The sequence below is a fragment of the Sphingobacterium multivorum genome (assembly GCF_900457465.1).
Lineage (GTDB): Bacteria > Bacteroidota > Bacteroidia > Sphingobacteriales > Sphingobacteriaceae > Sphingobacterium > Sphingobacterium multivorum.
Window position 1 is genome coordinate 576715 of record NZ_UAUU01000002.1, and the last position, 57671, is coordinate 634385.

Annotated in this window: 55 protein-coding genes and 2 pseudogenes (2 of these 57 only partly in view); 31 read left to right on the forward strand and 26 right to left on the reverse strand. The window is 39.3% G+C overall.

All coding sequences use genetic code 11. The annotated features are described in order from the left end of the window. Nucleotides 1-601, forward strand: the 3' portion of a protein-coding gene (locus DTA23_RS02585) for an ABC transporter ATP-binding protein (protein WP_046672265.1). Its footprint begins 59 nt before the window's first position; 601 of the gene's 660 nt are visible here — the last part of the coding sequence; the start codon falls outside the window, past its left edge; the stop codon is at nucleotides 599-601. 97 nt (nucleotides 602-698) lie between these two features. Next, complete coding sequence (locus tag DTA23_RS02590) at nucleotides 699-1550, forward strand: transglutaminase-like domain-containing protein (protein WP_317195282.1); 852 nt, start codon at nucleotides 699-701, stop codon at nucleotides 1548-1550. Nucleotides 1551-1558: 8 nt separating this feature from the next. Here the strand turns inward: DTA23_RS02590 and DTA23_RS02595 are convergent, their stop codons facing one another. After that, on the reverse strand, nucleotides 1559-2719 hold the full coding sequence (locus tag DTA23_RS02595; RefSeq protein ID WP_112373754.1) for a hypothetical protein: 1161 nt from the start codon (nucleotides 2717-2719) through the stop codon (nucleotides 1559-1561). A gap of 178 nt (nucleotides 2720-2897) precedes the next feature. Between DTA23_RS02595 and DTA23_RS02600 the strand changes: the two genes are divergently transcribed. From DTA23_RS02600 to DTA23_RS02655, 12 genes and pseudogenes are all read left to right on the forward strand, one after another. Further along, complete coding sequence (locus DTA23_RS02600; protein ID WP_070566227.1) at nucleotides 2898-3548, forward strand: epoxyqueuosine reductase QueH; 651 nt, start codon at nucleotides 2898-2900, stop codon at nucleotides 3546-3548. 102 nt (nucleotides 3549-3650) lie between these two features. Next, nucleotides 3651-4187 carry a YceD family protein gene (locus DTA23_RS02605; protein ID WP_046672268.1) on the forward strand — a complete coding sequence of 179 codons (537 nt, stop codon included), beginning with the start codon at nucleotides 3651-3653 and terminating at the stop codon, nucleotides 4185-4187. A 14-nt stretch (nucleotides 4188-4201) separates the two neighbouring features. Next, the gene (rpmF, locus tag DTA23_RS02610; protein WP_046672269.1) at nucleotides 4202-4393 is read left to right on the forward strand and encodes a 50S ribosomal protein L32; all 192 of its coding nucleotides are present in this window, start codon (nucleotides 4202-4204) and stop codon (nucleotides 4391-4393) included. Nucleotides 4394-4499: 106 nt separating this feature from the next. After that, nucleotides 4500-5438: a phosphate acyltransferase PlsX gene (plsX, locus tag DTA23_RS02615; protein ID WP_046672270.1), complete on the forward strand. Its 939-nt coding sequence runs from the start codon at nucleotides 4500-4502 to the stop codon at nucleotides 5436-5438. A gap of 7 nt (nucleotides 5439-5445) precedes the next feature. Beyond that, a pseudogene (locus DTA23_RS02620) lies at nucleotides 5446-6435 on the forward strand (beta-ketoacyl-ACP synthase III). Between the two features lie 74 nt (nucleotides 6436-6509). Further along, a complete protein-coding gene (gene accB, locus DTA23_RS02625; RefSeq protein ID WP_112373755.1) occupies nucleotides 6510-6989 on the forward strand; it encodes an acetyl-CoA carboxylase biotin carboxyl carrier protein in 480 nt (159 codons plus the stop codon). Nucleotides 6990-7062: 73 nt separating this feature from the next. Continuing rightward, a complete protein-coding gene (gene accC, locus DTA23_RS02630) occupies nucleotides 7063-8418 on the forward strand; it encodes an acetyl-CoA carboxylase biotin carboxylase subunit (protein WP_046672273.1) in 1356 nt (451 codons plus the stop codon). Between the two features lie 76 nt (nucleotides 8419-8494). Beyond that, nucleotides 8495-9355 carry a twin-arginine translocase subunit TatC gene (gene tatC / locus DTA23_RS02635; protein ID WP_112373756.1) on the forward strand — a complete coding sequence of 287 codons (861 nt, stop codon included), beginning with the start codon at nucleotides 8495-8497 and terminating at the stop codon, nucleotides 9353-9355. Nucleotides 9356-9367: 12 nt separating this feature from the next. Next, entirely contained in the window at nucleotides 9368-9814 is a 447-nt protein-coding gene (gene rpiB / locus DTA23_RS02640; RefSeq protein ID WP_046672275.1) for a ribose 5-phosphate isomerase B, read from the forward strand. Between the two features lie 179 nt (nucleotides 9815-9993). Further along, nucleotides 9994-11568, forward strand: a complete 1575-nt coding sequence (locus DTA23_RS02645; protein ID WP_112373757.1) for a M28 family peptidase — start codon at nucleotides 9994-9996, stop codon at nucleotides 11566-11568. A gap of 154 nt (nucleotides 11569-11722) precedes the next feature. After that, nucleotides 11723-12655, forward strand: coding sequence for a DnaJ C-terminal domain-containing protein (locus DTA23_RS02650; protein WP_070566219.1), 933 nt, complete (start codon nucleotides 11723-11725; stop codon nucleotides 12653-12655). Nucleotides 12656-12659: 4 nt separating this feature from the next. Further along, nucleotides 12660-12950, forward strand: coding sequence for a chaperone modulator CbpM (locus DTA23_RS02655; protein WP_046672278.1), 291 nt, complete (start codon nucleotides 12660-12662; stop codon nucleotides 12948-12950). A 23-nt stretch (nucleotides 12951-12973) separates the two neighbouring features. Here DTA23_RS02655 and DTA23_RS02660 read toward each other — a convergent pair whose 3' ends face one another. The 6 genes from DTA23_RS02660 to DTA23_RS02680 form a co-directional block, all read right to left on the reverse strand. Continuing rightward, entirely contained in the window at nucleotides 12974-13864 is an 891-nt protein-coding gene (locus DTA23_RS02660; RefSeq protein ID WP_112373758.1) for a hypothetical protein, read from the reverse strand. A 16-nt stretch (nucleotides 13865-13880) separates the two neighbouring features. After that, entirely contained in the window at nucleotides 13881-15218 is a 1338-nt protein-coding gene (locus DTA23_RS02665) for an energy transducer TonB (protein ID WP_172462304.1), read from the reverse strand. A 31-nt stretch (nucleotides 15219-15249) separates the two neighbouring features. Continuing rightward, the gene (locus tag DTA23_RS27015; RefSeq protein ID WP_172462305.1) at nucleotides 15250-15615 is read right to left on the reverse strand and encodes a hypothetical protein; all 366 of its coding nucleotides are present in this window, start codon (nucleotides 15613-15615) and stop codon (nucleotides 15250-15252) included. A 31-nt stretch (nucleotides 15616-15646) separates the two neighbouring features. Further along, nucleotides 15647-16015: a BlaI/MecI/CopY family transcriptional regulator gene (locus tag DTA23_RS02670; RefSeq protein WP_046672281.1), complete on the reverse strand. Its 369-nt coding sequence runs from the start codon at nucleotides 16013-16015 to the stop codon at nucleotides 15647-15649. Nucleotides 16016-16165: 150 nt separating this feature from the next. Further along, nucleotides 16166-16570 carry an alternative ribosome rescue aminoacyl-tRNA hydrolase ArfB gene (gene arfB / locus DTA23_RS02675; RefSeq protein WP_070566211.1) on the reverse strand — a complete coding sequence of 135 codons (405 nt, stop codon included), beginning with the start codon at nucleotides 16568-16570 and terminating at the stop codon, nucleotides 16166-16168. Further along, a complete protein-coding gene (locus DTA23_RS02680; protein ID WP_112373760.1) occupies nucleotides 16567-17286 on the reverse strand; it encodes a DUF1003 domain-containing protein in 720 nt (239 codons plus the stop codon). The genes arfB and DTA23_RS02680 overlap by 4 nt, the downstream gene beginning before the upstream one ends. A 361-nt stretch (nucleotides 17287-17647) precedes the next feature. Here DTA23_RS02680 and bshA point away from each other — a divergent pair, with 361 nt between their 5' ends. The 5 genes from bshA (at nucleotide 17648) to DTA23_RS02705 (ending at nucleotide 23021) form a co-directional block, all read left to right on the forward strand. After that, complete coding sequence (bshA, locus tag DTA23_RS02685; RefSeq protein ID WP_046672291.1) at nucleotides 17648-18790, forward strand: N-acetyl-alpha-D-glucosaminyl L-malate synthase BshA; 1143 nt, start codon at nucleotides 17648-17650, stop codon at nucleotides 18788-18790. 74 nt (nucleotides 18791-18864) lie between these two features. Further along, entirely contained in the window at nucleotides 18865-19569 is a 705-nt protein-coding gene (pyrH, locus tag DTA23_RS02690; RefSeq protein WP_046672284.1) for a UMP kinase, read from the forward strand. Between the two features lie 28 nt (nucleotides 19570-19597). After that, entirely contained in the window at nucleotides 19598-20161 is a 564-nt protein-coding gene (frr, locus tag DTA23_RS02695) for a ribosome recycling factor (RefSeq protein WP_070566206.1), read from the forward strand. 230 nt (nucleotides 20162-20391) lie between these two features. Further along, complete coding sequence (locus DTA23_RS02700; protein ID WP_239468802.1) at nucleotides 20392-21375, forward strand: sugar phosphate isomerase/epimerase family protein; 984 nt, start codon at nucleotides 20392-20394, stop codon at nucleotides 21373-21375. A 110-nt stretch (nucleotides 21376-21485) separates the two neighbouring features. Beyond that, nucleotides 21486-23021: an IS1182 family transposase gene (locus tag DTA23_RS02705; RefSeq protein ID WP_112373761.1), complete on the forward strand. Its 1536-nt coding sequence runs from the start codon at nucleotides 21486-21488 to the stop codon at nucleotides 23019-23021. Nucleotides 23022-23174: 153 nt separating this feature from the next. Here the strand turns inward: DTA23_RS02705 and purE are convergent, their stop codons facing one another. The 9 genes from purE to glyA all read right to left on the reverse strand — a co-directional run bounded on the left by purE (nucleotide 23175) and on the right by glyA (nucleotide 33066). Further along, nucleotides 23175-23684: a 5-(carboxyamino)imidazole ribonucleotide mutase gene (gene purE, locus DTA23_RS02710; protein WP_112373762.1), complete on the reverse strand. Its 510-nt coding sequence runs from the start codon at nucleotides 23682-23684 to the stop codon at nucleotides 23175-23177. A gap of 8 nt (nucleotides 23685-23692) precedes the next feature. After that, entirely contained in the window at nucleotides 23693-24835 is a 1143-nt protein-coding gene (locus tag DTA23_RS02715; protein WP_112373763.1) for a 5-(carboxyamino)imidazole ribonucleotide synthase, read from the reverse strand. A 31-nt stretch (nucleotides 24836-24866) separates the two neighbouring features. Further along, complete coding sequence (locus DTA23_RS02720; RefSeq protein ID WP_046674041.1) at nucleotides 24867-25370, reverse strand: NADH-quinone oxidoreductase subunit B; 504 nt, start codon at nucleotides 25368-25370, stop codon at nucleotides 24867-24869. A gap of 2 nt (nucleotides 25371-25372) precedes the next feature. Further along, a complete protein-coding gene (locus DTA23_RS02725) occupies nucleotides 25373-25963 on the reverse strand; it encodes an NADH-quinone oxidoreductase subunit A (protein ID WP_070562335.1) in 591 nt (196 codons plus the stop codon). A gap of 411 nt (nucleotides 25964-26374) precedes the next feature. Further along, nucleotides 26375-27910, reverse strand: coding sequence for an IS1182 family transposase (locus tag DTA23_RS02730; protein ID WP_112373764.1), 1536 nt, complete (start codon nucleotides 27908-27910; stop codon nucleotides 26375-26377). Between the two features lie 133 nt (nucleotides 27911-28043). Continuing rightward, nucleotides 28044-29384, reverse strand: a complete 1341-nt coding sequence (ffh, locus tag DTA23_RS02735; RefSeq protein ID WP_046674043.1) for a signal recognition particle protein — start codon at nucleotides 29382-29384, stop codon at nucleotides 28044-28046. Between the two features lie 133 nt (nucleotides 29385-29517). Beyond that, on the reverse strand, nucleotides 29518-30213 hold the full coding sequence (locus tag DTA23_RS02740; RefSeq protein WP_112373765.1) for a zinc metallopeptidase: 696 nt from the start codon (nucleotides 30211-30213) through the stop codon (nucleotides 29518-29520). 442 nt (nucleotides 30214-30655) lie between these two features. After that, nucleotides 30656-31252: an RNA polymerase sigma factor gene (locus tag DTA23_RS02745; protein ID WP_046674045.1), complete on the reverse strand. Its 597-nt coding sequence runs from the start codon at nucleotides 31250-31252 to the stop codon at nucleotides 30656-30658. Nucleotides 31253-31794: 542 nt separating this feature from the next. After that, a complete protein-coding gene (glyA, locus tag DTA23_RS02750) occupies nucleotides 31795-33066 on the reverse strand; it encodes a serine hydroxymethyltransferase (RefSeq protein WP_046674046.1) in 1272 nt (423 codons plus the stop codon). Between the two features lie 285 nt (nucleotides 33067-33351). On the opposite strand from glyA, the gene DTA23_RS02755 reads away from it, so the two are divergent. The 7 genes and pseudogenes from DTA23_RS02755 (at nucleotide 33352) to DTA23_RS02785 (ending at nucleotide 41099) form a co-directional block, all read left to right on the forward strand. Beyond that, the gene (locus DTA23_RS02755) at nucleotides 33352-33702 is read left to right on the forward strand and encodes a HesB/IscA family protein (protein WP_046674047.1); all 351 of its coding nucleotides are present in this window, start codon (nucleotides 33352-33354) and stop codon (nucleotides 33700-33702) included. Between the two features lie 214 nt (nucleotides 33703-33916). Further along, nucleotides 33917-37331: pseudogene (ileS, locus tag DTA23_RS02760) on the forward strand (isoleucine--tRNA ligase). Nucleotides 37332-37334: 3 nt separating this feature from the next. Then, nucleotides 37335-37721 carry a TraR/DksA family transcriptional regulator gene (locus DTA23_RS02765; protein ID WP_046674049.1) on the forward strand — a complete coding sequence of 129 codons (387 nt, stop codon included), beginning with the start codon at nucleotides 37335-37337 and terminating at the stop codon, nucleotides 37719-37721. Between the two features lie 55 nt (nucleotides 37722-37776). Then, on the forward strand, nucleotides 37777-38427 hold the full coding sequence (locus DTA23_RS02770) for a lipoprotein signal peptidase (protein WP_070562322.1): 651 nt from the start codon (nucleotides 37777-37779) through the stop codon (nucleotides 38425-38427). Nucleotides 38428-38515: 88 nt separating this feature from the next. After that, nucleotides 38516-39460 carry a M20/M25/M40 family metallo-hydrolase gene (locus tag DTA23_RS02775; RefSeq protein ID WP_112373766.1) on the forward strand — a complete coding sequence of 315 codons (945 nt, stop codon included), beginning with the start codon at nucleotides 38516-38518 and terminating at the stop codon, nucleotides 39458-39460. 182 nt (nucleotides 39461-39642) lie between these two features. Then, the gene (locus DTA23_RS02780; RefSeq protein ID WP_112373767.1) at nucleotides 39643-40557 is read left to right on the forward strand and encodes an SDR family oxidoreductase; all 915 of its coding nucleotides are present in this window, start codon (nucleotides 39643-39645) and stop codon (nucleotides 40555-40557) included. A gap of 14 nt (nucleotides 40558-40571) precedes the next feature. After that, nucleotides 40572-41099 carry an acyl-CoA thioesterase gene (locus DTA23_RS02785; RefSeq protein ID WP_046674180.1) on the forward strand — a complete coding sequence of 176 codons (528 nt, stop codon included), beginning with the start codon at nucleotides 40572-40574 and terminating at the stop codon, nucleotides 41097-41099. A gap of 110 nt (nucleotides 41100-41209) precedes the next feature. Here the strand turns inward: DTA23_RS02785 and DTA23_RS02790 are convergent, their stop codons facing one another. From DTA23_RS02790 to DTA23_RS02805, 3 genes are all read right to left on the reverse strand, one after another. Continuing rightward, nucleotides 41210-41617 (reverse strand): EVE domain-containing protein, encoded by a 408-nt coding sequence (locus DTA23_RS02790; RefSeq protein ID WP_112373768.1) that lies wholly within the window; start codon nucleotides 41615-41617, stop codon nucleotides 41210-41212. Between the two features lie 27 nt (nucleotides 41618-41644). After that, complete coding sequence (gene gldC, locus DTA23_RS02795) at nucleotides 41645-41995, reverse strand: gliding motility protein GldC (RefSeq protein ID WP_046674054.1); 351 nt, start codon at nucleotides 41993-41995, stop codon at nucleotides 41645-41647. 357 nt (nucleotides 41996-42352) lie between these two features. Next, nucleotides 42353-43723: a DEAD/DEAH box helicase gene (locus tag DTA23_RS02805; protein WP_070562365.1), complete on the reverse strand. Its 1371-nt coding sequence runs from the start codon at nucleotides 43721-43723 to the stop codon at nucleotides 42353-42355. A gap of 176 nt (nucleotides 43724-43899) precedes the next feature. On the opposite strand from DTA23_RS02805, the gene DTA23_RS02810 reads away from it, so the two are divergent. Together DTA23_RS02810 and DTA23_RS02815 are read left to right on the forward strand one after the other, a co-directional pair. Continuing rightward, nucleotides 43900-46038, forward strand: a complete 2139-nt coding sequence (locus DTA23_RS02810; protein ID WP_046674056.1) for a S46 family peptidase — start codon at nucleotides 43900-43902, stop codon at nucleotides 46036-46038. A gap of 118 nt (nucleotides 46039-46156) precedes the next feature. Further along, a complete protein-coding gene (locus DTA23_RS02815; protein WP_070562307.1) occupies nucleotides 46157-46336 on the forward strand; it encodes a BF3379 family histone-like protein in 180 nt (59 codons plus the stop codon). Nucleotides 46337-46397: 61 nt separating this feature from the next. On the opposite strand, the gene DTA23_RS02820 is transcribed toward DTA23_RS02815, so the two are convergent. The 7 genes from DTA23_RS02820 to DTA23_RS02850 form a co-directional block, all read right to left on the reverse strand. Beyond that, the gene (locus tag DTA23_RS02820) at nucleotides 46398-47189 is read right to left on the reverse strand and encodes a GLPGLI family protein (protein WP_112373770.1); all 792 of its coding nucleotides are present in this window, start codon (nucleotides 47187-47189) and stop codon (nucleotides 46398-46400) included. Between the two features lies 1 nt (nucleotide 47190). Further along, nucleotides 47191-49908: an outer membrane beta-barrel protein gene (locus DTA23_RS02825; RefSeq protein ID WP_112373771.1), complete on the reverse strand. Its 2718-nt coding sequence runs from the start codon at nucleotides 49906-49908 to the stop codon at nucleotides 47191-47193. A gap of 252 nt (nucleotides 49909-50160) precedes the next feature. Next, on the reverse strand, nucleotides 50161-50949 hold the full coding sequence (locus tag DTA23_RS02830) for a GLPGLI family protein (protein ID WP_112373772.1): 789 nt from the start codon (nucleotides 50947-50949) through the stop codon (nucleotides 50161-50163). An 18-nt stretch (nucleotides 50950-50967) separates the two neighbouring features. Next, complete coding sequence (locus tag DTA23_RS02835) at nucleotides 50968-53691, reverse strand: outer membrane beta-barrel protein (RefSeq protein ID WP_112373773.1); 2724 nt, start codon at nucleotides 53689-53691, stop codon at nucleotides 50968-50970. Nucleotides 53692-53879: 188 nt separating this feature from the next. Further along, nucleotides 53880-54233, reverse strand: a complete 354-nt coding sequence (locus DTA23_RS02840) for a hypothetical protein (protein ID WP_112373774.1) — start codon at nucleotides 54231-54233, stop codon at nucleotides 53880-53882. Further along, nucleotides 54226-54777, reverse strand: a complete 552-nt coding sequence (locus DTA23_RS02845; RefSeq protein WP_070562291.1) for an RNA polymerase sigma factor — start codon at nucleotides 54775-54777, stop codon at nucleotides 54226-54228. Before DTA23_RS02845 ends, DTA23_RS02840 begins: the two co-directional genes overlap by 8 nt. Nucleotides 54778-54784: 7 nt before the next feature. After that, complete coding sequence (locus tag DTA23_RS02850) at nucleotides 54785-55099, reverse strand: hypothetical protein (protein WP_139144912.1); 315 nt, start codon at nucleotides 55097-55099, stop codon at nucleotides 54785-54787. A 107-nt stretch (nucleotides 55100-55206) separates the two neighbouring features. On the opposite strand from DTA23_RS02850, the gene DTA23_RS02855 reads away from it, so the two are divergent. From DTA23_RS02855 to DTA23_RS02865, 3 genes are all read left to right on the forward strand, one after another. Next, complete coding sequence (locus tag DTA23_RS02855; RefSeq protein WP_112373775.1) at nucleotides 55207-56577, forward strand: dipeptidase; 1371 nt, start codon at nucleotides 55207-55209, stop codon at nucleotides 56575-56577. Nucleotides 56578-56638: 61 nt separating this feature from the next. After that, on the forward strand, nucleotides 56639-57541 hold the full coding sequence (locus tag DTA23_RS02860; protein ID WP_112373776.1) for a LysR substrate-binding domain-containing protein: 903 nt from the start codon (nucleotides 56639-56641) through the stop codon (nucleotides 57539-57541). Nucleotides 57542-57621: 80 nt separating this feature from the next. Then, nucleotides 57622-57671, forward strand: partial view of a c-type cytochrome gene (locus DTA23_RS02865; RefSeq protein WP_112373777.1) — the beginning only. 931 nt of this gene lie beyond the right edge of the window; only the first 50 of its 981 coding nucleotides appear in the window; its start codon is at nucleotides 57622-57624; its stop codon lies beyond the right edge, outside the window.

Here is a 57671-nt window from a genome sequence, read left to right on the forward strand (position 1 = left end):
CCTTAAAGATGTAAGTCTCGATATTGCTGAAGGTGATTTTATCTCCATCATGGGACCATCAGGATCTGGAAAATCAACTTTATTAAATATTATCGGTATGCTTGATGAACCTGATGAGGGTGAATATATCTTTATGGGCGAGAATGTATTGGAAATGAAAGCAAAGAAAAGAACGCAACTATACCAATCCCACATAGGCTATGTATTTCAAGCTTATCATCTCCTGGATGAATTGACCGTGTATGAAAATATCGAAACACCCTTGATCTATAAAGACATTTCAAGCAAAGAAAGAAAAGCTATTGTTGCCGATATGCTTGATCGCTTTGGCATTGTCGGGAAGAAGGATCTCTTCCCGGCCCAGCTATCCGGTGGTCAGCAACAGATTGTCGGTATAGCGCGTGCATTGGCGGGATCACCGAAGTTATTGCTGGCCGATGAGCCTACGGGTAACTTAAATTCCAAACAAGGCGAAGAAATCATGGATTTATTCAAACAGCTCAACGATGATGGCGTTACAATTATACAAGTAACCCATTCTGAAAAGAATGCCGAATATGGTAAAAGAGTTGTCAATATGCTGGATGGTCAGCTCAAATAATTGTATGCCAATTTAACCTGGATAATCCCTACGCAGTACATCAATGACGGTAGGGATTTTTTTAGCTCATATCTCGAATCAATTAGTTAACTTCGTTATGATGAATGAGAGAGAGTTGAAATCGCTAATATCCCTGTTGGACGACACCGACCAACAGATTATTCAGGAAGTGGAGCACCAGTTAAAAAGCCAAGGTCCTGAGATTGTACCCTATTTGGAAAAATTTTGGGAGTCCAGCTTCGATCCTCACATACAGGGTCGATTAGAGAATATTATCCATGAAATTCAATTTGATCAGACCAAAAACGAATTACAGATTTGGAACCTGAGTAACTCATTCAATCTACTGGAAGGATTAATTATCCTGAATAATTATCAATATCCTTCTTATGAGGATCATAAGATTGTTTTAGCGATAGAAGACCTCAAAACTGAGGTATGGCGCGGTTTGCATTACGACATGAGCCCGCTGGAAAAAGTGAACCTGATGAATCATGTTCTTTTTGGCTCCTTCGGCCTAACAGGAAATACAAAGGATTATCATCATCCACAGAATTCCTATATTGGTCAAGTACTCGATACCAAACAGGGGAATCCCTTAACCCTATCCTGCATTTACAGTATCATTGCACAAAAATTGGACATTCCGATCTACGGTATTAATTTACCAAAGCATTTTGTATTGGCGTATATGGATTCGGATGAAGAAGGGAATGAAAATGTGCTGTTTTACATCAATGCCTTTAATCGTGGGCAGGTTATGCAAAAAAGCGATGTAAATTCATTTTTTAAGCAACTGAACCTCAATCCGGATAGAGAATTCACCTATCCCTGCGATAATGTGACCATCCTTAAACGAGCTTTGCGAAACTTGATGTCTGCCTACGAGGAACATGAAAGTTCAAACAAGCAACAGGAAATCAAAGCGCTTTTCCAGTTGCTTGCTTAAACTGCACGTTAGAAAATATTAGCTTCACGAGCATCTAAAAAGATATAATTCGGCGTCAAAGAGCCATAGGTTTTCGCTGCAATATCGGGTTTTATATTGCCTTCACCTAGCAATGGAAAACGCGAAACTGTACGATTCGTTAGATCAGAAACATAAAAGAATTTCCCTTGTTCCGTACGATCATCAATGGCTATCCCCCAAGGTTTTACTAAACCTGTATTAGCCCCACCGATGACGTAATCAGGCGCCACAGTTTTGTCCGTGCCTCCACTAAATAAGGTTTTTGGATCTTTGAAAAATAGCACTTCACTACCGGAAGTTACCGCCAACAAACCCTTTTTGGGTGCATAGGACACCGAGCCTAATCCCGTTTTACCATTGATATATACTTTCATCACTGGCGTAAATCTAGTGGAAGCTACAATGGTATCGCGAGGACGGTCGATGAGTTCTTGTTTGAGTTGAGAATATACAGCAAAACCACTTCTATTTTCTGTTCCTTCATTATTAAAACCAATCAGCACCAATTTCTCATTACTATCACTTGTATTGCTATTCAATAAAGTCAGTGAACTCGGAACCAGGTTCCCAAGGTTAATCTGTTTGTCAATGATTGGTGCTCCACCTTTTGATCCCACTTTTCCACTTGGTGTACTTATCGCATATAACATGGAATTACCTACTCCGCGATTTGTAACCGCCAAAAGAAATGGTGTTGTTACAGATCCAGATGTACCATTTTGTTGGGCATACGTATAATAGGCCAATCCCCTAACATTCGTAAAACCGCGGTATCCAATAGCACCTGCATTACCGGGAATTCCATAGATCTCATTGGCAAATGGAATCACCTGAAGAAAGGTATCCTGTGCCGTAACACTCGCCTGAAAGATAGCCCGGGCAGCAGCATCAAAAAGAATTGGTCCGCCCCCTTTTGCCGGAGAAAGATATTGATAGATATTATCTAAATTGGTCGTATCAGCCGGATCGATAATCATCATGTTTTTAAGCGCAGAATTGTTCTGGTCGTAATCCGAGAAAGAAACATATAATCTAGAGATCAAAGTAGCCCCCGTTCGTACAGGCTCATCATCCAGTTTCTTGCAAGAAGTAAAACCTATTACACTGGCAACGAATAGGATAATACAGGATTGAAACGAAAATTTCATATATTTTTTATTAAAAATAGCGTATTGCGTTAAACATACAAATCTACTAATATATGCAGAATATCAATGAATTTATATGATTCTTTTAGGGGCAAACCCGTTTAAGTAAAACGGAAATATTTGTCAATCCGCTACTTTTTGATTAAAATTGCCTTTGTTTTTGTTAGCACATACGATTATGGAAAATAAGGAATTTGTAAGGGAGACGTTGACATTACCGGGAGAGGGCAAAAAATTACTTTTACACTCCTGCTGTGCTCCGTGTTCTGGAGAAGTGATGGAAGCACTCATTGCTTCGGATATCGATTTTACAATCTATTTTTACAATCCCAATATTCATCCCCGCAAAGAATATGATTTACGCAAAGACGAGAACATCCGATTTGCTGAAAAACATAATATCCCTTTTATTGATGCGGACTACGATGTTGATCATTGGTTTGATTTGGCCAAAGGGATGGAGCAAGAGCCTGAAAGAGGCATCCGTTGCACGATGTGTTTTGATATGCGTTTTGAAAAAACGGCTGAGTATGCGGCTGCCAATGGCTTTGATGTGATTTCAAGTTCGCTGGGTATCTCCCGTTGGAAAAACATGGAGCAGATCAATGATTGTGGTTTACGTGCTGCCTCCCGCCATGAAGGGATGGAGTATTGGACTTTCAACTGGCGTAAGAAAGGTGGTTCTGCCCGTATGCTTGAAGTCTCCAAAAAGGAGAAATTCTATATGCAGGAATATTGCGGCTGTGCTTATTCGCTACGCGATACCAACAAATGGCGTATGGCAAATGGGCGCGAAAAGATAGAGTTAGGCAAAAATTATTATGAATAAGTCCTGTTACTGGTGTATATGAAGCTTTGCTTCGGAATATTTGAAAAAATATTTCTATCCTAATGATTTTATACATACCTTTGCAGGCTCAAATGCAAGATTGTGAAACATCTAAAACAATACAGAATTCCCTTTTCGGGGCTCAACGCTGGAAAGCACAATTTTGAGTTTGACATTAATAAAAAGTTCTTTGACTGCTACGAACATTCGATTGTAAAAGATGGCAATCTGAAAGCAGAAGTTGAATTGCAAAAACAAGAAAATCTTTTGATTTTGCATTTTGATATCCAAGGCGAAATTCAATTGACTTGTGATACCTGCTTAAAAGAGTTTATGTCACCGATTTCAATTCAAGAACGAATATTAGTCAAATTCACGGATGAAGATTGGACAGATAATACCGAAGAGGTGTTGATCTTATCCAAAAGCGACCATGAGTTGGATATAGCTGAGTTATTATACGAATACATTAATTTAGCTGTTCCCTATATCGTAAAATGTGAAGAGCAGGGACAAGGTATACAATGTGATCCTGAGATGCTCGCGTTATTTACAAGCGAGCCTGATTCAGAGGAACAAAAAGAAGAAGAAATTATCGACCCACGTTGGGAAGCATTGAGAAATATTAAAAATAACTAAAACAAGAATACGAGATGGCACATCCAAAACGTAAAACTTCTAAATCAAGAAGAGACAAAAGAAGAACACATTATAAAGCTGAAGCTCCAAGCTTGACAGTATGTAAAGAAACTGGCGCAGTTCATTTACCTCACCGTGCATATACTGTAGACGGAAACTTGTACTACAACGGTAAATTGATCATTGAAAATACAGCTGTTGTCTAAGGTAAACCTTTCATAACACCAAAACATCCCAGACAAGCACTATTTTAGAAATTTGCTTTACTTTGGGATGTTTTTTGCGTATTATTGATTTACTAAATAATAACGGATGAAGATTGGTTTAGATATTTTAGGAGGAGATTATGCTCCTAAAGCAACGATAACAGGTGCTATTGAAGCACAAAAACAGCTTACTGGAGACCAAAAAATAGTCCTTTTTGGTAAAACTGAAGAGACTAAACAATTAATCAATCAAGCCGGAGGAAATTCATCTGACTTTGAATATGTGGAGGCTCCAGAAGTCATTGCAATGGGTGAACATCCAACCAAAGCAATAACTCAAAAACCCAACTCAAGTATTGCGAAGGGATTTGAATATTTAAAAAACAAAGAAATTGACTCATTCGCTTCTGCTGGTAATACTGGCGCCATGCTTGTGGGCTCAATGTTTAGCGTTAAAGCTATCCCAGGCGTATTACGCCCTGCAATAGCATCCATTGTTCCCAAATTAAAATCAGGCTTCGGAATCTTATTGGACGTCGGCGCTAATGCAGACTGTAAACCAGAGATGTTGAACCAATTTGCAATCTTGGGAAGTGTCTTTGCCGAACATGTGTTTAATGTATCCAACCCTAAAGTGGGATTATTGAATATCGGAGAAGAAGAAGAAAAAGGAAACATCCTAACAACCTCTACCTACCCCCTACTTAAAGCCAACGACAAGATTAACTTTATCGGAAATGCAGAAGGCCGTGACCTGTTCAGTGACCATGCCGACGTTTACGTCTGTGATGGATTTACAGGCAACGTCGTCTTGAAACTCGCAGAATCATTTTATGTAGTGACGTTGAAAAAAGGTTTTAAAGATGATTTCTTCGACCGATTCAACTACGAGCAGTACGGCGGTAGCCCGATCTTGGGAGTTAATGCTCCTGTCATTATTGGCCATGGTATTTCGACACCTGAGGCCATTAAAAATATGGTTTTATTTTCAAGAGATATGATCGAGTCTAAGTTCATTGACAGCATCAGATCTATTTTCAATTAGAGTATTTATGTCAAAGATTCACGCCGCAATCACGGCTGTAAATGGTTACGTTCCGGATTATATCCTTACTAACAAAGAATTGGAAACAATGGTCGACACCAACGACGAATGGATTGTTTCCAGAACGGGAATCAAAGAGCGTCGCATCTTAAAAGGTGAAGGTCTTGCTACTTCAGATCTTGCTGTACCTGCAGTGCAAGGTTTATTGAAAAAAAGAGGTATAGCTGCTACAGATATTGACCTTATTATCTTTTGTACAAGCACACCAGATATGCTGTTCCCTGCGACTGCAAATATTCTGGCCGATAAAATCGGAGCTACAAATGCATGGGGATTTGATCTTCAGGCGGCTTGTTCAGGTTTCTTGTTCGGTCTGAATACAGGAACACAATTTATCACTGCTGGCACTCATAAAAAAGTCCTTGTTATCGGTGCCGATAAAATGTCTTCGGTCATCAATTACCAAGACCGCAATACCTGTATCCTATTTGTGATGGTTGTGGCTGTGTATTATTGGAGCCAAATGAAGAAGGCATGGGTATACAAGATGCTATTTTAAAAACCGATGGTTCCGGAGGACAGTTTTTGAATATCAAAGGTGGGGGTTCGCTGAATCCGGCGTCGCATGCAACTGTAGATGCAGGATTACATTACGCTTACCAAGAAGGTCGTACGGTGTTTAAATTTGCAGTAACCAATATGGCTGATGTAGCACATGAGGTTATGGTCAAAAAATAACTTAAAGTCAGAAGATATTGCTTGGTTGGTGCCTCATCAGGCCAACAAACGTATTATTGATGCAACGGCAGAACGTGTGGGGCTTCCAGAAGAAAAAGTGATGGTGAACATTCAAAAATATGGAAATACCACCAGTGGTACTATTCCTTTATGCTTGTGGGAATGGGAATCTCAATTGAAGAAAGGAGATAATCTTATCCTTGCTGCTTTCGGTGGTGGTTTCACTTGGGGATCCATCTATTTAAAATGGGCGTATTAGTTGTCCATTTTATGGTATAATTTATTACTTTTGACAGTTAGAATTTTTTAGAAACAAACAAAACCTAGAATACTATGGGTATGGATATCAAACAAATTCAGGACTTGATTAAATTCGTTTCAAAATCAGGTGTGAATGAAGTCTCAATTGAAGAGCAAGATTTTAAAATTACAATAAAAACAAATCAAGAGCCTACGTACGTAACAGCTACTGTTCCTGCTGTTGCTCCAATTGCTGCTCCTCAAGTTGCACAAGCAGCGGCACCAGCTCCAATAGCTAGCCCTGCAGCACCAGCCGCAAGCGCTGAAGCAAACTTGATCACAATCAAATCACCAATGATCGGTACATTTTACCGTTCGGCTGGACCTGGTAAACCATCTTTCGTCAATGTTGGTGATGATATCAATACCGGTTCTGTACTATGCATCATTGAAGCAATGAAATTATTCAACGAAATTGAATCTGAAGTTTCAGGTAAAATCGTTAAGATTTTGGTAGAAGATGCTCAACCTGTTGAGTTCGACCAACCATTATTCTTAGTTGAGCCTAAGTAATTTACAATTACGTAAATGAATACATGTAGCCTCCAAAGGGCTACATTTTTTGCAAACTTCATAATTCAAGACAATGTTCAAAAAAATATTAATTGCAAATAGAGGCGAGATTGCCCTGCGCATTATCCGTACCTGTCGTGAAATGGGTATTAAAAGTGTTGCAGTATATTCGACTGCCGATCGCGATAGTTTACACGTAAGATTTGCGGATGAAGCAGTTTGTATTGGTCCTCCACCGAGTAGAGACTCTTACTTAAACATTCCGAATATTATTTCTGCAGCTGAACTAACAAATGCAGATGCGATTCACCCAGGATATGGTTTCTTGTCGGAAAATGCTCGTTTCTCAGCTATCTGTGCAGAGTACGGTATCAAATTTATTGGTGCAACTGCAGAGCAGATCGAGAAAATGGGTGATAAATCCCGTGCAAAAGATACCATGAAAAAAGCTGGTGTTCCTACTGTTCCAGGATCCGATGGTTTGATCTCAAACGTAAAAGAAGGTATTACCTTAGCCAATGAAATCGGCTACCCAGTTATCATCAAGGCTACAGCCGGTGGTGGTGGCCGTGGTATGCGCATCATTTGGAAAGACGAAGAGTTTGAACCAGCTTGGGATTCTGCGCGTGTCGAATCTGCGGCTGCGTTCGGTAACGACGGTATCTACCTTGAAAAATATGTAGAGGAACCGCGTCATATCGAATTCCAAATTGTGGGTGACCAATTCGGTACAGTATGTCACCTGTCTGAACGTGACTGTTCGATCCAACGTCGTCATCAAAAATTGATCGAAGAATCGCCATCACCTTTTATGACTCCCGAATTGAGAGCTGAAATGGGAGAGGCTGCTGTCAAAGGTGCTAAAGCTGTAAACTATGAAGGTGCTGGTACAATCGAATTCTTGGTTGACAAACACCGCAACTTCTACTTTATGGAAATGAACACACGTATCCAAGTAGAACACCCGGTAACGGAAGAAGTCATCAACTTTGATCTGATCAAAGAACAAATTAAGGTGGCCGCAGGAATTCCGATCTCCGGAAAAAACTACGAACCAGGAATGCATGCGATCGAATGTCGTATCAATGCGGAGGATCCTTTCAACAATTTCCGTCCTTCACCAGGTAAAATCACCAACTTCCACTCACCAGGTGGACATGGTGTACGTGTAGATACACACGTTTATTCTGGTTACTCAATTCCGCCAAACTATGATTCTATGATTGCTAAATTGATCACAGTTGCGCAAACACGTGAGGAAGCAATTTGTACTATGGAACGTGCATTGAGTGAATTCGTCATTGAAGGGATCAAAACAACCATTCCTTTGCATTTGAGATTGATGCGCGACCCTAACTTTAGAGCCGGCAATTTCACGACAAAGTTTATGGAAACTTTCGACCTAACGGAATATCCTGCGGAAGATTAAATAAAATTATCTTTACATACATAAAAAATACCATTCTTTACAATAAGAATGGTATTTTTGTTTCCAAACAATTTTTATGAGTACACCTAATTCGAAAGATCTAATACAAGCTATTAAAGATAAAGGGAAGAATATAGAAGCGGAAATGTCTTTTTTTGACCACCTTGAGGTGTTAAGATGGCATTTGGTCCGTTCAGCAATTGCGATCTGTATCTTTGCAGGTATTGCCTTTACATTCTACGATTTCGTATTCAACGATATCATCATGGGGCCAAAGAATTTAAATTTTTGGACCTATCGCATGATGTGTAAGGCAGCAGATACTTTCAATTTAGCAGACTTCTGTGTCAAGAAAATTCCTTTTAATATCATCAATACCGAACTAGCAGGTCAATTTATGCTTCAGATAAACTCCTGTTTATTGATGGCTTTGATGATGGGATTCCCCTACCTCCTTTTTGAAATTTGGTTATTTGTAAAACCAGCACTGACCGATGTGGAAAGACGGTCTGCACGCGGGTTTGTTTTTTACTCTTCTTTATTGTTTATTTTAGGAGCACTCTTCGGATACTACATCGTTGTACCCTTATCCATCAACTTTCTAGCCAACGTATCCCTAAGTGATGAGATCGTCAACCAGATTACCATTGATAACTACCTTTCTACGATAGCAACGTTAACATTGGGCTGTGGAATTGTTTTCCTACTCCCGATACTGGTATTTATTCTCTCGAAAATAGGCATTATGACCCCTGAATTTATGCGGGCCAGCCGTCGTTATGCAACTGTAATTATTTTAGTGATAGCAGCTATCATTACACCGTCTGCAGATATCATCACCATGTTGACCGTTGCAGCACCAATGTTCTTATTATATGAGATAAGTATCATGGTTTCGGCCGATGTCAAAAGAAAAAAATTAGCACAAGAAAAATAAAATAACAATAAAATGAGCAGCGTAAAGAAAATTGCGATTGGAAGTGACCATGCCGGCTTTGAATACAAAACAGCTTTGGTAAGCTTTTTGAATGAACTGGGTTATGAAGTAACAGACTTTGGAACAAACTCTCCAGATTCAGTTGATTATCCAGATTTCGCACACCCAGTTGCATCAGCAGTAGAAAATAAAGAAGCTGATGCTGGAGTCTTAATTTGTGGAAGTGCAAATGGTGTTGCTATCACAGCTAATAAACACCAAAATATTCGTGCTGCTATCTGTTGGTTGGAGGAAATTTCGGCTTTAGCCCGTCAGCATAATGATGCGAACGTCGTATGTATACCTGCACGTTTTATCGACCTTGACCTCGCTAAAAAGATCGTCAACACATTTATAAACACGGAATTCGAAGGTGGGCGTCACGCTAACCGCGTAAACAAAATAGCTTGTAGCTGTTAGGTAAATTAACATATTTTAAGAAGCGGATGAAAAGCAAATTACACTTTTCATCCGCTTTTTTTTATATATTGTGCAGATAACGACACCTGTTATATCAATCAAGGAGATGATACGCAGCTGATCTGGTTAATTAAATTACAAAATAAGGTGCTGAAAGTCACACTAGTAAAAAATAAACAATGAAGAAAATATACAACCTACTTTGGATAGCATGCGCTCTGATGAGCTGTGCAAATGCACAGGACATAAACAGTAAATATGCCGATGAAATCACGGTAGAATCTACCCAGAAGCATCTGCGCACTTTAGCTTCTGTCGATTTTGAAGGCCGAGGAACCGGCCAAAAAGGCGGACGTCTGGCAGCAGAATATATTGCCAATGAATTTAGAAAATATGGACTTAGTGCACCTGTCAACGGATCCTATTTCCAACCCCTGCAACTAATTCGCAACAGCTTTAAAGTAAAGCAATTTAGTATTAACGACAGGCCCTTCCAGCATGGGAAGGACATTTTCGTCATTGGCAACAACGAGAACAAATTCTTCGAAAGCAATGAAATCGTGTTTATTGGTTATGGCATAGATGATCCCAAGTATTCGGATATCTCGGGCTTGGATCTCCACAATAAGATCGTTATGTTGATCAATGAGAATGAGCCAACAGATGAGAAAGGAAATTCATGGATTAGCAGCAAAAAGACTGCGTCGGACTGGGCAACAACCCGAAATAAAAAAGTCAAAGAGATCCTTAAACACAATCCCAAAATGGTATTAGCGATCAATAGTCAGCTGTCCCAACTTTTGGAGGATGCGGGAGACCGTGCTATTGAGGGTCGTTACAATTTGGCGGTGGACCAACCAGCGCCGGAAAAGTCGCCAATGATCCCTGTAGTCAACATTACAGACCATGCCGCAAATTATATACTAAACCTGGCGAGAACTAACCTTGCTACTGTTGTTGCAAAGATTAATCGTACGGGAAAACCTAATTCCTTTGTTATTTCAACAAATTTTAAAGCTGAGTTTGGCACCAATGCGGCTGCTTTAGCTGATCCAAACATTCTTGGCTATCTGGAAGGAACAGATAAAAAAGACGAAATCGTTGTGATCGGAGGCCACTACGACCACGATGGAATGGATTCCAAAGGCAATATCTTCTTTGGGGCCGATGACAATGCCTCGGGCACAACAGCCGTCCTTGAGTTGGCACGCGCTTTTTCGAAAGCTAAATCAACAGGAAATGGCCCACGTCGCAGCATTTTGTTCATCACCTATGCTGCAGAAGAAAAAGGTTTACTAGGTTCCAAATTCTATACAGAAAATCCGATATTTCCATTGAAAAACACCGTTGCTTGCATCAATATCGATATGATCGGCCGTGTCGACGACAAGCATCTCAAAGGCAATCATGATTATATCCACGCTATCGGTTCAGATAAATTGAGCTCCGAGTTATATGAGATCAATAAAAATGAGAATGAAAAACATACGAAACTGGAGATTGACTATATGTATGACAATCCAAAGGATCCTATGCGTTTGTACTATAGATCCGATCATTATAACTTTGCCAAGAAAGGTATTCCTTCTGTCTTTTATTTTTCGGGCCTGCATCCGGACTACCACACGCCTGCAGATACCTATGACAAGATCGACTTTCCATTAATGGTAAAACGCGAAAAGCTCGCATTTTACACGGCATGGCAAATAGCCAATAGGGAAAATCGCCTGGTCATCGACAGTAATAAAGAGTAAGGTCAAATTATCGGCTTTATCAAGGATTATTTTGTACAATATAAAAAGCAAGTAAATGATTGTTTACTTGCTTTTTTTATGTACTAAAATGACCTTTAGCATAAACCTTTTATTCACAATTATTGTTATCTTTAATACAAAACAAGTATAATTTATGGCTTTTGTAGATTACTATAAAGTGCTTGGCATTGATAAAACAGCTTCTGCTGATGACATCAAAAAAGCATATCGAAAACTAGCCCGTAAATACCACCCTGATGTCAACCCCAATGACAATGAGGCCAAACAACGATTTCAGGAGATTAATGAGGCAAATGAAGTATTATCCGATCCCGAAAAGCGCAAAAAATATGACCAATACGGTGAACATTGGCAACATGGAGAGGAGTATGAAAAAGCGCAACAACAATACCGTCAGTCACAATCTAACGGAGGAAATCCATTCGGCGCTGGAGGAAATCCATTTGGTGGTGGCGGTTCCCATGAGTACACTGGAAACTTTGATGATGGGCAATTCTCTGATTTCTTCGAACAGATGTTTGGTAGCAGACGCGGAGGAGGCCGCCAAAGTACATTCCGCGGCCAGGACCTTAATGCGGAGCTCAGCTTAACCTTACAAGAAGCTTACACGACACATCAACAGACCTTCAATATCAATGGAAAAAGTATCCGCATCACGATTCATGCTGGCGTGGAGGATGGTCAAAAGATCAAACTGAAAGGTTATGGCGGAGAGGGCATCAACGGTGGCCCAAAAGGAGATCTCTATATCACTATCAACATCACGCCTGATGCCCGTTTTAAACGTCAGGGGAATGACTTATACACAACACTTGATATAGACCTCTATACAGCTATTTTAGGCGGTGAAGCAACTTTAGATACATTCGGCGGCAAAGTTAAACTGAAGATTAAAGCCGAAAGTCAAAATGGTGCAAAAATGCGACTTAAAGGAAAAGGATTCCCCTTGTATCGCAAAGAAGGTGAATTTGGCGATCTGTATGTCACATTGAATATTCAAATGCCCAATAATCTGTCTGCCGAAGAAAAGGCCTTGTTCCAACAATTGAAGGATTTAAAACACTAATCTTATGGAAACGACACTCATTAAAGTCATCGACTTCTGCCAGTCCAGAAAGGTTGAAACAACATTCCTGCAAACCATGGAGGAATACGGACTCATACATATTGTCATTCAACAAGAAGAACAATATATTGATGAAGAGGAGCTCCAAAAATTGGAACGCTTTTCAAATCTCTACTATGATCTTGAAGTAAATCCTGCCGGAATTCAGGTTGCCAGTCACCTATTGGAGAAAGTTGAACAGCTCCAAAATGAAATTTCACATTTAAAGAATAAATTGAAAGCCCTGGATTATTGATCCAAGGCTTTCAATTTATTTCGTTAGAATTCGACATCCCGCTCTGTGTTCACCTTGGTCTGCCAAACAATCTTGTCTTGCAATGTGGTATATAGAATTTCATAATCCCCTTTACAAGTCACAAAGGACCCATAAAAATCACCAGGCTTCATCACGCGGTAAACAACCAGTTTTCGTTCTCCGCCAACTTCACCATAAGCTTTCATTAACATGTAACCTGTTTTATTCACCTTTTCTTCCGGAATTTTATAATCTAAATGCGAACGGCTACTACCATCATCAGGACATAAAATCTCTGTGCGGCTCGGGGTAAATTTATAACGATCGCGATACATAGCAACATTAGACATCACTACATCCTTCGCCCACGCGATATCGGTAAAATCCTCCGGGAAGAGAAAGATCAGCGACACCATTTTCTCTTGCCAAAGGCGCCCGTTAAACGGAATTACAAAATGAAGCAGCTTTTGTCCCTTAAAAGTTGTAGTCGTATAAAAATATCGTCCCTCCTTATTTTGCTCCCGTTGAAAAGAACTTAAATCAAGTAGGTGATTTTTTTTCCCTTTTACATTTGGCGAGTTGTTGACTACAGCAAGCATGTCATACTGATATTTTCCTTCCAGATGTCCAGAAAACAAAACCTGATACGCGGTATCTGAATAGCGTAAATGGCGTAATACACGACGAAATCGATTGTCAACCTGCTTTGCATTAATCGGATTAGTCTTACCTTGCCAATTTTTATCCTCCATAATATCATCCCCGAGGAATACGGTGAGCTCTTTGTTAATATTAACAAAATACTCATCTCCTTGTACAGCAAAACCGTTGGGAACCACTTTATAGGACTTACAGGAAGAAAGCATGGCCAAAACCACAATAAAATAGAAAATTTGAATGAATCTGCTCTGCATATTTATGATCTAATCTTTACTTCTTTAAATTTAAACGAATAGGCAATGTGTAAGCCACGCGTACCGGTTTACCGTTAACTAATCCCGGTTTCCATTTTTTCACACCTTTTAGGAGCTCCAATGCCGCCTCTTTGGTTCCATAACCAAGATCTTTTTTTACATCAACATGGGATAAACTGCCATCCTTTTCGACAATAAAAGCTACTTCAACAATGCCATTAACCTCCCGTTTAATTGCTGCTTCCGGAAAAACAAAATTATCGCCTACCCAGATCATAAAAGATCGCATTCCCCCAATAGGTGTTGGTTGCACCTCAACTTTATCAAAAGTTACTAAATCGGACTGAAAATCCAATGAAAGATTCCAGCGGTCGCTCTCATCTTCCGTCCTTATCGATTTTACTTCCTTGAGTTGTTTTTCCGTCTCTTCACCAGATTCAGCGCCCGGGAATGAATGAGATGACATCCGGACCTTTCTGCCCAATGTGTCAGTTTCCTCCCAATAGTACGTCGTTTTTCCGCCAACGGTAACGGGTAAGGAAAGCAGCGATCGAACGACTTTCCCATTGACGATTGCAGGTTTCCATTTCCCACTTGCTTTTACAGCATTTTCCACAGCGGATGCCAGGCCATAGCCCAAATCATTCTTAGCCTTTATATGGCTCAACTCACCATTTTTCTCCACGATGGCTGAGATGACAATTACCCCGATCATATTATTTTTGATTGCTTCATCACTCACGTGGATTCTACTGCTCAATCCAATGACATACTTTTTCATTCCTCCAACTGGAATAGCCATGATCTCAGGATCTTTGTAGACCTTACTGTCTTCATTTACCTGTCCATTTTTCAGCTCCTCAGACTGGCTCGGCAATGTCTGCTCATCAGTCACAGTTAAGCCATTAACGCTTTCTTCTACATCCGCTACCATAGCCTTGGCCCTACTCGTATTAAATACCAACGTAGACCCCGCTACCACCAATAACATGGGCAGCACAATCACATATAACAAGCGTTGTCTTTGTACAGATTTATCTTTAAATAACATCGTGATGCGCTGCTTTAAAAAAGAATGATTGGAAAACTTATGTGAAAAAGCCAATTGATCTGTACGTAATGCATGAGCAACCAGCATTTCTGCATAAGCCACTTTATCGGTCGAGCAAATTTCATCTACAATATACTCGTGTTGAAACCTTATTTCCTTTTGAAAGAAATACACAACAGGATTGAACCAATTGAAAATTTTAAGTAGCTCAATCAACAGTAAATCATAGGAATGTCCCTGCTCAGCATGAACCTGCTCATGCCATGCAATATTCTTCTTGTTTTTAATCGATTTCCCAATCACAACCCGATTAAAAAAAGAAAAACTCAGGTACTCAGGAGAAGAACGCAATACCCGAACAAGTTGCCTGATCCGTATCGCCAGGAAAAAAAAAGCGATTCCCACTCCTATCCAATAAATCTTGGCAAGAATATCCAACAGAAAAAGAGGTTTTTTTTTCGATCGGGCTCCCGATTTCGACATCCATATATGTTCCTAAGTCGACCTGTGGAATATGATTGGAAATCATTTCCGTCTTGGGTAATTCAATAAAAATACCCACAGGAGCTAATAAGGAAAATACAACCATTCCAATCAGATAGATCCGGTTCCATTGAAAAAAAGTAAGTTTTCTAAAAATCAGTTTGTAGAGCACAAAACTGATAATCAATGAAATATTGACAATCAATAAGTAAATCATAATCAAAAAGTTTATAAAAGGGTATTGGTTGTTATTTATTACGTTCGATGATCGATAAGATGTCATCAAGTTCTTTGATGTCCAGCCTATTCTCTTCCAAAAAATAAGAGAGCATACGCTTGGGCGAATTATCAAAATAATTCGTTAATAACTTTCCTGTGATACCTTTCTTATATTCCTCTTTTGAAATCTTTGGTAAATATTGATGACTTTTACCAAAAGATTCATGCCTTACAAAGCCCTTTGTTTCGAGAATACGAACGATGGTCGAGACCGTGTTATAGGCCGGTTTCGGCTCCGGAAGTCGATCAATAATTTCTTTGACAAAGCCACGGCCCATCTCCCAGAGCTCTTGCATAATCTGCTCCTCGGCTTTCGTTAACTCTTTAAAATCCTCCATAACTCCTCAGGAATAAAATAAATACCAGAATAATAAATCAATACACAAGTTATAACTAAAATCATAGTTTTACAACTAATAAATTAGTTTAAAACACAAAATACTGATAATTAAACAATTAATTTAAAACAACAAGTGATATTATCATCTTTATTCGTCGAAATTCTTTTTCCTTGAAGCTTTCAATTGAGACTGTTGTTTCTTTCGATCCAGTCTTTTCAGCACACTCGAATACGGAGTTTTGGTTTTTTTACGGGGTTTTGCTGGCACAAGTGCGCCTTCCACTATACGCTTAAAGCGATCGATTGCGATTTCTTTATTACGGATCTGCGACCGATCGATATCGCACTCCAATTGCAGTATTCCTTCTTTATTGATACGGTTTGCCAACGCGTTGAAAATCATTGCTTTTTCTTCAACAGAAGCAGCTGTGGATAGCGCAACATCCCACTGCAACAATACTTTCGATGACACCTTGTTTACATGTTGTCCACCTGCTCCACCCGATCTGGAAAACTTAAACGTAAGTTCTCCTATTACTCCTTCTAAATTCATTTATTTTTAAATGCTTCTTCTATTTTTTCCATCTTTTTTAATAGAAAGCTCAATTTTTCCACTTGATCCCGTTGTACTTCGACAAGTTCTTGTTCTTTGCGGATAATGAGATGATCTATTTTCTCATGCAATTCCCTGATTTCGAGTTCAGCCTTTAAGTTGACCATATAGTCATTTCTTGCACGTTCACGATCCTTATCTTCCTGTCTGTTTTGACTCATCATAATAACTGGAGCTTGCAAAGCAGCTACGCAGGACAAAATCAGGTTCAGTAAAATAAAGGGATAAGGATCAAAGCCTTTATTATTTAACCAAAAGATATTGGCCGCAATCCAGACAATCAAAAATAAGACAAAGGAAATAATAAAGGTCCAGCTTCCGCCAAACTCAGCCACTTTATCGGCAACCCGGTCTCCTACGCTGACTGGCTCCAAATTATCTCCATCCAAACTTGCGCTGATCACTTTATTTTCCTTAAAACTGTTGATGACCTGCTGATCCAATTGACTTAACTGTCCAGACTCATCTTTCAGAAATTCGGCGATATAAGTTTCTTTGAATCGTGTCAACTCGCTTGCGGCGATATACTTGTCCTTACTAAAACCTGGATATTCCTTTTTTATCAGCTTAAAAATGGGTTGTCGGATTGAAGCCCCCAAAATACGTTGTTCCGAAGGAAATTGCTGTCCTGAAATATCACTTATAAAGTTATCCATATACCGATTTAATATCTATTTAAAGATAGTGCTTTTTAACCAATCAAAAAATTCACAAAACTATGGCAATTGGTTTTTGTTATTTTACGCATAAATAGACGAAATTTGCAACACAAAATTCAGGAAAAAGCATCTTCAATTTACCTTGTTATCATAAAGTAAAATAAGAGGGCAATTGTCAAGCTAAAGAACTTCGTCGGTGCCACATGAATGAATAGCGTTTGTATGTAATGGACATTGCGAGTCTTGAACAACGACAATCAAAGTACTAACACGAGGTTCCCGGGAGCCTTTTAACAAAAAATAAACAGCGTTTATAACGGGATGCCGTTAAAATATGCGCTCAGACATAATTACGCAGATGAAAATAGGAATTGTTTGTTATCCCACCTTTGGTGGAAGTGGTGTAGTTGCAACCGAACTAGGAAAGGCCTTGGCCGCAAATGGACATGAGATTCATTTTATAACCTATCGACAACCTGCACGTCTGGATTTCTTTTCTGAAAACCTATACTATCATGAGGTAGCTGTTTCGCAGTATCCTCTTTTTGATTTTCTACCCTATGAATCTGCGTTAGCCAGCAAACTGGTTGATGTTGTTCGCTTCGAAAAGTTGGATTTGATCCACGTCCACTATGCCATTCCACATGCATCAGCGGCATTTATGGCCAAACAGATCTTACTCACTACCTACGGCATTAATATTCCTGTCGTGACGACTTTACACGGGACAGATATTACATTGGTTGGCAAAGACAAGAGTTTTAGTCCGGTCGTAACATTCTCCATCAATCAGTCCGATGGCGTAACCGCTGTATCACAGAATCTGAAAGATCAGACGCTTCAATATTTTGATATTACGCGCGATATCAAAGTGATTCCCAACTTTATTGACCTCGACAGATTTAGCAATAAAGATCGGTCACATTTCAAAAAAGCCATTGCCCCCGGCAATGAGCGTATATTAGTCCATACGTCCAACTTTAGAAAAGTCAAAAATACAGAAGATGTCATCCGTATTTTTAAGAAAGTACATGATGTTATCCCTTCCAAATTATTGATGGTAGGCGACGGTCCTGAGCGTCGAAATGCAGAAGAGCTATCCAGAGAACTTGATGTCTGCAAGGACGTCCGTTTCTTGGGGAAACAGGATGCAGTGGAAGAAATATTGTCTGTATCAGATCTTTTTCTGATGCCTTCAAGTTCGGAAAGTTTCGGTCTTGCGGCTTTAGAAGCCATGGCTTGCCAAGTGCCAGTTATCTCTTCCAATACTGGAGGGTTACCTGAGCTGAATGAAAACGGCGTCACTGGATTTCTCAGTGCTGTTGGTGATGTTGAAGATATGGCAAAGAATGCGATTTATATCTTGGAAGATGGAGAGCGCTTAGAAAAATTTAAGGAAGCGGCATTAAATCATGCGAAAAAATTCCAATTGTCCAATATTATGCCTTTATATGAACAGTATTACGGAGAAGTCATTAATCAAACAATAAAAGCACAATAAATATTATTTTAGGCTTAAGGGATAAAAAAAATATTTTATCTTTGACCTTTGGAAAATTTCCAAAAAAAACAATTATGAAATACAAACGTATCTTATTAAAACTTAGCGGTGAATCCTTAATGGGTGACCAAAGCTACGGTATCGATATTAACCGTGTATCACAATACGCTAATGATATCAAAGAACTTCACGATCAAGGTTTAGAAATTGCAATTGTTATCGGTGGCGGTAATATATATCGTGGTCTAAGCGCCGAAAAATCAGGCATGGACCGTGTTCAAGCAGACTATATGGGCATGCTTGCCACAGTCATCAACAGCATGGCACTTCAAGATGCGCTTGAGAAAGTTGGGAAAAAGACACGTTTGCTTACTGCGATCAAAATGGAGCAAATCTGCGAACCATTTATTCGCAGAAGAGCTGTACGCCATTTGGAAAAAGGCCGTATTGTTATTTTCGGAGCTGGTACAGGAAACCCTTATTTCACAACGGATACCGCTGCATCTTTGCGTGCAATCGAAATCAATGCGGATGCCGTATTGAAAGGAACCCGTGTGGATGGTATTTACACCGCAGATCCTGAAAAAGATCCTACTGCAACAAAATTTGAAGAAATATCATTCACAGAGGTTTATGAGAAAGGATTAAATGTTATGGATATGACAGCCTTTACCCTTTGTCAAGAAAACAAATTACCGATCATCGTATTTGATATGAACAAACCAGGCAACTTATTGAAACTTGCTAATGGTGAACATGTAGGAACTGTGGTTAAATAATTTAAATCTGTAAAAAACGTAATCTTATATGAACGAACTAATTTCAATTGAATTGGACGATTGTAAAGACAAGATGTCCAAAGCAGTTGCTCACACCGAATCCGAATTAACTAAAATTCGTGCGGGTAAAGCTTCTCCATCGATGTTAGATGGAATTTCAGTAGACTATTATGGTAGCGCCACTCCACTTTCACAAGTGGCCAACATCAATACAACTGATGCACGGACTATTGTTATCCAACCTTGGGAAAAATCGCTCATCAACGCAATTGAAAAAGCTATCACTGACGCTAACCTAGGAATCAACCCACAGAATGACGGTATCGTTATTCGTCTGAATATTCCTCCTTTAACAGAAGAAAGAAGACGTGATTTGGTTAAGAAAGTAAAAGAAGAAACTGAAAGAGGCCGTATTGGTGTACGTAATATCCGTAAAGATGTCAACGAATCCATCAAAAAATTAAAAAATGACGGCGCTTCTGAAGATGAAATCAAAACTGCTGAAGGTGAAGTTCAAAAATTAACAGATGCATTCATTGTAAAAGTTGATAAATTGGCTGAACTGAAAGAAAAAGATATCATGACTGTTTAAGTTTTCCTAATTGAATAGAAAAAAGGTCTGAAAAATATTCAGACCTTTTTTATTGGTGTGAAGAACTCCGCACTCCTCCCCTAAAAAGAACTCTTCCCAACCTACAAGACATTGACCTTCCAAAAATTTTATGGGTTAAGATTCAGCATACACTTCAAAAATATTCCCTGTTGTACCATTGGTTTCTGAACAAATAATTGTACATTGTACACTAACAAGTAATCAATTATATGATGAACAATTCTCGTCGTCAATTTTTAAAGCAAGCTGGAATAGGTCTTTCGGCAGCTTATCTGGTGCCCAACTTTATATCTTGTCAAAATAAAGCCGGTGCAATCAGCGACAATCCATTACAGAATATAGGCGTACAGCTGTATTCCATTCGCGATTTAATGGATAAAGATCCGAAAGGATCTTTGGAACAAATTGCCAAAATTGGGTATAAACATGTTGAGCTGTATGGGATAGACGCCACAGCCAAGCAGTTCTGGAAATTGCCTTACAAAGAGTTGAAGAAAATATTGGATGATAACGGTCTAAAAACACATTCAGGCCATTACGATATGTCCAAATACCTCAGTAAAGCGCATACCGACAAAGAAGATCTTGCGGCTTATTTTGATGCAGCAAAAGAACTTGGCCAAGAATATGTAATTGCTCCTGTAACACCGATGTTTGATCTGAATGCATTGAAAAAAGATGATTATCTCTATGCTGCCGAGCAATTGAATAAAGCTGGTGAACAGGCTAAAAAATTGGGTCTAAAAGTTGCCTACCACAACCATTTCTGGGAATTTAGGGATCTGGGCAATAATACGACCGGTGAAGAGGTGATGTTAGCATTCACTGAACCTGATTTGGTCGATTTTGAATTAGACCTTTTCTGGGCAGAGAAAGCGGGTAAAAACCCGATAGCCTTGTTTGAAAAATTCCCCAACCGTTTTAAACTCTGGCATGTCAAAGATATGGATAAAACAAAATCCAATCCCATTGAATGGCCCAAAGATGGAAAATTGCCGATTGAGCAAATCTTCAATGACATCAAGTATACCGAAGTGGGGACCGGAAGCATCAACTTCCTTGAAATCGTCAAAGAAAAGAATAAAGCCGGACTTAAATATGCATTTGTCGAGCAAGACAATATCTATATGCCAAATAAGATCGAAAGTCTCAAAAAAAGTTACGATTATGTTCAGGCAAATCTTACAAAATAAAAAAAGAGGCTGTCTCAAAAAGGCAGTCTCTTTTTTTTCATTATCTAAGGTTTATTATTTGTTTTAACGGTTTGATTTTCATATATTTATAGTGTAAACAAAAAGGATATATGCCATCTCAAAGACCTACTTTTAAGCCTTACTATCAGGACCAGATCATGGCCATTCCTCCAACTTTGGACGAACTGGTGGCCAAAGGTCATCCGGTACGTATCGTTAACGATGTAATCAACCGGATCAACATCCAGTCCCTATTGGACGCTTATAAGATAAAAGGCTGCTCCAGTTATCATCCGCAGATGTTGTTGAAAGTTTTGGTGTTTGGCTACGTAAGCAATGTCTACAGCAGTCGCAAATTGGAAACGGCGTGCCGGGAGAACATCAATTTCATGTGGCTGAGCGGCATGAGCTATCCCGACCACAATACCATCAACAGATTTCGAGGCGTTCGTTTGAAAGAAGCACTTCGTAGTGTATTTGAAGAAGTTGTCAAACTCCTGTCCGAAGAAGGTCTGCTGAGTATAGAAGATGTTTACACCGATGGCACCAAGATTGAAGCCAATGCTAACAAATACACCTTTGTCTGGAAAAAAGCTATCCAGACCAATAAGGAGAAGATGAAAGCTGCCTTAAAAGATATTTGGGAATACGCCCAAAGTATCGCCAAAGCAGAGGACAACCTTCCGGAACCTCCCGATCTGACAACAATTGACCGCGAAAAAGTTCAGGCTACGGTCGATAACCTGAACCGGGTCTTGTCCGATAAACCTTCGGTAAGCAAGAAGATGAGGGCAAAGTTGCGCTATGCGACTAAAAACTACCCGGCCAAGATTGTTCAATATGAAGAGCAGGAAGTAACGCTTGGAGATAGAAATAGTTATAGCAAGACAGATCCCGATGCTACTTTTATGCGCATGAAAGAGGATCATATGAAAAATGGCCAGCTCAAACCAGGTTATAACATTCAGATATCTACTTCCAATCAATACATCGTCAATTACACCATACATCCCAACCCCACAGATACCACAACGCTACCCGGTCATCTGGCACAACATGAGGCGAGCTTTGGGGAAATACTGAAAACCATTACCGCAGATGCTGGCTATGGCAGCCAGGAGAACTATGCGTTACTAGAAGGGAAAAACATTGGGGCCTATGTGAAATATGGTATGTTTGACAAGGAGCAGAAAAAGAGTTATTCGGGCAAGAAGCCATTCTCCGTTGATAAACTACATTATAACCCTGCAAAAGATTGCTATATCTGTCCAATGGGACAGGAAATGAACTGCATAGGTCTATTTACACAAAAGACCTCCACAGGTTTCGAGCAAAAAATAAAAAGATATCAGGCAAAAAACTGCACAAACTGCCCATTGAACGGTGCTTGCCACAAATCACAGGGCAATAGAATCATCCAGATAAATGAACAGCTTGAGGCTTATAAAGATAGAGCATACGGATTGCTTAACAGCGATGTCGGTATAGCCAAAAGAAAACAGCGATGTCACGATGTCGAACCAGTCTTTGGAAACATAAAACAGAACCACGGGTTCCGAAGATTTATGCTCCGCGGTAAGGAAAAAGTGTCCATAGAATGGGGGTTATTGGCTATAGCGCAAAATCTAAGGAAAAAAGCAGCTTAAAAAGCTACTTTTTGTTCTTTTTCTTCCCAAATGAACAGTTCTGTGAAATAATCAACAAACAACTCACAAATCTATCGCATAGCCATATTTAATAAAAAAGCTGCCTCAATAAATTTGAGACAGCTTCTTTTTTTATTTTGTAAGATTGTCAGCTTAGAATTCGGTATCTTCGACCTCTACTGCGGTCTCGATTACTTTTCTCGCCAACTCTTCTTTAAATTCGATGATATTCTTGCTGATTGTTTCATCATGTGTACCCAGAATCTGAGCTGCCAATATACCTGCATTCTTCGCCGCATTTAAAGCGACAGTTGCTACAGGAATACCATTGGGCATCTGAAGGATAGAAAGTACCGAGTCCCATCCATCAATGGAATTTGATGATTTTACAGGTACGCCTATTACAGGTAAATGTGTAATTGAAGCGACCATTCCAGGCAAATGCGCCGCACCACCCGCTCCAGCAATAATAACTTTCAAACCATGAAATGCTGCATTTTTGGCATAATCAAACATACGTTGTGGTGTACGATGTGCTGAGACGATCGTTACCTCAAATTCCACCCCAAGGGTTTTGAGCACATCTATCGCATCCTGCATAACAGGAAGATCTGATTTGCTTCCCATGATAATGCCTACCTGGGCCTTATTATTGACTGACATAGTATTGTTTAAGCTTTAACTTTTAATATTTCTTGTACTTTTCTTGCATTGGAGATCGCTTTCTCCCGGTCATCATTGATAATACAAACATGGCCCATCTTACGGAATGGCTTCGTATATTTCTTTCCATATAAATGGATATATACGCCTTCCATTGCCAACACCTCTTCTACACCCTCGTATTTGGCCAATCCTTCATAGCCAGGTTCACCTAACAGGTTAATCATAACGGCGTTCGTTCTGCATCTGGTATCACCTAACGGTAGATTGAAGATAGCTCTTAAATGCTGTGCAAATTGCGACACATAATTACCCTCTATGGTCTGGTGACCACTATTATGCGGACGCGGAGCCAATTCATTGACCAGAATATCACCATTTTTCGTTAGGAACATCTCTACAGCCAATATACCCACGATCTGCAGATCATCGGCAATCTTTTTTGCTATAGCCTCTGCGCGTTGTTGGATCTCTACACCATACAAAGACGGCGCAATCAAAAATTCCACCAAGTTAGCCTGAGGATTAAATTCCATCTCTACCATTGGAAATGTAGACACCTCACCTTTATCATTCCGGGCAACAATGACCGCAATTTCTTTTTCAAAATCTACCCATTCTTCAATTAAGCTGGGTTCTTCGAAAGCATCTTGTATATCTTGTTGGTTAACAACCTTCTTTACCCCTTTCCCATCATATCCATCCTTACGCAATTTCTGGATATAGGGTAAGTTTAACGAGGCATTCACTAAATTATCTTTATTGGATATCAATTGAAATGCCGAAGTGGGGATATCATTTTGTTTAAAAAATTGCTTTTGCAGACCTTTATCTTGAATCAGACGAATGATACGTGATTGTGGGTACACGATAACGCCCTCGCCTTCCAGTTTCTCTAAAGCATCTACATTCACCTTCTCAATCTCGATCGTGATCATGTCCAAATCCTTACCGAAATTATAGACCGTTTCAAAATCGCCCAATGAACCACATTCAAATTTATTGCACAACTTGCGACAAGGAGCATTCTTATCCGGGTCCAATACATGAACATTTACATTGTAATTAATGGCTTCCTGGATGAGCATTCTTCCCAGTTGACCACCGCCAAGAATACCCAATTGCAATTCACCATAAAAATCTTTTGCCATAATTGATTTAAAATCTTATAAAATTTATCTTTTAAGCTTTTCCGCTGAACAATTGCTCACCCAACAAGCTTTCTTTGTCTATCTTTTTTTGCAACTCAATAAAAGCACCAATTAATGCCTCGGGACGTGGCGGACAGCCCTGGACATAAACATCCACAGGGATCACTCGATCTACCCCTTTGACCACATGATAACCATGCTGCCAATATGGACCGCCACAGTTGGAGCAAGAGCCCATCGAGATAACATATTTAGGATCGGGCATCTGTTCATATAGTTTCTTGATACGATCGGCCATCTTAAAAGTAACCGTTCCAGCAATAATGATCACGTCGGATTGCCGTGGAGAAGGCCTTGGGAATACGCCCATCCGGTCTAAATCATACGTTGAAGCCATTGCCCCCATCATTTCAATGGCACAGCAAGCAATACCAAAGCTCATGGGCCACATTGAAGACAACCTTGCCCAATTCAGCAAATCATCTAATTTGGCAACAATAACACCATTATTCTGCAATTGACTATCTAAACTCATGCTTACTCAGGTTTTTTAAATCGAGGTTTAAAGGCTGGTTTCGGCGTCGACACGTGTTCATCTGTCGTCGTTTTGTGCGCGACAGCATCTTCTACAATCCGTGCATAATCACGCACCTGATACGTCCTACTATTCAGGCTTGCATAGGCACTATCCGGGATAGCCACAGGAACTTTAGGTAAGGACACATTCGGTTTAACCCATTCCAAATCGCCCTTTTTCCAGACAAAAACCAATCCTAAAATTAAAATGCCAATGAACATAGCCATTTCAATCATGGTAAACCACCCCCATCTTCCATCTGCCGCAATATATTCGGACTGTCCAAATACAGTGGCCCATGGAAAAATAAAAATAAGCTCTACATCAAAAAGTAAAAATACAAGGGCAATAACATAGAACCGTGGATTAAACTGAACCCAAGAAGAACCAATGGGATCCTCTCCACATTCGTAAGTACCAGATTTGATGGGATTATTCTTTTTCGGAGAGATTAAACGTGCTAGAAAAATGGTCGCACAGACTAACAGCGCCCCTATCAGCAGAATGATAAGGATTTTGCCGTATTCCGATAATTGCGCGGGGTCATCCATAATAATTACAAATTTAACAAATATTTCGTTTACTCGGGTGAGGAACTTGAAATTACGAATTATTTCTTTAAAAACAGTTCGAATTTTAAGGCACTAATGCCCCGTATCCGGTCTGCAAGCAGTCCCCAATTCATCTGGTGCAGCACTTAGCAGCAACCGAAAATTAATCGAAAGAGCAATGCCATGTTCAAAACCTTCATGACTTTGCAGACACCAACAGCAATGAAAGCGGACTGAAGGTTCTTTCTGGCCAATAAGATCAGACATTTTCAGAAAAAAAAAGAGAAGCTGTCTCAAATTTATTGAGGCAGCTTTTTTATTAAATATGGCTATGCGATAGATTTGTGAGTTGTTTGTTGATTATTTCACAGAACTGTTCATTTGGGAAGAAAAAGAACAAAAAGTAGCTTTTTAAGCTGCTTTTTTCCTTAGATTTTGCGCTATAGCCAATAACCCCCATTCTATGGACACTTTTTCCTTACCGCGGAGCATAAATCTTCGGAACCCGTGGTTCTGTTTTATGTTTCCAAAGACTGGTTCGACATCGTGACATCGCTGTTTTCTTTTGGCTATACCGACATCGCTGTTAAGCAATCCGTATGCTCTATCTTTATAAGCCTCAAGCTGTTCATTTATCTGGATGATTCTATTGCCCTGTGATTTGTGGCAAGCACCGTTCAATGGGCAGTTTGTGCAGTTTTTTGCCTGATATCTTTTTATTTTTTGCTCGAAACCTGTGGAGGTCTTTTGTGTAAATAGACCTATGCAGTTCATTTCCTGTCCCATTGGACAGATATAGCAATCTTTTGCAGGGTTATAATGTAGTTTATCAACGGAGAATGGCTTCTTGCCCGAATAACTCTTTTTCTGCTCCTTGTCAAACATACCATATTTCACATAGGCCCCAATGTTTTTCCCTTCTAGTAACGCATAGTTCTCCTGGCTGCCATAGCCAGCATCTGCGGTAATGGTTTTCAGTATTTCCCCAAAGCTCGCCTCATGTTGTGCCAGATGACCGGGTAGCGTTGTGGTATCTGTGGGGTTGGGATGTATGGTGTAATTGACGATGTATTGATTGGAAGTAGATATCTGAATGTTATAACCTGGTTTGAGCTGGCCATTTTTCATATGATCCTCTTTCATGCGCATAAAAGTAGCATCGGGATCTGTCTTGCTATAACTATTTCTATCTCCAAGCGTTACTTCCTGCTCTTCATATTGAACAATCTTGGCCGGGTAGTTTTTAGTCGCATAGCGCAACTTTGCCCTCATCTTCTTGCTTACCGAAGGTTTATCGGACAAGACCCGGTTCAGGTTATCGACCGTAGCCTGAACTTTTTCGCGGTCAATTGTTGTCAGATCGGGAGGTTCCGGAAGGTTGTCCTCTGCTTTGGCGATACTTTGGGCGTATTCCCAAATATCTTTTAAGGCAGCTTTCATCTTCTCCTTATTGGTCTGGATAGCTTTTTTCCAGACAAAGGTGTATTTGTTAGCATTGGCTTCAATCTTGGTGCCATCGGTGTAAACATCTTCTATACTCAGCAGACCTTCTTCGGATAGGAGTTTGACAACTTCTTCAAATACACTACGAAGTGCTTCTTTCAAACGAACGCCTCGAAATCTGTTGATGGTATTGTGATCGGGATAGCTCATGCCGCTCAGCCACATGAAATTGATGTTCTCCCGGCACGCCGTTTCCAATTTGCGACTGCTGTAGACATTGCTTACGTAGCCAAACACCAAAACTTTCAACAACATCTGCGGATGATAACTGGAGCAGCCTTTTATCTTATAAGCGTCCAATAGGGACTGGATGTTGATCCGGTTGATTACATCGTTAACGATACGTACCGGATGACCTTTGGACACCAGTTCGTCCAAAGTTGGAGGAATGGCCATGATCTGGTCCTGATAGTAAGGCTTAAAAGTAGCTCTTTGAGATGGCATATATCCTTTTTGTTTACACTATAAATATATGAAAATCAAACCGTTAAAACAAATAATAAACCTTAGATAATGCAAAAAAAGAGACTGCCTTTTTGAGACAGCCTCTTCTTATGATGTAACTATTCTCTAAAAATTACATTTTTCCTGGCATTTTGGGCATATTACGCATCAATTTAGCCGCCATCGCCGGATTAGACATCTGCTTCATGACTTTACGCATATCACCAAATTGTTTCAATAACTTATTCACTTCATTAATATCAGTACCTGATCCCTTGGCAATACGTAAACGACGTTTTTGATCAATGACATCTGGGTTTTCGCGTTCAAAAGGTGTCATGGAATCGATAATCGCTTCGATGGGTTTGAAAGCATTGTCATCGACTTCAATATCTTTCATTGCTTTCCCAACGCCAGGGATCATTCCCATGAGGTCTTTCATATTACCCATTTTCTTGATTTGTTGAATCTGGGATTTAAAATCGTTGAAATCGAATTTATTCTTACGGATTTTCTTTTGGAGCTCTGCGGCTTGCTTCTCGTCAAACTGTTGCTGTGCACGTTCCACTAAGGATACCACGTCACCCATACCCAAAATACGAGAGGCCATACGATCAGGGTGGAATACATCCAATGCATCCATCTTTTCACCTGTACCAATAAACTTGATAGGCTTATTAACGACAGATTTAATCGATAAAGCTGCACCACCGCGTGTATCACCATCCAACTTAGTCAATACTACACCTGTAAAGTCCAGACGGTCGTTGAACGTCTTAGCTGTATTCACGGCATCTTGACCAGTCATTGAATCCACAACAAATAGGATTTCGTCTGGCTTTGTCGCCTCTTTAACTGCTGTAATCTCCACCATTAAAGGCTCATCGATGGCCAAACGACCGGCTGTATCGATGATTACGACATTATTTCCATTGCGTTTTGCTTCTTCCACACCGGCTTTGGCAATCGCAATAGGATCGTTAGATTCACGATTCACATACACTGGTACGCCCACTTGTTCGGCAAGCACTTCCAATTGATCGATCGCTGCAGGGCGGTAAACGTCACCAGCCACCAACAATGGTTTTTTATTCTTTTTATCTTTAAGGTACAAGGCCAACTTACCGGAGAAAGTTGTTTTACCAGCACCATTCAAACCCGCAATTAGAATGACTGTTGGATTTTTTCCAGTCTCAAGCTCCGTAACAGATCCGCCCATCAAAGCTGTCAACTCATCGTTCATGATCTTCGTCAACAATTGGCCCGGGGAAATACTTGTCAGTACATTTTCGCCTAAAGCTTTTTGTTTAACATCGTCGGTAAAAGTTTTGGCAGTTTTATAATTCACATCGGCATCCAACAACGCTTTGCGAATTTCTTTCATCGTTTCTGCAACGTTGATCTCGGTAATACTACCCTGTCCTTTTAATACTTTAAAGGCCCTATCTAACTTATCTTGAAGATTTGAAAACATAAAATCTGAATCTTATTCTATATAAACAGCAAAGTTAAAAAAATTGTCTATAGTAACCTCATTAACACCCCATAAAAAATGCGACTATGAAAAATAATCGCATTTTTGTAGGATAAAGTTACAATATCCGTATTTAATCACTTCTACGGCCACCGAATAAAATAGACGCATAATACAAAAGTGTTACCAACGCACTTAACGCCGCTACGACATAAGTCATCGCTGCCCATTTCAAAGCATCTTTCGCACCGTCATGTTCTTCGCCATTATAGGTTACACCAGCATGGTTTAACCATTCCAGTGCGCGGTTCGACGCATCAAACTCTACGGGCAAGGTGATAAAAGAAAACAGGGTCGTAATAGCCAAAGCCCCCACTCCAACAGCTAAAAGCCAGGGGTTACCCCCTTTGGAAAAAGCAAATAGCATAACACCCAGCATCAATACCCATGATGTCATTTTAGAGGCCACATTTACCATCGGAACCATTGCCGAACGGAATCCCAACCATTTATAGGCTTTGGCGTGCTGTACAGCATGGCCACATTCGTGCGCCGCTACTGCTGCAGCTGCAACACTGCGGCCACTGTAAACTTCAGGACTTAAATTTACGGTTTTATCTGACGGATTATAGTGATCTCCCAAGCGATCTGGAATAGACACTACCTTTACATCATATATACCGTTATCATTTAACATTTTTTGCGCAATCTCAGCTCCAGACATCCCATTGCTCAAAGGTATTTCGGCGTATTTCTTAAATTTGTTTTTGAATCTTGTTTGGACAATCAGGCTTACCACCATTATTCCAATAAATAAAATCAAGTACATAGCTATTCAATCGTTTTATTTTATTATATGACTATCAAACCTTATTCCAATCGTCGAAAAAAGGTATATGCATGAATTTCTAAGATAAAAAAAGTCTTTGACCTGACAAAAAGAACAGGTTCTTCTGATCTCCACATGACATAATTGCCAGATCATTTGGGCAGATAACTCCATTATCAGCTTCGTACAGTGAAGCACCTGCGCTATTTAACAAGAATCCAAGATGTAGTCTCATCGGTGAGTATTGGAGATGCGTTTTATTTCAAGTTCGATCAGGGAGCTTATTATTGAAGCAAATGGCTTTTGAAAACACGATGCCCAACGGATTGTAGCCTTGCTATACTATTAAGACAAAAGACGAGAAACTATAAAAGCGTCAAGACTTCCTATAGCTCCAATTAGCAATGCAAATAAAAAGGGGCATTAAAAAATGCCCCCTTTATTATAAATAGCCCATTTGCAGGGTAAGATCAGTACCTTCAATCATTTTACGTAAATTGCTCAATGCGTAGCGCATCCTCCCTAAAGCAGTATTGATACTTACTTCGGTTATCTCCGCAATATCTTTAAAACTCATATCACAAAAGTGACGCATAATAAGCACTTCTTTTTGATCGTCCGGAAGCTTTTGAATCATTTTTTTAAGGTCGACATCAACCTGCTGTTTGAGCATTTTTGACTCTGCGCTTTCATCACTAAATTCGAGCACCTCAAAAATATCAAACCCGTCGGCATTCACAATATTCGGAGCACGTTTTGCTTTTCTAAAAAAGTCAACGATCATATTGTGCGCTATACGTATAGCCCAAGGTAAAAATTTACCTTCTTCATTATATTTACCGGATTTTAAGGTGTTGATGATTTTTATGAAAGTCTCCTGGAAAATATCTTCAGCAAGATATTCATCTTTTACTTTCATATATATGGAAGTATATATTTTCGATTTATATCGATTCAACAATGCCTCTAGACCGGACTCTTGGCCACCGACATACATTTGGATCAACTCTTGATCGCTTTTACTTTTTAAAAGTCTCATACGTCACTTACTTCTTTAGCAGTTCGCAAATAAATTATCAGTTCTGTGTTAAAATGTAAATGTTTGCCGTATAAACTATCCTTTCTTATTGTAAAACAATCAATTAATCTAAATCCAAATTACCGTAAAATAAATGAGTAATCAAATTATTACAATTTATTTTAAGATTTTTTAACATTTAAAAATAAGTTATCTACCTCATAATTCCAAAATAAAGGTTCTTCGACCACAGTACGCCCCTTCAGACAAGATGGAATAACAACCTCGAACAGCTCCAAAATAACAAGTTTTAAAGTTATTACTTCATACGGACTTTATAGGGAGCTAATAGGGACCTTATAGGGACCTCATTCGGATGAATACCTATAAAATCCGTTTAAAGTCCGTATAAGATTGTTGTTAATATCGTCTAAAAAGTTAAGTTGATACGAGACTGTAACGGAACTATCCTTTCTACAATGGCAGTAGAAAAAAAGACGGGATAAAAAAAGCAGACCCACCGCATCGGTAATTCCGCTTTTTCTATTCCTATGGAAAAAGTCTTATTTATACAATGGGAACTCAGCCATCATTGCTTTTACTTTACCATGGATCAAATCCAGTTGCGCATCATTAGATGCATTTTTCAATGCCTCATCGATCAATTCACCGATTTGAATAATTTCATTCTCTTTAATACCACGTGTAGTGATTGCAGCAGTACCAAAACGTACACCTGAAGTCACAAAAGGAGAACGTGTATCGAAAGGAACCATATTTTTATTTGTTGTGATACCCGCTTTACCCAATACAGCTTCGGCTTCTTTACCAGAAATATCTTTATTGCGTAGATCCACCAACATCAAGTGATTGTCTGTACCACCAGAGATGATCTTATAATCTCTTTCTACAAAGAATTGCGCCAATGCAGCTGCATTTTTCTTTACTTGAACGATATATTCCATATACTCATCGGATAAAGCCTCACCATAAGCAATCGCTTTCGCAGCGATTGTATGTTCTAAAGGACCACCTTGCGTACCTGGGAATACAGCTAAATCCAATAATTGTGTGATTGTACGGATTTCACCTTTAGGTGTTTTGATACCCCATGGATTTTCAAAATCTTTACCGACCATGATCATACCACCACGAGGGCCACGAAGCGTTTTGTGCGTCGTTGTCGTAACGATATGGCAATGTGGAAGTGGATCATTCAATAAACCACGCGCGATTAAACCTGCAGGGTGAGAAATATCTGCCATCACGATAGCGCCAATTTCGTCTGCAACTTTACGGATGCGTGCGTAATCCCAATCACGAGAATAAGCCGAAGCACCACAGATAATCATCTTTGGTTTTTCACGAAGCGCTGTTTCTTCCAATTGCTCATAGTCAATTAAACCAGTGTCTTCTTTTACACCATAAAATAATGGTTGATAGATCTTACCCGATAAGTTCGCTGGCGAACCGTGTGTCAAGTGACCACCGTGAGATAAATCAAGACCTAAAATTTTGTCGCCAGGTTTGATTGTCGCCAAAAAAACAGCCGCATTTGCTTGAGCACCAGAGTGAGGCTGAACATTTACCCATTCTGCGCCAAATAATTGTTTTGCACGGTCAATTGCGATGGTTTCGATCTCATCCACAACTTCACAACCTCCATAGTAACGTTTTCCTGGGAGGCCTTCTGCATATTTATTTGTCAACACTGAACCAGCAGCTTCCATCACTTGTTTTGAAACAAAGTTCTCTGAAGCAATTAATTCAATACCTTCTTCTTGGCGTTTAAGCTCATCAGCTATTAAATTAAAAATGGCTTGATCTCTTTCCATTGTTTTTAAATGTTGTAAAGTAAATTTTGTAGTTTATTTTAATGCCTCAAAGATAGCATATTCCATAAAGAATATCGACAAAAAGCCATATTTTATTAAATGTTCTTAGAAAAACAGCCTTATTAATGCGAATTACCTAATTAGGTCGGGATCATTTTATGGTACTATCGGACAAAATAAGCGGACAAAGAATTGAATGTTTCGAAAATGTCAAAAAATCCAGGTCAAGCAATTTGCCGTTAAAAAAATGTATTTTTGTATTGGATTGGCTAAAACACTATTAAAATGAGTACAGAACATACAGCAGTTGCTCCTGTTTCTTTAACAGAGGGGGCAATCAAGGAACTAAATAAATTAAAGGATCAACAAGAAATCTCTGATGATTTTGGTTTACGTGTCGGTGTTGAAGGCGGCGGTTGTTCCGGTATGAGTTATATCTTGGGCTTTGACCAGAAAAAGGACGGCGATAACGAATACGAAATTCAAGGAATCCGCATCTTTATGAACAAAGCACATGGCCTATATCTTGCCGGAATGGAAATCGACTTCAAATCGGGACTCGATGCAAGGGGCTTCACATTTAATAACCCCAATGCAACAAGTACCTGCGGATGTGGAAGCAGTTTTTCAGCATAACTGAATTTCAGTACAAATGAAATAAGAAAGGGACTGCCATAGGTAGTCCCTTTGTCGTAGTAGACACCACACTCATTTTTTGTCGGTTGATCGAGGAGAGATTTCAAAAAGTTCGACCTCGATTTAATGAGATTAGTACAACAAAGCCCTCTTTCATTTTCCATCATAAATCACTAAATTAGCGACCTTTATAAAAGAAGCATACAACAGTCTGATGTACAAAGAATATAAGCAGTTAAATTTACCCGAGATAGGTAAAGAGATTTTGACCCGTTGGGAACAGGAAAAAATATTCGAAAAAAAGTATCAATAATCGTCCTGAAAGCAAGACCTATACATTTTTTGAAGGTCCGCCTTCTGCAAATGGCATGCCCGGGATTCACCACGTGATGGCACGTACGATTAAGGATATTTTCTGTCGTTACAAGACTTTGAAAGGTTACCAAGTGAAAAGAAAAGGCGGCTGGGATACCCATGGCCTGCCCATTGAACTTGCTGTCGAAAAAGCCCTTGGAATCACAAAAGAGGATATCGGCAAAAAGATTACCGTAGAACAATATAATGACGCTTGTCGCAAGGAGGTAATGAAATATACCGATGTATGGAATGACCTAACCACCAAAATGGGGTATTGGGTTGACCTTGAACATCCTTATATTACTTACAAGAATGAATACATCGAAACTTTATGGTATTTATTGAAAGAACTTTACAAAAAAGGTCTTTTGTACAAGGGTTATACGATACAGCCTTACTCTCCGGCAGCAGGTACGGGATTGAGTTCACATGAACTTAACCAGCCCGGCACCTATAAAGATGTGAAAGATACCACTATCGTTGCAGAATTTAGACTGATCAAAAGTCAGCTTCATCCAGCTATAGAAAAATTAGTTGACGACGATGCGGAGGATGTTGCATTCATTGCCTGGACCACCACACCATGGACTTTACCGTCCAACACAGCTTTGGTTGTAGGCAAGAAAATAAATTATGTGAAGATCCGAACGTTCAATAAATATACCGGTGCGCCTGTATCCGTCGTATTAGCGAAAGATCTGATCAGCAAACATTTTAAAGCAGAAGGCGAAAATGCATCCTTCCAAGACTATAAATTGGGCGACAAAGTAATTCCTTGGGAGCTTGCAGCAGAATTTGTGGGCGAAGAGCTTGTTGGCTTGCGTTATGAGCAATTGTTGCCTTATATCACCAGCGAGGATTTACAAGAAAATGCTTTCCGCGTTATTCCAGGCGACTTTGTTACGACCGAGGATGGTACGGGTATCGTCCATGCGGCCCCTACTTATGGTGCGGATGACTTTCGTGTCGCAAAAGAACATGGTGTACCGGGCATCTTGGTGAAAGATGAAAACGGAAAAGAGGTTCCTACTGTTGACCGTACGGGACGTTTTGTAAGTGAAATCACCGATTTTGCCGGAAGATTTGTCAAAGAGGAATATTACAGTGCAGAGGAACGTTCAAAAGAAGATTTCAAACCTACGGATGTATTGATCTCTATCAAACTAAAAGAGGACAACAAAGCTTTCGATGTCAAAAAATACGAGCACACCTATCCACACTGTTGGCGGACAGACAAACCTGTTCTTTACTATCCGCTAGACAGCTGGTTTATCCGCACAACAGCAGTGAAAGAAGATTTGGTTGCCTTAAATAAAACCATCAACTGGAAACCTGAAGCAACCGGTACTGGACGCTTTGGAAACTGGTTGGAAAACTTGGTAGACTGGAACCTTTCACGTTCACGTTATTGGGGAACTCCACTTCCTATCTGGCGCTCAGAAGACGAAAATGAAGAGGTTTGTATCGGTTCCTTACCTGAATTAAAGTCTTTATTGGAAGCTTCTTTGACCTCCGACATTCTGTCTGAGGATGAAAAAGCGAAAAATAAAGCTTACTTGGATAAATTCGATACCGAACAATTGGACCTTCACCGTCCCTATGTAGACGATATCGTCTTGGTTTCTGATGCCGGACAAAAGTTATTCCGCGAACCTGACTTGATCGACGTTTGGTTTGATTCGGGTGCCATGCCCTATGCACAATGGGGACTGGATCACGAAAAATTAGCCAAAGGGGAACAATTTCCTTTTAAAGCTGGATTCGATCATGCATACCCGGCAGACTTTATTGCTGAAGGGGTTGATCAAACACGGGGCTGGTTTTTCACCTTACATGCGATTTCTACGATGATGTACAAATCGGTTTCCTTCAAAAACGTCGTTTCCAATGGCCTGGTATTGGATAAAAATGGAAATAAGATGTCCAAACGCCTGGGCAACGGTGTGGATCCATTCTCGACGATCGATCAATACAGTGCCGATGCAACACGCTGGTACATGATCAGCAATGCCGCTCCATGGGACAACCTTAAATTCAATATGGAAGGGTTGGATGAAGTCCGTCGTAAATTCTTTGGTACTTTATATAATACCTACGCTTTTTTTGCATTGTATGCCAATATCGATAAGTTCTCCTATGCAGAATCCGATATTGCGTTGGAGAAACGTCCTGAAATTGATCGTTGGATTATCTCCTTGTTAAATTCGTTGACCAAGGAAGTAGACGAATACTTGGCGGATTACGAGCCTACAAAAGCAGCGCGTGCTATTCAAAACTTTGTTGATGAACATCTCAGCAACTGGTATGTCCGTCTTTGCCGTCGTCGCTTCTGGAAAGGAGATTATACAGAAGACAAAATTTCGGCCTATCAGACACTTTATACATGTCTTGATACGATTGCGAAATTGATGTCGCCAATATCACCTTTCTTCTCGGACAGGTTATTCCTGGATTTGAATGCAGCAACGAATAAGGAACAAGTTGAATCCGTTCACTTAGCGAATTTCCCGGTTTACAATGAAAGTTTAGTCGATAAAGATCTGGAAGAACGTATGGCGTTAGCGCAGGACATCTCGTCTTTGACACTTTCCTTGCGTAAGAAAACCTCCATCAACGTACGTCAACCATTAAACAAAATTTTGGTTCCGGTACTTGATAGTGCCTTCCAGGAAAAGGTAGAAAAAGTAAAAGATCTGATACTTTCGGAGACGAATATCAAAGATATCGAGTTTATTACGGACACCACCGGTATCATTAAGAAAAAAATAAAACCAAATTTTAAAGCTCTTGGCGCGAAAGTTGGTAAGGATATGAAGTTAGTTTCTTCGTCTATCCAATCGTTGACTATAGATCAAATAAGTTCATTGGAATCAACAGGCGAATTGGCCCTAGCAGGCACGCCATATACGATTCTATTGAGCGATGTAGAAATTATAGCAGAAGACGTCGAGGGATGGCAGGTAGCGAACCTAGGTAAATTGACCGTAGCATTAGATGTACATATCACCGAAGAATTGAAAAAAGAAGGTTTGTCAAGAGAATTGATCAACCGCCTACAAAATCTAAGGAAGGATAAAGGATTAGAAGTAACTGATAGAATTAACGTAAAGTTAACAGCTGCTTCAGAAGTGGTCAATGCTGCCAACGAAAATTTATCGTATATTTGCACCGAAATTCTGGCCGATTCATTGGTATTTGAAGATTCACTAACTGAAGGAGAGACCATCGAGATCGATGGCAAAGAACTTAAGGCATTAATCCAAAAAAATTAAATTATGGCAAACAACAACGAGAAAACACGCTATAGCGATTCAGAATTACAAGAATTCAAAGATATTATCTTGGACAAGCTTAGAATAGCAAAAGAAGAGCTTTCCTCGTTGACCGCAACGCTAAATAACAGTAATGCTAATGGTACCGACGATACTGCTGGAACGTACAAGACATTGGAAGACGGTTCAGCTACTTTGGAAAAAGAGCAAACAAACCAATTGGCTGCTCGTCAAAAGAAATTTATCGACAACCTAGAAGCAGCGTTGGTGCGCATCGAGAACAAAACGTATGGTATCTGTAGAGAAACAGGAAAACTGATTCAAAAAGAACGTTTGAAAGCTGTTCCACATACAACGTTGAGCATCGAAGCGAAAAACAAACAATATTAATTTTAGGCATTAAATATATGGTCTTTGTTTAGGCAAAGACCATTTTTATAACACAATGAAGGGTTATACGAAACCGATCGCGCTTATTGTCGCGATACTTTTAATAGACCAATTGTCGAAGATCTGGGTTAAGTTATCCATGACAATCGGACAAAGCCACCATGTATTGGGCAAATTTTTCCAGATTCATTTTATTGAAAACAATGGAATGGCCTATGGGATGGAATTTGGCGGTGATTATGGAAAATTATTTTTGACGGTATTTCGTATTTTAGCCGTAGCGGGTATTGGATACGGCCTGCATTACATGATCAAAAATAAGTACAACCGGGGTTTCATCTTAAATGTTGCCTTAATTCTTGCCGGTGCACTTGGAAATATCATCGATTCTGCTTTTTACGGTGTCATCTTTAGTGAAAGCACCTGGTATGATAAAGCGAGTTTGTTTCCAGCAGGTGGTGGTTATTCTTCCTTCCTGCACGGGAAAGTAGTCGATATGCTTTATTTCCCATTGATTCAAGGTAACTTCCCTTCTTGGGTGCCCTTTTGGGGTGGTGAAGAGTTTCTCTTTTTCCGACCTGTATTCAACATTGCAGACTCGGCGATTTCTGTTGGGGTGGTTTTAATCCTATTATTTCAAAAACGGTATTTCAAAACCGAAAAAGAAGAAAAATCCAGCATACACAGCGAAATCGTTGAAGATTAACGAAATATTCCTTAAAAGCCTTGTTAATCGCAAGGCTTTTATTTTTTTTACATATAACCCAATACAACTTCTAAACTCTACTATTCGCATGAAAAACATTAGTCTACTTCTGACACTTTGCTGCCTACTAGGAATCCAAATAGCACAGGCGCAGCAGATCGAAGTTTCTAACTTAAAGAAACATATTTATTACCTCGCTGACGACAAAATGCAAGGACGAGGAACGGGCAGTAAGGAAGTCTTTAAAGCTGCAGATTATATTGAAAAGGAATTCAAAAAATACAAACTTGAGCCTAAAGGTGAAAAAGGCTACCGCCAATCCTTCAAAGCCAAAGTCTGGAAAGTAAAAGTTGCAGACAGCATTCGCAATGCAGATAATATCATTGGATTTCTTGACAATGGTGCCGACTTAACAGTTGTTATAGGCGCACATTACGATCACCTGGGAACAGGTCGTCAAGGAAGCTCAAAGGATTCTTTAGGAGTAGGCAAAATCCATAACGGAGCCGACGATAATGCCTCTGGTACCGCTGGTTTATTGGAGCTCGCACGTTACTTTAGCAGCAACAAGGAAAAAGAACCTTACAACCTATTATTTATCGCTTTCGGGGCAGAAGAATTGGGATTAGTAGGTTCCAAATATTTTACGGAACACCCTACGCTCCCATTGGAGAAAATCACAGCCATGCTGAATATGGATATGATTGGCCGTTATAATCCAAGCAATGGCCTTGCTGTAATCGGCTATGGAACAAGCAGTCAATGGCCGGCTATATTCAAAGATGTTCAAGCACCTATAAAATTTAATCTTAGTAAGGATGGTAATGGCGGATCTGACCAAACTTCATTCTACAAAAAGAATATACCGGTGTTATTTTTCCATACTGGTGGACACCCAGACTACCATATGCCGACCGATGATGCCGATAAAATTGATTACAATGCTTTAAAAGCCATTTTAGATCTAGAAAAAACAGTGGTTGAAAATATCATGAAACAATCCAGTAAAATGGACTTTATATGGACCAACTAAAACAAAAAAAGCGGATTTGTCTTTAACAGCAAGTGATAATCTAGCTTTTTATATGCTCAAATGCTATAACAGAGATTAGTCAACGAGTTTGTAGACATACACGAATAAACTAAACAGCGCACTTAAGTCCCTGCAAACGAGTCTTTATAAACGGGTGCTTGGATATCATTTAATTATTGTTGATGAAAAAAATACTAGTGACAGGATCCAATGGATTCCTCGGCCAAAAAGTCGTTGATTTACTTGCAAAAAATGACCAATATGATGTTGTTGCCATTTCGAAGGGTCCAAATCGCAACCCGAATCAAGTGAATTATACTTTCTATCAAGTAGACCTATCGGATCGGGAAAAACTGACAGATTTTTTAGCTGCACAAACTTTTGATGCAATTGTACATACAGCAGCCATGACAAGTGTGGAAGCTTGTGAAGCAGATCAAGCCGTATGTCAATCGCTTAACGTCGATCTTGTGGCCTATCTTGCCTCCTATTGTACTACACATCAGACTCAACTGGTCCACTTATCTACGGACTTTGTATTTGATGGCAAAAAAAATACGCCTTATGATGAAACAGATCTCCCCAATCCACAAAGTGAATATGGGAAAAGTAAATATGCTTCCGAACAAGTGCTTGCAAAATCGGGCTGTCATTATGCTATCCTTCGCACAATATTAGTCTATGGGATCAATGCTGACCCCAATCGTTCGAATCTCGTATTATGGGCCAAAAGTAAGTTGTCACAAAATGAACCTATAAAAGTAGTCAATGACCAATGGAGAATGCCTACCTTTGTGGATGATTTAGCTTATGCTTGCCAACTCGCTATTGACCGAGAAGCACAGGGAATATTTCATATTTCAGGAGCAGAGCTTATGTCGATCAATGAGGCTGTCTACAAAATTGCAGACTTCTGGCAACTAGACAAAGGATTGATTTCGGAGATCAGCGCTGCCAGCATTGGACAGGCAGAAAACAGGCCACGGCAGACAGGCTTTGACCTGACTAGATCTAACGCTGAATTGGGTTATGTGCCGACGTCATTTACGGATGCTTTGGCAATCATAGATCATCAATTCAAAACGTTTGGACGATAATGACAAAAAATGATATGATAGAGAAATTTGCGCGAGAGTCATACACAGAGATGAACGAATTGGTATTACCCAACGATACCAATACATTTGGAAATTTGATGGGTGGCCGTTTATTGTATTGGATGGATATCTGTTCGGCTATTGCTGCTCAAAAACACTGTAGCAATGTCGTCGTCACAGTATCTGTTGATAATGTATCTTTTAAGCGCTCTATTAAACTGGGTGAGGTCGTCACGATACAAGCTCAAGTAACACGTGCGTTTAATAGTTCTTTGGAAGTACGCATGGAAATTTTCGCATCTAATTTACCGGAAGGCACCCGTGTAAAAACCAACGAAGCTTATTATACCTTTGTTGCTGTTGATGCGGATAACAACCCCAAAGCTGTGCCGGTACTAATTCCTGAAACAGACATAGAACACAAAGCTTACGAAGATGCATTACAACGAAGAGAGCTGCGTCTTATTCTCGCGGGGAAATTAAAGCCTGAAAATGCAAAAAAATTAAAAGCGCTGGTTAGTCTTTTTAGCCAAAAGAATTAATACCTAATTTTTATGGCTTACATACCGTGCAAATAATAAAAAAGGGAAAACAGCTTGTTTTCCCTTTTTTGTTATATCCCCATACACTGGGTTTATTTATTTGCGGTAGTTTACTCGTTACCGAGCGCTAAAATCCGATCAAACTCCTCCGGCTTCAAAGGCATCACAGACAGACGCCCCTGTCTGACCAAAGCGATATCCTGCAACTGCGCATCAGCCTTAATGGTTTCCAACGTAACGGATTTCTTCAGCGTCTCTACAGGTGCCAGATCCACAACGACCCAACGCTCGTCATCTGTTGTCGGATCCTGATAAAATTCCTTGACGACTTTGGCCACGCCGACAACTTCTTTTCCTTCATTGCTATGGTAGAACAGGACCAAATCACCTTCTTTCATAGCTTTGATATTATTCCTAGCTTGGTAATTACGAACACCATCCCAAAATGTACGGCCATCTTTATTAAATTGTTCCCAGCTATATTTAAATGGTTCAGATTTTACTAAGAAGTATTGCATGGTCAAATTTCTGTTAAGCGTTTAAAACTATTGTTGTGGCATTAAAACTTCCATTTTATCTGCAAAATGCGCACAGTAATCACGCAAGTCGCCAATAACCTTTTCTGCCATTGGATCACCGCCTGAAGAACGGATAAAGGAGTCGCCCAATGTTTGAAGTGTTTCATAGAAAAAACGTTTCATCTCATCGTAAGGCATATCTTTAGTCCAAAGATCGATACGCATTGAATTTTTATAATGTGAATCCCATAGGGCTAAAAACATGGCTTTTGCAGGTAATTCCTCTGCATTATTTCCATCTGTAGACGACCACATGATATTTTCAGGCACGTTGTTTTCATCTAACGCTACCTGTAATTTTATTTCAGCTTTTTTCATTTTAATATTATTGAGCTATTTTTATTGAGCTATGTTTTTTGAAACAGAGACTATATTTGTCATCGATTTACAACCTAACTCGTCTTTATTTTTAAATTTTACCTTTTACCCAAAGGTAACTTTAACAATTAAACTGGTGACACAAACGACTATCAAAAATGCCAATTGTAATAACCACATTTTTTTATTTGGCTTTACAAAGATCCTAAATACAATATCAATGACGGTCAATATCAACAACAATAGTATAAATGCACCCCATGTAAATAAGGCCTTTTCATCATTGGGGTTTTCCATAACAAACCAGGCAACAAGGCATGCACTAGCGATATTTAGTGGTGTAAAGCGCACAATAAATTAACGTTTTTTAAAATTACGATTTGCTCCCCCCGATTTTCCACCTGCAGATTTACTTTTACTTTTTGCTCTTGGTTTAAATCCCGAAGCTCGTTGTGCCTCGCGCACTTCTTTCTGTTTGATAACGTATTTTTTCTCGTGAAAAGCACCTTGGAAATCAGGATCATCTTTTCGCTTTTGATTATCAATCTCGCGCGCAATATCCTGTTTTTCATGAAAAGGTGTTTTCTCTATAAAGACATCCTCTGGGAGTGCGTGCACAGGGATACTTTGCTTGATCAATTTTTCGATTTTGCGAACATAATATTTCTCGGCCTCATTACAGAACGTGATGGCGTCCCCCTCATTGAACGCTCGCCCGGTACGTCCAATACGATGTACGTAATCTTCAATAACAATAGGTACTTCAAAGTTGATCACATGGCTTACATTAGAAACATCAAGTCCTCGCGCCGCCACATCCGTTGCGACCAAAATCCGGATATTTCCTTCCTTAAATGCATTAATAGAGTTGATGCGTGTGTTCTGGCCTTTATTGGCATGAATAACACGAACCTCATCTTTACCATATTTGCGTTCCAAAAAGTGGAAAACATTATCTGCTACCTGCTTTGTTTTACAGAAAACAATCAATCGGCTAAACGCTTCATCATCTTTTAGGAGATGTTGAAGTAAATTCAATTTTGTCTTTTGGTTGGGAACGATATAGAGCGCCTGGCTTACCGTCTTCGCTGGTGTAGCTTGTTCGGACACTTCAATAACCGTCGGAAATGCTAAGAAATCGCCTGCAATTTTGCGGACAAGCTCACTCATTGTTGCTGAGAACAGTAAGTTCTGCCGTTTGCGTGGTACAATTTCAAGCACGCGATGGATCTTACTGATAAAGCCCATATCCATCATCTTATCGGCCTCATCTAAGACCAAAAATTTAAGTGACTTAACGCCAATATGTCCTTCCAGGTACAGGTCCAAAAATCGACCCGGAGTTGCAACGATAATATCCACTCCTTTTTCGAGTGCTTCTATTTGAGTTTTTGGCCCTAATCCACCATAAAGTACCACTGAACGCAAATCAAGATAAGTAGAAAACAGTTTAATATTTTCTTCGATTTGCATGGCCAATTCCCTCGTTGGTGTCAAAATCAACGCACGCGCATCATTTCCCTGAGCATATTTTAGCTTCATCAGCATGGGCAAAACGAACGCCGCCGTTTTTCCAGTTCCAGTCTGAGCGATACCCATCACATCCTGACCGGCCAATATTGGCGTAATTGCCTTTTCCTGGATCTCTGTCGGTTGTTGATACCCCGCCTCCGCTATCGCATTTAAGATCTGTTTATTGAATTTAAAATTTTCAAATGATTGCTGCATCTTGCAAAGATAAGGAAAAGAGTCCATTTGACTTTCCTTGACAACCAATACGGTACACATTTACTTTCAATTGACATAAAAATTGGCAAAAAGCATATTATAAAGTCTAATATTTTGGTTTTTAAGAGAATTAAAGCATTTTTGTACTGTATAAACAAACTTTTTATCAGGTTGATATGAAAAAATTATGGATGTGTTTGTTGTTCATCACAACAAGCTTTGCTGCATTTGCCGATGAGGGAATGTGGTTTTTAATGTATCTAAAGCGTCTGAATGAGTCAGATATGCAGAAAAAAGGACTTCGCTTAAGTGCCGAAGAAATCTACAGCATTAACCACTCGAGCTTAAAGGATGCAATCGTACAATTCAATGGTGGCTGTACCGCTGAGATCGTTTCTGATCAAGGATTGGTATTCACCAACCATCACTGTGGATATGGTGCTATTGCAGAACTTTCTACACCAGAAAATGATCATTTAACAAATGGTTTTTGGGCCAAATCCAAAAATGAAGAGTTAAAACCTAAGTCTCTATCGGTTCGCTTTTTTGTGCGTATGGATGATGTTTCAAAACGAATCTTAGGTTTGGTCAACAACAAAATGTCTGAAGATGAACGTAAAAAGATCATTGCTGCTGAGACTGCTAAAATCCAAAAGGAAAATAGCGAAAATGGCAAGTATGTGGTTGAAGTAAAATCGTTCTATCAAGGCAATGAGTACTATTATTTTGTATACCAAGATTACAATGACGTTCGGTTGGTGGGCACGCCTCCAAATAGCATCGGTAAATTTGGTGGTGATACCGATAACTGGGAATGGCCCCGTCATACCGGAGATTTCTCGATTTTCCGCGTATATGCTGATAAAAATGGGAATCCCGCAGAGTATGCACAAGATAATGTTCCTTTGAAACCAAAACATTTCCTACCTGTCAGCTTAAAAGGTGTTCAAGAAGGAGATTTTGCAATGATCTTAGGATATCCAGGTCGCACCAATCGTTGGATGCCTTCTGGTGGCATCAACCAAAATGTTAAATTCGCTTACCCAGCTTGGGTAGAAGCTTCTAAAACAGGTATGGATGCCATGAAAAAATTCATGGACCAAGACCAGGCAGTCAAATTGAACTACGCTTCGAAATACTCTCAAGTAGCGAATTACTGGAAAAACCGTCAAGGAATGATTGACGCTTTGACATTACATAAAACGGCGGAAGCGAAAGCAAAAGACGAAGCTAAATTTGACAAATGGGCAAATAAAGCTGCTAACAAAGCAGAGTACGGTGATGTCATCAAAACAATCAACGAATTTTATGCTTCGACAAACGAGAAAGCTAGACATGACAATTATTTAATGGGCATGCTGCGTTCTAGCGCAATGGCAGCGTTACCGTATACAATCGGATCCGGTTTAGAAGTTTATGCTGCTGGAGATGAAGCAAGAAGAAATGCTATTCTTCCTCGTTTAAAGTCGGCCATCGATGCAGGTTATGAAAAAATGTATATGCCGCTTGAAGAGCAGGTATTGATTGACGAATTGAATCTTTACGCTAAAAAAGCAGGAAATATTGCACCATATATTGCAGAATTGGCGGCTAAAAACAATGGCGATTTTACGGCGTATGTCAAAGAATCTGTGAAGAACAGCATCTTCGCTTCAGCGGAACGTTTGAACAATTATCTGGCTACCCCTAACGCTGAAATCTTAGCCAATGATCCATTGTATAAACTTTCTTCGGCCCTACTTAACAGATACCGTCAAGTAGATCCTAGCTGGAAAGCACAAGACGACAAATTTGAAGGTGCTTATCGCAAATATGTTGCTGGTGTATTGGCTTCTAATCCAAAAGGTAAATTCTATCCGGATGCGAACAGTACTTTACGTTTAACTTACGGCTCGATCAAAGGCTTACCACAAGACCCGCGTAACGATGCTGACAAGAACTTTTACACGACGTTAAAAGGTACTATTGCAAAATACAAAAAGGGCGACGAGGAGTTTGATTTGCCACAGCGTTTGATGGATCTGTACAATAATAAGGACTATGGTCGCTATGCGGACAAAAAAGGACATTTACCAGTAAACTTCCTAAGTGACAATGACATAACAGGCGGAAACTCAGGTTCACCAGTGATAAATGGCAACGGTGAATTAATTGGCCTAGCTTTTGATGGTAACATTGAAGCAATGGCTGGTGATGTGATCTTTGACCATAAGCTACAACGTACAATTTCAGTTGATATCCGTTATGTATTATTTATCATCGATAAATTTGCAGGTGCAACTAACATTATTGACGAACTTAAGATTGTTGAATAGTTTTTTTTAAGCTTTTTCGATAAAAAAAAACGAAATTTATTTTCTATTTGATTCGTTTTTGTATATTTAAGGAGTGTTTAGGAAAAACCATAAAAACTAAAATTATAATTATAAAAAAATGGAAAACTACGTAAAATTAAAAGAGTTAGTAGCTTCTATCGAAGCTGATGCAGACAAGTTCTTCAACAATGGTAATTCTGCAGCTGGTACACGTGTACGTAAAGGATTACAAGAAATCAAAACCTTAGCACAAGAACTTCGTAACGAAGTTACTGCTAAGAAAAACGACGGAAAATAGTTTTTTTTCGAAGTTAGACATAAAAAAGGCCTTTCAAATGAAAGGCCTTTTTTGTTGGCTGCTACAGAAATGTACAGGCCATCACCAAATTATAAATCTTAATACCCAGGTAATCACCGAAAGAGGACTTCAGTTTATCATAAACCTGCTGCCTGGTCAAGGGTTTATCTTTCTTCTTTAACAATGTTGCCGATGAAGGATTTACAGCGCCCAATTCCACCTTCGTCGCAAACATATTGTAATGTAGTTCCGGAACGGCCAAACCAAGGATCATTCCCGGTAGTCCATTAAAGGCCGAAGGACCTCCTGAAACAGGGATTTGATCCGTATAAAAAGCAACGGCATAGATGGAATCCAATACAAGTCCATTGGCCCTGCGGCAGGGATAACCTGCAATTTCACGGTACTCATTCGTAATTTTCCACTTGATCTTCAATGTCGAATCCGCCACGACAACCCTTTCCCCGCCTAACTCAAAGACAGAATTAAAGGCTTTACTTTTCAAATTTTGATAGCCACTTATCCCCGACTCAAAAATTCCAGAGCGCATCAAGCCACTAACAACGTCCGAATACTCTTCAGCAATATGCTCATAGAGCACCTCATCATTGGAGAAGGTCAGTTTCTTTTTCAACACCTGATTTTCGGGAATCTGCCCCATCATTTCTTTGATGGAGTTTCGTGTATCCTCGTCTTTTGCATAAGTTGCATAGCGTTTGAGGAGGTTTTTAAGAAACATAGTCTTGTCATACGTAATTGTTCCTTGTGTAGGAAAATAAGCATATTGTCCAACAGCTGTAGCTCCCCAGAAAAAGAACAGCAATAGGACGAGTAAATTTTTGATATCTTTCATTTTATTTCGATTTTACGAGCATTTTATTTATTTCCCAAGTGAGCTTAACCATATAATATCTACTGATTGTATTGTATCGGCGTTCCGTCAGTAGTGTTCCATTTTGACTTCTGTCAAAACCCACATTCTGTTTGAAGAGGTCATTAACCATAAAGGTCAATTCGAGCTTTTCATCTTTTCGGAATTTTTTTGACAATGCAGGGCTCAGCACAAATCGTTCAAATTTTTTACTGTACACCGCCGTGGGTGCCTGATACGTATAGCTAAAATCTGCCCGCACAATAAATTTAGCCGGAAGAAAATACTTTAGGTTTCCTTCAGATGAAAACGTAAATCCCTTACTATCTTCCATTGCACCGATGGAATTGTCTTGTATAAGATATCCTGGAGACAATTCAATACCAAAGTCCAAGCCTTTGGTGGTCGATCGCTGTAGACTATAATTGATCGCATAACGCTGCACTTTGGCATTCGCCAAAACAGTATTGACATAGTTATAATTGTTGCTGAAAGATACCGATGGACCGCCACCATGTCTCAATTGAATTTTTTTCCATAATTTGCCGTAATACATTGGCCTGATGCTAATTTGATTATTGCTGTTATGATTCAAATTTCCCCAGACAAATGTCGTCTTGCCCAATGAATCAATCGTTGTATTTTGCACCAAAGCATTGTTGGTACGTGATGCACTCAAAAATATACCTATAAACTTATCTTCCAATACGGAATACGTTCTAAAGCTTAGATTCAAATTATTGGTGTAGGAGGGTTTCAAATTTTCATTACCTAGATATTCATTCAAAGGGTCCAAATTCGACCGGAGTGGCTGGATCTGATTCAAAGAAGGCAAACCATTGGTACCCTGATATTCCAGATTGATCGATTTATTTTTTTGTATTTCATAATTAACATTAGCCACCGGATTATAGACAAAAAAAGATCGTGAGAGTCTCGAATTTTCCATCCGGTTTAACTGTGACAGATTACTGTTTTCGAACTTATTCGAGACATTGATCACTAGCTTTTCCAGGGGTTTATAATTAATTGCGAAATTATAGGTGTTTTTTATCGTTTTATATAAGAAATCATTGCTATACAAACTATCTAGCCTATCAAAAGTACCGGTATGCTGATTTTTATCGAAAGATCTAACTGCGTTGTTATTTCTGTTGAGATTCAATCCATATTCAAAAGAAAGGATCATCTTTTTTGAAATCGGTTCGGAATAAGCGAATTCACCGCCCGTGGAAAAAGAGCTGTTTTTCACAAATTTCTTCTGGTCGAGAGTCGAATCTCTTTCAGCATTCCCTTCTTTGTAAAATTTGAGTTTAGAAAACAAATCTTGCTCACCATCCTGTTTATTACCTGATGTAAAATAGTTGAATGATAACGAACGGCCTTTCTTTTTAAAACGTCTTACATAGAGTGCTGAGGCATTATACTGTTCTGACTTAGAATCGTTCGTAAACTTCCGCATGTTATTGTTGATCTTTTGATCAAATTGATTTACAGTAGTTGATTGTGTCTCTGAAGAACTATTATCATGTCTTTTGTTTGCACCTGCCCAGACCGTTAAATCCGACATGGAATCGACCTTAAATTCATATTTCAAACCAATATTATGCTTTCTGTTCTCATTTGACGCCAATGTGCTGCTATTGCTAGTCAATATCGTGTCGCGTGCCGCATTGCGCGTAAACACACTGCGATCCAGATCAACATCAGATCGGATATGCTTATAGTCGATCCGCCAAGCATGTTTTTTGTTAGCGGTTTTATCCGAATATAAAAATCCTGTATTCAAGGATTTGGGAATACCTTCGCCATTAAAATTATCGCCTCTATCGTAATCTCCCCCCATGCTTGATACCTCCTCATAACTGAGTCCACTCTTCCCTGTATTACTTGCAATCAAATAAGCCGAAGCTTTAAACGATTGATTAAAATAGTTCAAAAAGACCTGTCCAGCGTAGAACTTATCACTCCCTCCACCGACATCTACTTTTCCGAATATTCCGCGTCTGGCTTCCTCTTTGAGCTTCACGTTAATTGTCTGTGTACGTTCACCATCATCAATTCCTGTTTTCTCAGCCTTATCAGACTTTTTTTCATAGACCTGAATTTTGTCAACCATATCAGAACGAATATTCCGGCTTACTAAAATGGGATCGTCACCAAAGAACTCTTCCCCGTCAACAAGCATTTTCTTCACTGTTTTTCCTTGGGCAGTAATTTTTCCAGAGGCATCGACGGTAATCCCAGGTAAGACTTTCAACAAATCTTCAACTTTGGCGTTCTTTTCCACTTTAAAACTTCCAGCATCATATTCCGTCGTGTCCCCCTTAATACTAATGGGTACCCGCCCCATAACAATTACCTCTTCCAATAGGGTTGCGCTGCTGGTCATTCCAATAGATAGGTTATTGTAATGCTGCCCTGGCAAGATCTCTGCATAATATTCACCATACTTCGGATAGGTGACAATGATAAAATATTGTCCAGTATCAGGACGCTCAAGAGCGAACTTACCATTTTCATCCGAACGGGTAAAATTGGTCAAAATAGAATCTTTGGCTGTTAACAACATAATGGTTGCATTGTGCAGCTTAAGCTGATCTTTTACATCACTGATTTTTCCTTCAATTCGGGATTGAGCATGAACTATTCCGCAGAAACAGAATAAAAGAAGTAAAAGTAGTTGCCCCACTCTTTTCATAATATGGTTTTGGATAGTATATAATTATATAAATAATAAAATTCGTGCACAAAACTAATATTTTGTTTCAGTTAATTTTAGTTTATCTCAAAAAAATACAAGCAATAAAAAGGTATTAAAAAATAAAACAAACAATTGACTAACAATGCAATACAAACTAAAAACCATAAAAAAAGCTCTTCTTTTGAAGAGCTTTTTTATCTAAACAGTTAGAAATATGCAACATATTGTATAAACAGCATGCTGTGATCTTTATAAATTGCCAAGTTCCATAATAAATTGAACAGTTTCTTTATTCATGTGTTGAGACAGCACACTTGTAATCTGATCTGTCATGGCCTTTCTTGTCATTCGTTTGACTTTGGTATTCTCGAATTTCTTTTTGTCCATCACTACGGTGTTGCTGAGTTCAACTTTTGTTGCAAAATAGGAAACGTGCTGACTAGGTACAACCAAGCCTAAAATCATTCCGGGGAGACCATTGATGGACTCTGGGCCACCACTGATCGGAATTTCATTGCAGTAATATCCAATGACATAAATGGAATCCGGTGTAATACCATTGGCTCTCCTGCAATTGTACCCAGCGATCTCACGGTATTCATCGGTGATTTTCCATTTGATACGCTTCATGGAATCCTGAACAATAATTTTTTCACCTACAATATCATTGTATCTCAAAAAAGATCGGTTGGACATATTTGAAAGTGTGGATGCATCAAAGTCTAGCGCAAGCATCATAATATACTGCTTAATCTCCGCATCCAGGCTCTCGTCTTTTACCGACTCAAACAAAGTCTCCGTGGTTTTAAATTTCATAGACTTCTTTAACACGGCACTTTCTGGTAATCTCGGTATTATACGCTCAAAAAATTGTTTTGAGTTATCATCGGCTTTAGCGATGAATTTTTTACTTACGATATTCTTCATATACATCGTCTTATCGTAGGAAATAGTTCCCGATCGACCAAACAACGTATACTGTGCTTTAAGACCAAAGGCTGAACAACAGAAGAAGAGAAAAAAGATATATTTTAACATTGTATTTCGCTTAATATTTTATAAAAACATTTTTGTAAAATCCCATGATAGTTTAAGCATATAATATCTGCGTATCGTATCATATCGACGTTGCGTAAAGACAGAAGTCGATGCCGAACGACTAAAGCCCTTGTTTTGGTTAAGAACATCATTGATCATAAAATCCAACACCAACGATTCATTTTTCAGGAATTTCTTGCTTACACCCGGATGCAACAAAAACTGCTCAAACTTCTCATCAAAAGCTTTGGTCGCTGCCTCGTAGGAGTAGGTATAATTCGTGTAAACCTTAAATGTTTTGTTGAAGAAGTACTCCACACTTCCGTTGGAAGCGAATACGAAACCATTGCTATTGGTATTGCGTTCCAAACTTGATTTCATCAAACGATATTGTGGACTAAAGTTCAGGTCAAAATTTAAACCTGTCTTGGTATCTCTTTTAAAATTATACGTAAAATTAAAGTTCGTCGTATTTACTTTATTCAATTGGTGATTGAACATATTATAATTATCACTCATATTCACATAAAACTGTGGCGAGTTGGACAGGCCAAGTTTTTTGCTCAATTTGAAATAAACTCCAGACCATACGTTCAGGGAAGTATTGGTCTTACCCTCAACGTTATTCCAAGTATATGTATTGATCCCGTTCAATGTATCAATATTTTGTGTTATCGGGTTTCTTTCGGTAGAAATATTACCGCCGACATACACGTAATTCCCGGTCAACACACGGAACGAATTATAATTCAGATTTAATGAGTTTCTAAACGATGGTCTTAAATTTTCATTTCCTAAATAACGGTTAATCTGGTCTGAGTTGTCCAAAACAGGCTGGATCTGGCTCATGGAAGGTAATTGATTTTTACCGGTATAGTTCATCCATAAACCTTTTGTCTTTGTAAAAGAATAACCTGCACTTACATTTGGGTTATAGGTAAAATAACTTCTTGTAATCCCCTGACTTGTATAATTATTAAACTGCTTCAGTTTGTCATTATTAAAATTATTGGCTACAGTAAATTTGAGCTTTTCAGTTGTATGGACTATCGCAAGTTTATATCTACTGCTATTTCTATCAAAATCATAATTATTACTAAACTTTCGATCCAATTGATTATAATTTCCTTGCCCATCATTATTGAACGATTCCACGAGTGATGTATTGGTACTTCGTTCTATTCCAGTTCCCACAACAAGATTCCAAATTTTGGATAGGGGTTCGGTGTAAGATATAGAGGCTCCTAAAACATCACTTTTATTGTTACGGACTTTATCTTGATCCGTTTTTGTTTCAGTATTTAGATCATTATTTTTAAGAGAGGAATTTAAATGCCCAGTGCCATTCATCTCATTTCTTTTCCATTGACCATCAAATGTAAAAGAACGTCCTTTTTTCTTGAATTTATGTGTAAAATAGGTGCTAAAGTTTAATTCATTCACATTGTTTTTCACCAGCTCATCTGTTATTTCCGCAATTGAGATATCACCAGCCTTTGAGAACTGATAAGCTTCGCGTGTATTATAGGACCAAAGATTCTTTCTTGATGCTCCACCTCGTATGGTTAAGAGATTTAACGAATCTAATTTCAGGTCATATTTCAGATTCGCACGATGCTGGTCATTTTCAGTATCTACATTCTTCACCGATTTGTTATTGATCAAACCTGTTGTAATCGTCTCATCATTTCCATCACTGCTCAGTCTTCCGTATTTATAGTTAATGTTGACTGTATGTTTATCCTTATCAAATTTATCCGAGAAGTTAACGCCCGAATTTATGGCTTTAGGTACACCAATAACTCCTTGTCCAGAAAAAGGATCCGTAAAATTAGACCAGCTCATCGATCCGTCATCACCATAGGATACACCTGAATCACCACCATACTTTTGGGCATCCTGCCAGTTCATGCTCGTGGTACCATTATTACCGAAAAGCCCATAAACTGATATTTTTTGCGAACCCTTAAACTTGTTCAACATCAATTGCCCCATATAGTAGTCGTCGGTTCCACCACCAAGAAGCGCTTTTCCGAACATGCCATTTTTAGAGCCTTCTTTTAGCTTTACATTGATAGTTTGCTCACGCTGACCATCATCCACTCCTGTTCGCTCTGCCTGCTCGGATTTTTTCTCGTAAACCTGAACTTTATCCACCATATCCGATCGGATGTTGCGCGTTACCAGCGTCGGATCATCGCCAAAAAATTCCTCGCCGTCTACCAATACTTTTTTGACTGTTTTACCTTGTGCAGTAATCTTTCCAGATGCATCAACCGTGATGCCGGGCAAAGCTTTCAACAGGTCTTCAACTTTGGCATTCTTCTCAACTTTAAAACTGCCGGCGTCATATTCAGTGGTATCACCTTTAATAGTGATTGGGATACGGCCCGTAACGATGACTTCTTGTAATAATGTAGCTGTGTTTGTTAGACCAATAGCCAATTTGGAATAATCCACACCGGATTGGATCTCCGTATAAAAATCACCATACTTAGGGTAACTCACAATAAGCACATAAGATCCTGTATCGGGCTTGGCTAAGGAAAATAGACCATTTTCATCAGACCGGGTAAAGCCTGTTAATATAGAATCTTTAGCAGTCAATAGCATAACTGTTGCGTCTGATAACTTTAGTTGGTCCTTTACATCACTTATTTTTCCAGCAATCTTGGATTGACCCAAAGCCAGACCAGGAATAGCAAAAATGAAAAATAAGAGCATTTGTAAAACTCTTTTCATAAAATTGTTGGATAGTAAATTAATATCAATATAACATTAGTAGATAAAACCAATGTTTTGTTACAGTAAATTTAATTTTATTTCTAAAAAAACTAATTTTGGCCCACGCCCCCACTATTTGAACGAAATAGGAAGTCCTTTGTACAAAAACTCAGGTCCTATACCTTTACTCAAAAAAAGATTTTTTGCTAGACTTGATAATGTTTTTTCTGTTGCATATTGATCAACCGCCACAACTGCAGACAAAAGAAGCATATCAATAGGGCAAAAGATATTTGACAAGCTATCGCACTATAATTTTTAAGATCCGGGGTTATGTCTGCAACTTCAATTTTGGACATCAGATAATTATTTAACAGGATTCCGCAAACAGTCCCGAGGAGAAAAAATGTAATCGCATACTTTTTATTTGACAGGGCTTTTTCTTTATCTTTCTCAAGCGCTACGATGCTGCCCATGATCCGTTGTTCAAAATCGTCGAATGGCATTTCTATTTTGCTCATTTGCATAACCCTTCTGAATTTTTCCTGCTGCTTATCCATAATACTCTGCTTTTTTAATTAACTGACTCAAGATGATCTGCATATTTTTACGGGCCCGGTGTAAGATCACTTTTGTATTTGCCAATGTCCAGCCCATAATTTCCTGGATTTCATCCATAGACTGTTCTTCTAAATAAAATAAACGTAATGCAACAGACTCCCGGGCGGGCAGGATAGTGAGTGCATCGTTGATCATTTCTTTTCTTTCATGCGCGATTATTTCATCCAATACAGAATCCTCATGCGATGTGTCATGGTGGGAAAGATCAAAATTGACCAGGTCCAGTTTCTTATGTCGAACGGCATTAAAAGCCACATGCACCACAATCCGGTAAAACCAGGTACTAAATTTAGATTTCCCTTTAAAGGAAGACAGCGATTGATAGCATTTTATAAATGCATCCTGAACGGCATCTTCTGCCAAATGCTCTTCCTTCACAATAGAAAGAGCGACAGAAAATGCCATATCCTTATACGTTTTTATAAAATAACGATAAGATTCCACATCACCTGACAGAACTTTTCGAATATAGATTTCATCCATTGGCGGGTTAAATATCGCGTTTTTTATCCAATCGGTTAGCAATTATCATCGCAACTCCTGCAGAAATAATCAAAATTGCTACGGCAAGTGAATCTGGCAAGTCTGTATTGATATAGTTATCCAAAATCCCGACAATGAACAGACCTACTCCGATACCAAGGACCAAAATTCCGGGTTTTTGCCAATCCAAAGACTCCTTTTTCCTACTTTCGCTAGGTAGGTGTACTGTGGCACTTCGATAACGCATAATAAAATAAACACACAAGGTAATACACGTAAATAATCCGACGCCCAAAACGGCTGCTACTGATTGCTTTTCCATAATTATTTGAATTAGTTTTTACATTAGTCACGGCTATTCCCGAAAAGGTTACAACAAATTGAGTTAAATGTGTCGATTTGTGTAAATTTGTTTCAAACACAAACAATATGCAAAACATTAAAGAATATGTAGAAGCAAACAAGCAACGTTTTTTAGATGAGTTGTTTGATTTATTGCGTTTACCATCAGTAAGTGCCGATCCTAAATTTAAAGGAGATGTGGAAAAGACTGCTGACTTTGTTGCTCAGAAATTGCGTGAAGCCGGAGCCGACAATGTAGAAGTCTGTCCTACCGCTGGTAATCCAATCGTTTATGGAGAAAAAATTATCGATCCGGCACTTCCTACAGTGTTGACATATGGTCACTACGATGTACAACCTGCTGATCCTTACGAGCTGTGGGATACCCCTCCTTTCGAACCGACGGTCCGTGATGGCAAAATTTATGCACGTGGTTCTGCCGATGATAAAGGTCAGTTTTATATGCATGTAAAAGCCTTCGAATACATGATTAAAAATGATGCTTTAGCATGTAACATCAAATTTATGATTGAGGGTGAAGAGGAAGTAGGCTCAGTCAATTTGGGCACGTTTGTTAAAGAAAATACAGAGAGACTGAAAGCAGATGTTATCGTTATTTCTGATACCTCGATGATCAGCATGGAGCAACCTTCTTTAGAAACTGGCTTACGCGGCCTTTCTTATGTTGAAGTTGAAGTTACGGGGCCTAATAGAGATTTACACTCCGGCGTATATGGTGGAGCAGTAGCCAATCCGGCGACGATATTAGCAAAACTGATTGCATCATTACATGACGAAAACAATCATATCGCTATCCCTGGATTTTATGATGATGTTGTCGAATTGACTGCCGAAGAACGCAAAGCATTAAATGAAGCACCTTTTGACATTGAAGAATACAAAACAGACCTGGGTATCCAAAATATCTGGGGAGAAAAAGGTTTCACAACATTAGAACGCACCGGTATTCGACCAACCTTGGAGGTAAATGGTATCTGGGGTGGTTATATCGGTGAAGGCGCCAAAACAGTACTTCCATCAAAAGCGAATGCGAAAATCTCCATGCGTCTTGTACCAAACCAAAACTCTCACCGTATTACGGAGCTTTTCAAAAAACATTTTGAATCTATTGCACCAGATTATGTGAAAGTTGAAGTAAAGCCCCATCATGGTGGTGAGCCTGTCGTGACACCGACCGACAGCATTGCTTACAAAGCAGCAGAGAGAGCGCTACATGAAACATTTGGTGTTCAACCGATCCCAACTCGGGGTGGCGGATCTATTCCAATCGTTGCTCTTTTTGAGGAAGTATTGGGTTTAAAAACAGTACTTCTAGGCTTCGGTTTGGATAGTGACAACCTGCACTCGCCAAATGAAAAATATGGTATTGAGAATTACCTAATGGGAATTTCAACAATACCTTTATTTCATAAATATTACGCGGAACTAAGCAAATAATTTAGTTTTTCATTAGATAAAGGGTTATTTTTAAATTTTAGAAATAACCCTTTATCGTTTTATGGATTTTGATTTTCGTTTAATTGTATTTTACACTGCTGCTCAGCACCTTAACTTCACCAAAACGGCCGCTGCCCTTTTCATCTCGCAACCAGCAGTAAGCAAAAACATCCAAGAACTAGAAAAGAAACTTGGCGTACCACTCTTCGAAAGAAAGGGTAACAATCTTAATTTAACCGATTCAGGTCAAATTCTCTATAAATATGCCCAACAGATTATTAATCTATACAATCAGGCGGGCCAAGAAATACAGGAATTGCAAGAAGGACGAAAAGGAAATCTGGTGTTAGGAGCCAGCACAACCATATCCCAATATGTTTTACCCGCTCTACTTGCTGATTTTCTATCCCAATACCCCAACAACCGTATTCAGTCTTTTCAATCCAATAGCCGCAGTATTGAGGAACAGCTTATTGATAAAACATTGGATTTAGGTATCACGGAGGGGTCTACCGACAACCGGGCCCTGAAATACATTCCTTTTATGAAGGATGAACTGGTTCTTGTCACAAATAGCCAAAACCCACTATTAGATCAATTAAAAAATCCAGTATTATCCGATATCACACGCTTACCCTTGGTACTACGCGAGCAGGGCTCGGGTACACGAACAATTATTGAGAACGCACTAAAAGATAACCGCATCAATCTATCCGAAGTACAGATAGAAATGATCTTACCTTCAACAGAGAGTATCAAAGGCTACCTTGCCCGTCGCAACAGCTTTGCTTTTTTGTCAGTTCATACGGTGCAAAAAGAAGTGTTAAATAATCTATTGACCATTGTCGATATTCCACCATTGACAATAGAACGTTACTTCTATTTTACCCATTTATATGGAGGACTTGCCGGTACGCCCAACCAGTTTCTGCAATTCTGTCTACGGCAAAACTTCAAGTTATAACCAAATGTTATGTCTCATAAACAAACTTCGTTTTAATTCCAGGTTGGAGCCGCATAGATTTGTACAAATGAATTAGCGGAATGGATTATAAAAAACTTACAAATTACTTAAAGGCACTCAGCTGGATCAT

What these genes read in the sequence shown, in the direction of transcription:
- DTA23_RS02590 (WP_317195282.1), top strand. Translation starts at nt 699, where the DNA reads ATGATGAATGAGAGAGAGTTGAAATCGCTAATATCCCTGTTGGACGAC.
- DTA23_RS02595 (WP_112373754.1), bottom strand. Translation starts at nt 2,719, where the DNA reads ATGAAATTTTCGTTTCAATCCTGTATTATCCTATTCGTTGCCAGTGTA.
- DTA23_RS02600 (WP_070566227.1), top strand. Translation starts at nt 2,898, where the DNA reads ATGGAAAATAAGGAATTTGTAAGGGAGACGTTGACATTACCGGGAGAG.
- rpmF (WP_046672269.1), top strand. Translation starts at nt 4,202, where the DNA reads ATGGCACATCCAAAACGTAAAACTTCTAAATCAAGAAGAGACAAAAGA.
- plsX (WP_046672270.1), top strand. Translation starts at nt 4,500, where the DNA reads ATGAAGATTGGTTTAGATATTTTAGGAGGAGATTATGCTCCTAAAGCA.
- accB (WP_112373755.1), top strand. Translation starts at nt 6,510, where the DNA reads ATGGGTATGGATATCAAACAAATTCAGGACTTGATTAAATTCGTTTCA.
- accC (WP_046672273.1), top strand. Translation starts at nt 7,063, where the DNA reads ATGTTCAAAAAAATATTAATTGCAAATAGAGGCGAGATTGCCCTGCGC.
- tatC (WP_112373756.1), top strand. Translation starts at nt 8,495, where the DNA reads ATGAGTACACCTAATTCGAAAGATCTAATACAAGCTATTAAAGATAAA.
- rpiB (WP_046672275.1), top strand. Translation starts at nt 9,368, where the DNA reads ATGAGCAGCGTAAAGAAAATTGCGATTGGAAGTGACCATGCCGGCTTT.
- DTA23_RS02645 (WP_112373757.1), top strand. Translation starts at nt 9,994, where the DNA reads ATGAAGAAAATATACAACCTACTTTGGATAGCATGCGCTCTGATGAGC.
- DTA23_RS02650 (WP_070566219.1), top strand. Translation starts at nt 11,723, where the DNA reads ATGGCTTTTGTAGATTACTATAAAGTGCTTGGCATTGATAAAACAGCT.
- DTA23_RS02655 (WP_046672278.1), top strand. Translation starts at nt 12,660, where the DNA reads ATGGAAACGACACTCATTAAAGTCATCGACTTCTGCCAGTCCAGAAAG.
- DTA23_RS02660 (WP_112373758.1), bottom strand. Translation starts at nt 13,864, where the DNA reads ATGCAGAGCAGATTCATTCAAATTTTCTATTTTATTGTGGTTTTGGCC.
- DTA23_RS27015 (WP_172462305.1), bottom strand. Translation starts at nt 15,615, where the DNA reads ATGATTTACTTATTGATTGTCAATATTTCATTGATTATCAGTTTTGTG.
- DTA23_RS02670 (WP_046672281.1), bottom strand. Translation starts at nt 16,015, where the DNA reads ATGGAGGATTTTAAAGAGTTAACGAAAGCCGAGGAGCAGATTATGCAA.
- arfB (WP_070566211.1), bottom strand. Translation starts at nt 16,570, where the DNA reads ATGAATTTAGAAGGAGTAATAGGAGAACTTACGTTTAAGTTTTCCAGA.
- DTA23_RS02680 (WP_112373760.1), bottom strand. Translation starts at nt 17,286, where the DNA reads ATGGATAACTTTATAAGTGATATTTCAGGACAGCAATTTCCTTCGGAA.
- bshA (WP_046672291.1), top strand. Translation starts at nt 17,648, where the DNA reads ATGAAAATAGGAATTGTTTGTTATCCCACCTTTGGTGGAAGTGGTGTA.
- pyrH (WP_046672284.1), top strand. Translation starts at nt 18,865, where the DNA reads ATGAAATACAAACGTATCTTATTAAAACTTAGCGGTGAATCCTTAATG.
- frr (WP_070566206.1), top strand. Translation starts at nt 19,598, where the DNA reads ATGAACGAACTAATTTCAATTGAATTGGACGATTGTAAAGACAAGATG.
- DTA23_RS02700 (WP_239468802.1), top strand. Translation starts at nt 20,392, where the DNA reads ATGATGAACAATTCTCGTCGTCAATTTTTAAAGCAAGCTGGAATAGGT.
- DTA23_RS02705 (WP_112373761.1), top strand. Translation starts at nt 21,486, where the DNA reads ATGCCATCTCAAAGACCTACTTTTAAGCCTTACTATCAGGACCAGATC.
- purE (WP_112373762.1), bottom strand. Translation starts at nt 23,684, where the DNA reads ATGTCAGTCAATAATAAGGCCCAGGTAGGCATTATCATGGGAAGCAAA.
- DTA23_RS02715 (WP_112373763.1), bottom strand. Translation starts at nt 24,835, where the DNA reads ATGGCAAAAGATTTTTATGGTGAATTGCAATTGGGTATTCTTGGCGGT.
- DTA23_RS02720 (WP_046674041.1), bottom strand. Translation starts at nt 25,370, where the DNA reads ATGAGTTTAGATAGTCAATTGCAGAATAATGGTGTTATTGTTGCCAAA.
- DTA23_RS02725 (WP_070562335.1), bottom strand. Translation starts at nt 25,963, where the DNA reads ATGGATGACCCCGCGCAATTATCGGAATACGGCAAAATCCTTATCATT.
- DTA23_RS02730 (WP_112373764.1), bottom strand. Translation starts at nt 27,910, where the DNA reads ATGCCATCTCAAAGAGCTACTTTTAAGCCTTACTATCAGGACCAGATC.
- ffh (WP_046674043.1), bottom strand. Translation starts at nt 29,384, where the DNA reads ATGTTTTCAAATCTTCAAGATAAGTTAGATAGGGCCTTTAAAGTATTA.
- DTA23_RS02740 (WP_112373765.1), bottom strand. Translation starts at nt 30,213, where the DNA reads ATGTACTTGATTTTATTTATTGGAATAATGGTGGTAAGCCTGATTGTC.
- DTA23_RS02745 (WP_046674045.1), bottom strand. Translation starts at nt 31,252, where the DNA reads ATGAGACTTTTAAAAAGTAAAAGCGATCAAGAGTTGATCCAAATGTAT.
- glyA (WP_046674046.1), bottom strand. Translation starts at nt 33,066, where the DNA reads ATGGAAAGAGATCAAGCCATTTTTAATTTAATAGCTGATGAGCTTAAA.
- DTA23_RS02755 (WP_046674047.1), top strand. Translation starts at nt 33,352, where the DNA reads ATGAGTACAGAACATACAGCAGTTGCTCCTGTTTCTTTAACAGAGGGG.
- DTA23_RS02765 (WP_046674049.1), top strand. Translation starts at nt 37,335, where the DNA reads ATGGCAAACAACAACGAGAAAACACGCTATAGCGATTCAGAATTACAA.
- DTA23_RS02770 (WP_070562322.1), top strand. Translation starts at nt 37,777, where the DNA reads ATGAAGGGTTATACGAAACCGATCGCGCTTATTGTCGCGATACTTTTA.
- DTA23_RS02775 (WP_112373766.1), top strand. Translation starts at nt 38,516, where the DNA reads ATGAAAAACATTAGTCTACTTCTGACACTTTGCTGCCTACTAGGAATC.
- DTA23_RS02780 (WP_112373767.1), top strand. Translation starts at nt 39,643, where the DNA reads ATGAAAAAAATACTAGTGACAGGATCCAATGGATTCCTCGGCCAAAAA.
- DTA23_RS02785 (WP_046674180.1), top strand. Translation starts at nt 40,572, where the DNA reads ATGATAGAGAAATTTGCGCGAGAGTCATACACAGAGATGAACGAATTG.
- DTA23_RS02790 (WP_112373768.1), bottom strand. Translation starts at nt 41,617, where the DNA reads ATGCAATACTTCTTAGTAAAATCTGAACCATTTAAATATAGCTGGGAA.
- gldC (WP_046674054.1), bottom strand. Translation starts at nt 41,995, where the DNA reads ATGAAAAAAGCTGAAATAAAATTACAGGTAGCGTTAGATGAAAACAAC.
- DTA23_RS02805 (WP_070562365.1), bottom strand. Translation starts at nt 43,723, where the DNA reads ATGCAGCAATCATTTGAAAATTTTAAATTCAATAAACAGATCTTAAAT.
- DTA23_RS02810 (WP_046674056.1), top strand. Translation starts at nt 43,900, where the DNA reads ATGAAAAAATTATGGATGTGTTTGTTGTTCATCACAACAAGCTTTGCT.
- DTA23_RS02815 (WP_070562307.1), top strand. Translation starts at nt 46,157, where the DNA reads ATGGAAAACTACGTAAAATTAAAAGAGTTAGTAGCTTCTATCGAAGCT.
- DTA23_RS02820 (WP_112373770.1), bottom strand. Translation starts at nt 47,189, where the DNA reads ATGAAAGATATCAAAAATTTACTCGTCCTATTGCTGTTCTTTTTCTGG.
- DTA23_RS02825 (WP_112373771.1), bottom strand. Translation starts at nt 49,908, where the DNA reads ATGAAAAGAGTGGGGCAACTACTTTTACTTCTTTTATTCTGTTTCTGC.
- DTA23_RS02830 (WP_112373772.1), bottom strand. Translation starts at nt 50,949, where the DNA reads ATGTTAAAATATATCTTTTTTCTCTTCTTCTGTTGTTCAGCCTTTGGT.
- DTA23_RS02835 (WP_112373773.1), bottom strand. Translation starts at nt 53,691, where the DNA reads ATGAAAAGAGTTTTACAAATGCTCTTATTTTTCATTTTTGCTATTCCT.
- DTA23_RS02840 (WP_112373774.1), bottom strand. Translation starts at nt 54,233, where the DNA reads ATGGATAAGCAGCAGGAAAAATTCAGAAGGGTTATGCAAATGAGCAAA.
- DTA23_RS02845 (WP_070562291.1), bottom strand. Translation starts at nt 54,777, where the DNA reads ATGGATGAAATCTATATTCGAAAAGTTCTGTCAGGTGATGTGGAATCT.
- DTA23_RS02850 (WP_139144912.1), bottom strand. Translation starts at nt 55,099, where the DNA reads ATGGAAAAGCAATCAGTAGCAGCCGTTTTGGGCGTCGGATTATTTACG.
- DTA23_RS02855 (WP_112373775.1), top strand. Translation starts at nt 55,207, where the DNA reads ATGCAAAACATTAAAGAATATGTAGAAGCAAACAAGCAACGTTTTTTA.
- DTA23_RS02860 (WP_112373776.1), top strand. Translation starts at nt 56,639, where the DNA reads ATGGATTTTGATTTTCGTTTAATTGTATTTTACACTGCTGCTCAGCAC.